This window comes from Paenibacillus sp. FSL R5-192 (genome assembly GCF_000517845.1).
GTDB classification, from domain to species: domain Bacteria; phylum Bacillota; class Bacilli; order Paenibacillales; family Paenibacillaceae; genus Paenibacillus; species Paenibacillus amylolyticus.
This window is the reverse complement of record NZ_ASPR01000014.1, coordinates 1,384,116-1,441,786: the sequence shown is the minus strand read 5'-3', so window position 1 is coordinate 1,441,786 and position 57,671 is coordinate 1,384,116. Positions and strand designations below refer to the sequence as shown.

The following is a 57,671-nucleotide window of genomic DNA, read 5'->3' as shown; positions in this document are numbered from 1 at the left end:
CCAAGGGATGCTGGATCCGGCAGAACTGCTTTCAGGAATTGCAGTGGAATAATTTGTTTACCTTCATATTCAATAGGCTCGATTGAAGTCATGCCTACATTTTCAAGAGCTTTCAAGTGAGTCAGGTAGCTTTGACCAAATGTCATGAAGAAACGGATACGTTTCAGACCTGGCATGTTTTTTGCCAAAGATTCCAATTCCTCATGGTACAACAGGTACATGTCTTTCTCTCCAACTTCTTTGAAGTCGTAGACACGTTTGATTTCCATCGGTTTTGTTTCAATCCATTCACCATTCTCCCAGTATCTTCCGTTCGCAGATACTTCGCGAATGTTGATCTCAGGGTTGAAGTTGGTTGCGAACGGATAGCCATGGTCGCCGCCATTGCAGTCCAGAATGTCGATGTACTCAATTTCGTCAAAGTAGTGCTTCAGGGCATAAGCGGAGAATACGCCAGTCACACCTGGGTCAAATCCACTACCGAGCAATGCAGTGATGCCTGCTTGTTCAAAACGCTCTTTGTAATCCCATTGCCAGCTGTATTCAAACTTCGCTGTATCATGTGGCTCATAGTTCGCTGTGTCCATGTAATTTGTTTTAGTTGCAAGACAAGCATCCATGATTGTCAGATCTTGATACGGCAAAGCAAGGTTCATAACGATATCCGGTTTAACTTCGTTGATCAGAGCGATCAGTTCGTCAACATTGTCAGCATCAACTTGTGCTGTTGTAATTTTTGTTTTTCCGCCGTCCAGCTTGGCTTTGAGTTCATCACATTTGGATTTAGTACGACTCGCGATGCAGATTTCCTCAAAAACTTCGCTGTTTTGAACGCATTTGTGTACTGCCACGGAAGCAACGCCGCCGGCGCCGATGATTAGTGCTTTTCCCATTTTACATTCTCCTATCCCAATATGTATTTTTTTTAATTGGTTTAATACGATGACAACAAGACAACAAAAAAAGCAAGGTGAAAAATGCTCGCAATCGCGCATCATCACACTTGCTTATCGATATACATCATAAAAAAGACGTGAAGTCTCCATGACCAAAAAAGTTCACAAGAACTCCTTTGGCGGAAAGCTCCTTCATGTATATCAATATTGGATCAGAGTCTATATAGCAAATAATTCGCCTTTACCACTCTTATTGACCGTTTCACAAGTTGATGTGCAATTGCACTGGTTGTAAAGTAACCAACTTATAAAATTTGAGCTTTGAACTCAATCAATAAAGCAACGTAAGTTGCCAATCGGCGTTTGACCCGGCTGTCCGTATGGCCTTAACTTCCTGGTGAAGTGGTCAAAATTATCTGCTGGAAAGCTCTAATTCATATTGATAAATTAACTTCCCAAAATCACAGGTCTTACACTATCAGACGTTGAAAAAAAAATCAAGCAATTATCAAAAAATAATTTTTTGTCCGGATAACGACTAGGATTGAAATTGATATCCTTCGAATACTTTTAACCCTTCTGTGTTAAGTAATTCCCTTGTTACTTCAGGCTTTTGAGGACTTTTGTCAAATACTTCTTCACACGCGATCATGATGTTGCCACCAGCAATTTCCGCTAATTGATCATGGGATACGCTATACACCAGCCTTCCCAGATTCGACCAAACCATAGCACCGGAACACATTACACACGGTTCGCAACTTGTATACAGAGTGTACTCGCTCAGGTCAAACACATGATGTTCGGAACAATATTTTCGGATAAGCCCAATTTCTGCATGATGCGTAGGGTCACAAAAAGTGTTGATTTTATTTTCCCCAATCATGACGACCTCTCCGTTTTTCACCAGAATGGCTCCGAATGGTTCGTTTCCTTCTTTGCGAGCTTGCAGAGCAATTTCAATGGCTTTATGCATGAATTGTTCATCTTTATTCATAAGGTTTACCTCCACAACAAAAATTATGTACTCCACTTTATCTTTTGCATTAAGCATGTTCAATCCAGTAACATGTTTCTTGTTCATCCCATTCTATCATCATTACAAATAAAGAGTATGACGAAAATTCGTCATACTCCAATGGGTCGTACTAAGTTTATCTATTAAAATTTCACAGGCAATGCTGCCAATCCCTGTGATGACAAAGCAGAGTGCCAATGAATCTCTTCCTGAGGAATACTGAGCTCAATATCCGGTAGCCGACGTAGAAGCGTAGTAAACGCCACGTCCCCTTCTACACGAGCAAGTGGAGCGCCAAGACACATATGGATGCCGTGTCCAAAGGCCAAATGCCGTTTTATTTTGCGTTCGATATCCAACTCTTCGGGGTCAGTGAACTGCTGCTCGTCCCGATTCGCTGATTTCAGAAGGGGAATCACAACATCTCCCTTTTGAATCAATTGTCCATCCAGCTCCGTGTCCTGCGTTGCATAACGAGGACCTGAGGAAGTGGCAGGTCCGTTATATCGTAGCAACTCCTCCACCGCAGAAGGAACCAGATTCAGATCTTGTTTCAGTTGTTCCAGTTGTTCGGGATGGGTCAGAAGAAGATAAGAACCAGTTGCAATCAGATTGGAAGTTGTCTCATGTCCAGCAAATATTAATAACGTGATCATGGATATTAATTCATCTTCATTCAATCGATCCCCCTCCTCCTCAATCGCAATTAATTGACTGATGAGGTCATATGAAGGTTCTACTCGTTTATTCGCCACAAGCTGTGAGGTGTACTCTGCGAATGATCGCAAGTGCTGCGCTACTGCAGGGTCCTGTTTACCAAAACCAAGACCTTTTGCAATGGCTTCAGACCATACATGGATCTGAGGTCGGTCTTCCTGAGGTATACCCAACATCTCGGAAATAACGTTGATTGGGAAAGGATAGGCATAGTCTTTTACAAGATCCATCTCTCCTTTTCCTTCGAATTGGTCAATCAACTCATCGGCAATTTCCTGGACGCGTGGACGCAGGCTTTCCATATATCTTGGCGTGAACGCTTTGGAAACCAGGCTACGCAGTCTTCGGTGATCCGGTTCATCAACAAAGAGCATCGACTTTCCGGTAAAAAAAGTCTGGGGTTCCGATGAACCAAGCTCACCTGAGAGATTCTTTCGAATATCATTGCCACTATCTACCGTAAATCGAGAGTGATCTTTCAGCACTTCCATGGCGACGTCCATCCGAGTTACAATCCAGGTTTGCCCTGCTCCACCCATTGGATTAGGAATAGGGACAACGGAACCTTTGGCACGCATCTGTGCAAACATGGCAAATGGATCTTTACTATTTTCTTCGCTAAACAAATTAAATTCTACTTTTTCTGATGTCTGGTTATTCGAGTTATTCATATAAATCTTCCTTTCGAAGTGAAGTTATTCGAATCTATGGAAATATATGTTCATTCCGATTATATACTACTCGTATATTTAATTTCAAATATCATAGTTTAAACAACATAAAACAACTGTTATAACAACATTTTATTAATATACTAATAGTATATTAATAAAAACTAGGGGCATAAAAAAGCAAAAAAGAGGTTGGCTTTGAGCCAACCCCCATATTAATTCCGTTGCTTCACCAGTTCCAAGTACCACCAACAGGCTTCGGTCATTCTATTGGCTTCAGATTGGAACGCACTGGATTTGTACTCTTTGTGAAACGCCTGAAGCACCACTTCGATTACAGGAATATTTAAATCCTCTTGATCCTGTAATAGCGCTAAAAGCCCCTTCGAAAGTTGCTTTAATGATGAAGATTCCTTGGATTTTTGAACACGGTTGTTGAACTCATCAAATTCGATCAATACATTATCGATGTCCAGACCTATATCATCGTTACGCTCATCCGCATTCAGGAAATATAGAGACTGAAAGTCGAAAATATGTTCATTTCTCTGGTGCATGGTTCTTAGGATCACTTCAATGTACGTTAGTACTTTTGGAACTACTTCGCTCCATACCGGTTTTTGCGTATTTAGACTTCTTGATGTGTTGGCAATCTGATGTAATATGCCGTAACACAATATTGCCCCTTCGTTGGCATATAAGCTAATGTCGTTCCCGTACACCTGAATCAAGCGTGTGGACAGCCATTTCAGGTGAACTGTAGCCAGTTTGGCTGAGTTGATCTCCCCGGAATAAAAACCCGTCCAATATAATTCCCATACTCGCTCTTTATTAGGTACAGACATAGGAATCGCAATCTGATCTACGAGCAGGTCATAATCCGATGTATAGTGATTTTGTTCAAGCTCTTTACGAATGAAAACATCCTCTTGCATACGCTGATCAATAATCGAATATAAACAGTCTTCTTTGGAACTGAAGAATTTGTAGAATGTGCCTTTGGATACACCTGATTGATCCAGGATCATCTGGATTGTTGTATTTGCATAGCTATGCTCTAAAAATAGCGCAAGTGCTGTTTCCAATAAACTTTGTTTACGACTACTCATGTCTCGTTATCGCCCCAAGTTTTTCTATTGATTTTAACATTCATTCCTCAGGAGTTGAAGCATTGATTCGCAGTATAGATATCATATAAAATAATTGCACAATGAGTAAATTTGCACAATGAGCAACTTGTTTGTTATGATAAACCTCACAAAGTGCATGTTCAGTAAGTGTGCTCTTCTTAAAAAGAATTAAACCATAGTCATTGGTGTTGGAGGTGAACGCATAAGCGGAGAATAATGATTAAAAGAAACTTGCGACATTTGAAGAAAGAAGCCACTGAAAAAGCACTTGCTGGTGCTGCATTTGAACTTACCCTTGAACATGGGCTTGATGGCTTTACGGTCGAAGATATCGTGCATCAGGTGGGTTGTTCACGTAGAACATTTGCAAACTACTTCACATGTAAAGAGGAAGCCGTAGCAAGAGGTGCGATATCCGTTCAGAATACAACGGAACTCGAAGAGTTACTTACCGAAATGCCCGACAACGTCTCCTTGCTTGACGTACTGTATAACCTGATCAAGATGCAACTTACAACAGAACTAATTGGAAGACTTCATCAGCTGCTCTCACTATCCCAGACTTATCCCGTGTTAGAACCGCATTATCTTGGAGCCATGCACCGGATGCAGACACAGGCACAAGATACCTTATTAGACTTATCCAACGGGAAGTATGACGAGATCTATACTTATCTTCTGATCAACGCACTATATGGAACGATACTGCCATTAATTGATGGAAGACTCAATGTGTTGCTGCCCGGACAAATCATGACTGAAGATACCAAGCCCGGTGCTATCACCTTTGATCAATTTTTGGAAACCACATTTAATCATTTGCGGGCAGGATTCGAACATGCCAACCATCCACATTCATCATAGAGGAGTGTAAATTAGAGAAATGTCTACATTATTATACAGAGTGGGGAAAACCGCTTTTAGCAAACCTGCAACCTTCATCATTGGCTGGGTTTTAATTCTGGGAATTGTCATCTCCATGATCAGCATCAATGGTATTCACATCAGTTCTGAAATGAAGATTGAAGGCACAGAGTCACAGAAGGTACTGGATCAATTGGCAAAAGAACTGCCAGCCGCCTCCGGCGGTCAAGGAAGTGTTGTCTTCAAGGCACCCGACAACGAGCGTTTGGATACGCCTGAACGTTTGGCTGCCATGATGAAAGGTGTTAATGAAGTTTACGGATTAGACAAAGTCATTAATCCTGCGGACTATGCAGCTGAAGCGGGTAATTCGGGTGCTTCGGCGGAAATGGCTCAGAACGCTCAGGCTACCGATACGGCACAATCCGGAACAACCACGCCTCCTCCCTATGGACCTTTGATGGTCGATGGTGTTCCTGTACCTGGTATGCTGATCTCTTCGGACGGTAGTATTGCACTGTTCCAGTTCCAATTTACAATCGAGCAGTCTGCCATAACACAGGATGTATTTGATTCCGTTATTCAATCTGTTATGACAGTAGAGCAAGGAACCAACATTACGGTCTTGCCGGGCGAAACGCTCAAAACGGTATCGATTGGGGTTGGCTCGGCTGAGATTGTCGGATTGGTGATTGCTGTCATTGTATTGCTGATCACCCTTGGCTCCGTTGTTGCAGCAGGTCTGCCTCTGATCACTGCACTCCTCGGAGTTGCCATTGGAGTTGGTGGTGCGTTCTCCATCTCCAAATTCATCGAAATGCCTAGTGTTACTTCCGTCCTGGCTCTCATGGTTGGATTGGCTGTTGGAATCGATTATGCTCTCTTCATTGTTAATCGCCAGCGTCGAATGATCATTGATCAAGGCTTGAGCGCAAAAGAAGCCACTGCCAGAGCTATTGGTACATCGGGCAGCGCGGTATTTTTTGCCGGATTAACCGTCATTATTGCACTGTGCGGTATGCTTGTCATCGGTCTCACATTCTTGTCTACGATGGCTTTGGTCGCAGCAGCCACCGTACTCATCAACGTATTTGTTGCTTTAACCCTGTTGCCTGCTTTACTCGGATTGGTAGGAGAACGCATCTGTTCCGCCAAAGCTCGTGAGAAAAGCGCGAAACATCCTAAAGCCACTAGCCGCGGAGTCGCGGACAGATGGGTGAAATTCGTTATCAAAAATCGTTGGGCTACCATTATCGCCATCATCGTCATTCTTGGTTTTGCCGCGACGCCGATTACCAAAATGGAAATGGGTATTCCTGGCGCTTCCTCAGCGAATCTGGATACAACTGCAAGACAAAGTTATGATGCCATCTCCGAAGGCTTCGGGGAAGGATTTAACGGACCACTTATTCTGGTTGCAGAGCCTAATCAGTCTTCCGTAAAAGTTACACCGGAACTCTTGGGTGGTCTGGTGATGGAACTTCAAGGTCAGAATAACGTTGCACAAGTCACACCGCTTGGTATGACAGAAGATTTAGCTATTTTCAGTCTCATTCCAAAAACGGGTCCTAACGATAATCTCACCAAAACACTGGTCACTGATCTACGCGCGGCTAATTCCAGCATCGCACATACCTATGATGTGAAACTTGGAGTTACTGGACTCACAGCTGTTAACATCGATATGTCAGCCAAACTGGCGCAGGTATTCCCTATTTATGTAGGCATCATAATCCTGCTGTCGCTGATCATCCTGTTACTCGTATTCCGTTCGATCATCGTTCCCATCAAAGCAACAATTGGCTTCCTGCTTAGTATCCTGGCTACATTCGGGATCACAACTGCTGTATTCCAATGGGGCTGGCTGCATTCGCTCTTTGGTTTCGATACAGGCGGCCCGCTGCTGAGCTTTATGCCGATCATCGTGACAGGTATCCTGTATGGCCTGGCGATGGACTATCAAGTCTTCCTGGTTAGTTCCATGCGGGAATCCTATGTGCATGGTCATCGCGGAACTGAATCCGTCGTGCATGGGTACAATCAGGTAAGTCGCGTAGTTGTTGCCGCAGCAGTAATTATGGTCTCTGTATTTGCAGGATTTATATTCACTGATGATGTTATGATCAAACAGATTGGTTTCACTTTGGCGGTAGGCATTCTGATTGATGCTTTCATTATCCGAATGGGCTTGGTCCCAGCCATCATGGCTATTTTTGGAGACAAGGCTTGGGCACTTCCAAAATGGCTGGATCGCATTCTGCCAAACTTGGATGTTGAAGGCGAGAAGCTGATTGCTTCCCTGAATGCTGAAGAGCATACCAACACGAAGTCTGGATTAAAATAATCATTCCACTACAATCGTAATGGTAATACCACGTTTACTCATCACGACTACATTCACCAATACAAAGACCTCCTCTGTTTTTATAAACAGGAGGTCTTTTTTTCTACTCCAAATTTATGCGGTGATGTCTTCAATATGGATATTATATCGTGCGGATTGAGAAGCATTAACAAACGCTGCAAATAACTTTTGACTATAGTCATCTACTTTATAGCTGTACTCTGGATGCCATTGCACAGCCAAAACAAATGAACGGTTCGGCATGACCACGGATTCGATGAGTCCATCTTCAGCGACAGCCACGGCAGTTAACTTATCCGACAACACCTTGATTCCCTGATGGTGATAGCTGTTCACTTTTATCGTATCTGTTTGCAAGATATCATGAAGCAAATTATTTTGCTCTATATGTACATCATGTACTAGTTTCGTATACGGCGGGCTTTGCTTATGATTAACGATCTTGTTCCCATGAAGTTGAAGGCTAGTGGGAATATCTTGATATAAAGTTCCACCCAACATAACGTTAAATAGCTGCAGTCCACGGCATATGCCAAAGGCAGGTTTATCAAGCTCAATTACCTTTTGTAATAATATTGACTCCATCATATCGCGTTCAATACACAACTCTCCACAGGCAACCTCTGCATGCTCATGATACAGCTCAGGATTGAGATCATGTCCCCCGGTGAACAGGAACCCATCGAACTCATCAGCCAGCGTTGCTATGATCTCGGTATCCGTTGTCAAAGGCAGCATAATTGGAATCCCACCTGCTCCTTCTATCGCGTTCATATATTCTGGAAGCATCCAGTAACTTTTTTTGTCTGTATCATATAAAGGCAGTACACCGATCATCGGCTTTTTCATGGGTTCCCCTCCTATCTTTTCATTCATTTTATCAGATCTCTTCCTATACAAATTCACTGAATTATTGCATTATCCTACCTCTATCATCTACGAACCCGTTTCATCCGGAATGCTGGAAAACTAAAAAACAAACAAAGCCGCTATAACAGCGACTCTGTTTGTACTTACAAATCCCATGGATATGGATTCATCTGATTAGTTTAAACCTCATCTCATCTAGGCGGCTTTTACTGTGGTTGCTTCGTCTGAATTCACTTGGATGGAACGCTGGCATATCAGGGTAACGACAAAAGCCAGCAAGGCAAGCATCACAGCAACTGGCGGCACCCACTGGACACCACCCATATTAACGGCGATTCCCCCAACGCCGGAGCCTAACGCTATACCCACGTTCGCTGCCACAGGCAGGAGTGTAGATGCAAATGCTTTGGACCCCGGCGCGATCGATCCTGACACATCAAACAAATATAGCTGGGATGCCGCGCTCATGGAGGATGACAGACATCCAATCAGGAACAGGAATGCCAAGCCCATCCACACATTAGAAACGGTAAAACTCATGCCTAGGAAGAGGATGGCTTGAATTACAAAAAGCCGCTTGAGCTTGGGCAGGAAGTCACCCTTCGCTATTTTGGCACCAATCCAGTTACTCAGGATGCTGCAGGCACCATAGATCAGAAGTATGGCACTTATCCATTGAACAGGCACACCCATTGTCTCACTTAGGAGTGGTGTAATGTATGTAAAAATCACGAAAATACAACTGTTTCCCAGTACAGGGATCAGACAGGCAAGCAATATGCGCGGCTTCACAAAGAGAGACATCTGATCTCTGAACGAACCGACAATCGTGGTTGTTTGGCGTGGCAGAATACGGAACATGAACATCAACGGTACAACACCTATACACGCCGTAACAACAAACGTCATGGACCAGCTCAGATGTTGTCCGATAAATGTACCGAGCGGAACACCTAACACATTAGCGATTGAAAATCCGCCCAAAATCCAGGCGATAGCTTCCCCTCTTCGCTCCCGGTTCACTGCATCACTTACGATTGAGATCGAAAGTGATATCGTCAGTCCACAAGCAACGGCCGACACGATGCGAATGGCCATCAGAGAAGAGAACGTTGTTGAGAACACGGTCAATAGATTTAATGCTAACACGATTGCAAATCCAATCAATATGGAACTTCTTCTGGATATTTTGGCCAAGAAGGCCACGGCAAATGGTGTACCCACTGCGTATGCAATCGCAAAACCGGAGACAAGCATACCCGCGGCAGCAAGTGATACTTTCATGTAACTTTCAATTTCCTTCAACACACCCACGATGACATACTCGGTTGTTCCCAGTACAAAACTAACGAGCGTAAGCGTTAAAATAAGTAGCTTCTCTCTATTTCTAGTCATAAATCAATACTCACTAATCCTTTCTATTGTTGCAAGCGCTTCAATTCTGTCTACGATCATTAATTCATGTATTTTCTGCTTTCCCATCCCTTCACTTTCGATATATAGTACATTTTGGATAGTGAAATTGTACTGTCAGATATACCATGGCGACAATCAAGGTTGTTGTGGTTTTATTGCAAAACATTATATATGTTGTCATTTCAACACAGACTTTCAATACAGATTCTGAAGGGAAGACATAGATGAATACACACCACGAATCCGGCCAACTGCATGCAAATCGAGATTGCACCATTATTTATGTAGGGAAACTGGCCGACAATCCCCATTGGAGTTTTCCGACGCATAAACATGACGATCTGCATGAGATTATCTACGTAACTGAAGGCAAAGGATTGTTCACCATTGACGGTACCAAACACTGGGCTCAAAAAGGTGACATGCTCATTTATAATAAGGGGACTCTTCATGAGGAGAAGTCCAATCCTGAATTCCCGTTATCCACCTTTTATTGCGGCTTTCGTTTTACAGAAGACACCCACACCCTTGAGGATTGGGTCATCCCTCCCTCTAACAAACCGATCATTCGAGCAAACCGTTATTCCGATGAGCTCCATTCGTTAATGCAGACTCTCTTCAATGAATTTTCAATCCGGGAACATGGTTATGAATCTATCTCTGGGCATGTCCTGAAAGCCATACTTCTGATCATTGATCGTCAGTCCCGTCAACAGCTTCCTAGTGGGGAGACTATTGGGAGTAATAACCTTGCTGAGAGCATTAAAGACTATTTGGATACCCACTATCGGCAAAACATTAAACTCAAAGAATTGGCAGATCAATTTCATATCGATTTTTATTACTTAATTCATATGTACAAAAATCACTATGGCACTTCTCCCTATCATTACCTCATTCAACGAAGAATGGGTGAATCCACCCGATTATTAGTTTCAACTAACAAAAAAGTATGGGAAATTGCCAAACTGGTCGGTTACGATAACCCCAATTACTTTACGATTCTATTTACCAAATCGGTTGGTGAATCTCCACGGAGTTTCCGAAAAAAGAATCAAAAGGATATGTTCGGGGATGAGGTGTCACATTCTTACTAATTTCACTAATCTCTCTAAGCGCAGAAAGGCGCTCCATTTAGGGAGCGCCTCTTAGGCCTTGCATATCTCTTACATATCTCTTTACACTTTTCCTTACTTCTACTTTAGAGCTTAAATCGGCGAACCAACTCTTGCATGTTCTCAGCTGTTTTGGATAGCTGTGCAGAGGATGCAGATATCTCCTCCATTGCCGCCATTTGCTGTTGGGCTGCTGCTGAAGTTGTCTGAGCACTGTCAGCCGACACTTTAGAGATATGACTCATCGCGGCAACTGTAGCCGAAACTTCTTCCGTACTGGCTGACAACTGTTCGGAGACAGCGGAAATATCCTGAATTTGATCCACGATATGCGTTGTATATTGTTCAATGTTCGATATGGTTGCAGAAGCTTCTTGGCTAATCCGCATTCCTTCACCGACTTGATTGCGAACTTTATCATTCATAAGAGATGTGGATTTGGCAATCAAGTCGAGCATTTTGCCAATGGTAGCGCCAATGTCGTCCGCACTCTGTTTGGATTGCATCGATAACGTGCGCACCTCACCAGCAACGACAGCAAAACCTTTTCCGTGTTCTCCTGCTCTTGATGCTTCAATAGAGGCATTCAGTGATAGTAGGTTGGTTTGCCGAGAGATATCCGCAATCGCTTCATTCATACGATTGGCTTCGGCAGACAGACTGGACAGCTCATTAATCAATGCCGAGGTTTCTTCAACAGCTCCCAGAATATGTTCCATTTGTTCTCCAACCTGGTTTATGGTTTTCCCACCATTAGCAACAGCGCGCTCCGTCTCTTCAGCCGAATCAACGATGGCACTCGCAGATTCTGCAATTGTACTGATGCCTCTCGCCATCTCTTCTACGGCATTTGCGGTTTGTTCCGAATTTTCCGCCCCAACGATAGCTGATTCCGCAGTCTGCTGCATGGTTTCAGCCACATGTTGAACCGATTGGGTGGTTTGTTCTGTACTTTCCTGAATCATTTGGGAAGAGTGGCTTAACAACGATGACGTCTGATGAAGTTCAGCAACCACCGATTGAAGGGAACTGGTCATTTGATCAAAATCATTTGCCAATATACCAAATTCGTTCTCGGTTTTAAGATTAACACGTTCGGACAGATTCCCTTCGCTTACGCTGCGGGTTGCCTTTCTCAGTTTTTGCATAGGTACAATAAAAGATCTCAGAATGAAGAAAATAATAACTCCAGCAATTAATACAGATACAGCAATGACGGTTAGACTCGATACCATGATGGGTTTCGCTGCGGCGATAAAGTCTTCATGGCCCATCAAAGCAATGACATTCCACCCCGTCAAAGCATTAACACCGTTATATACCTCTAGATCATACGCCAGATCCGTTCTGACAAATTGAGAAAATGCCATCGGCTCATCGGAACTTGAAGCCGTATTTGGATGAACTGGAATTCCCTCGATGAGCGCCCCGCCGAGTTCTCCTCCCCCACCTTTTACAATGGCACCAGACCAAGCTGCGATGGTTCGATTGGAGTCAACCACAATCAGGCTCCCATTACCTCCGACATCCACATAAGATATTTCTTTTGCTAATCGCTCCAGATCAAGTTTAATACTTGCTACACCTTGTTGATTTGAAAGAGCCTTTGAAATTTCTACATAAATCTTCCCGGATACCGGATCTGTCATAATACTCGAAAAAAAGAGTGATCCATTGTTACTCATACCATTGGTGTACCATGTTGTGCTGCGTGGATCATATGTTACATCTTCTATTGCTGGAGATGATATAACACCACCTTGATCGCTGCCCACAGTGATGGCAAGAAGATCAGGATATGTATCAGCTAATTGGTCGATTCCTACTTGTACTGTTTCGTTGTTCGCCTGACTGGGGGTGGTGCCATACATACTGTCTATGTAACTCAATAATGCTGCTTTTTCCCCCACCAGATTGTTAATATGCTGTCCTGCCATCGTTAATATGGTATTGATGGGCTCTGTCATTTTTTGTTGCACCTGATCTTTGGCACTATGATACGAGAAATAACCGATAAGTGCAGTGGGAATAATAAGCACTGCAAGGAAAGCTGCAATGAGTCTAGTACTCATTAATCGTAAACTGGCTCCTCCTTTCCTATAAAATGACCTTTTTTTCTTTTTCTTTTCCAAAGTGAATCTTCCTCTCTTTATCCATTTTTGGTAGAATCAATCGGCAAGTAAACGCAAAAAAACCCATATATATGCACACCCAAAGAGACTTTGAGCGTAAATATACATAGGTATTGCCTGAATGAATTCAGTAACAAGCCGTATTTGTTTAGTATTATAACATAAATAAAAAGGGTTTGTTAACTATGATTGGGTCTTTATACCAGACATCTGTTGTTTATAATCCGTAGGACTTAGCCCCGTATACTCTTTGAACACCTTCGAGAAATAGTGCTGATCGCTAAACGACAGCAAATCGGAAACTTCCTTAAACTTCATGTCCGGTTGACTTTCCATCAGTCTGCAGGCTTCCTGAATGCGAAGCTGGGTGTAATACTGAACAAACGTAATTTGCGTTGCATTTTTGATCACTCTGCTGACATACGACGGGCTAACGTGAAACTTCATGGCAATGTCGTTGATAGACAATGGAGAGTATTTATTTAGTTTTACGTAATCGTCAATCTGTTCGAACAGGATCGCCTTGCTTTTTCGAACGTGGGATTGCAGCATATCGAAGCACTGTCCCGTCCATTCCGTCATTTCCCGGCAAAAATCGGCATAGGACTGTGCATGGGCGAATTGTCTTGACCGAAGCTCCAGACCCAATCTCATGCCCGAGCCCTGTTCCTCGTACAGATGAGCAAACGTGTCTACAATCAATCCGATAAACCGCTCCACCTCGGTCATATGTACATTTTCCTCTGCCCATCGATTCAGCAATTCAGATAACTTAAGAGCAAACCGTTCTTTCTGCCGAGCCTGTATCATCTGTACAAAAGCAGATTCCTGCACGGGATCCAGACAGCCTGTCTCAGATCTGGCCATCGACACCGGATTCCCGGTATCCAGCGCTAATCCTTGTTTCAACCGTTGCTGATCAGACAAAATGGACGACATGCGGTGATAGAGCTCCGGCAGATTACCAGACTCAGCGAATAGAAGTTGTCCTCCAATGATCGCATCGATGTCATGCGCAACCAAATGCCGTCGCAACGATTCAAGACATTCATGTACGGAAGAGTACAACTCAAGTGCACTCTTATTGACAAAAACAACAAATTGATATGGGGTTTGACTGGTGTACACACGACAAGCATGGAATGTAAAAAAATCCTGCAATATAACCTCAAGCTCCACCTGCATCCAACGTTCATACCCTGTGGTGAAGGGTTGTTTGCTCATTATAATCATCATCTGGCTGAATAAGGGCGGAAAATCCTCACCTTTTTTTGGCGTAGTCTCACATTGAGGATGTATGATTTCCTGCAAATCCAGCAGTTCCTTGGACATCTGTTGATCAAGTTGGTCAATTACCCGACCCATGACTTCTTCAAGCGCCTCTCGCTCGACAGGTTTTAACAAATAGTCAAACACTTGCAGGTTCAATGCTTTTCTTGTGTATTCAAAATCGCTGTACCCACTAATTAGAATGACCTTTAGATCCTGGTTGGCAAGCTTGGCTTGCTCAATCAGGGACAGGCCATCCATTTTTGGCATTCGGATATCTGTCAACAGCAGGTCAATCGGTTCCTGCTTTAACGCTGCCAAGGCTTCTTCTCCATTCGTTGCCGTTGCAGCTATACGAATCGGGAAGCTCAACGTCTCCAAGAGCATTTTAATATTACGTAATATCGGTTTGCTATCCTCAACGATCATAACGTTATACATCGCCTATGCCTCCTAGTTAGTAAAAATCCTTTGTCAGTGAGCCGATGATTTGAATTGTTGCTCCATGTTGCTCTTCCGCATGATTGTTAAATATATTAATGAAGAGCCTGTTGTTATACATTAGTTTGAGTCGATTGACGCTATTGATAATCCCCATGTTACCAAGGGCTGTTCCACCAACGGAAGTCTGGTTCATTCCAGAACCCGATGTCTGAATATTGGCTAAAATCTCCTGGATTTTATCCGGTGGAAAGCCCTCTCCATTATCTTTGATCTCCAAAGCCCATAATCCGTTATATTGCTTCACGGTAATCTGGATACGCCAAGGCGGCGCGGTGTTGGCAAAGGCATGTTCAATGCAGTTTTCCACAAACGGCTGAATGACCAACCGCGGCAATCGGATTTCGTTCGCCAGCCCGTCTGCATGGATGTCCCACTCCAAATCCTCTTCGTACTTTTGTTGTACAAGGGACAGATAATGTCTCGTATGTTGAAGCTCCTCAGCCAAAGTCACATGCGCGTATGGTGAAGAGACAATATAACGCAGACTGTCCGAAAGATGTTTGCACATATCCGATACAACTTTGGTCTTCCCCTCTTGGGCAGCAATACTGATCAGGTATAGAACATTATGAATAAAATGAGGTGCAATCTGGGCTTGCAGCGCAGAATTACGCGCCTTTACTTCTTCATGAAGCGCCGATTTTTCCCGGTCAATGGATTGCTGCAGCCTCTCCATCAGATCCTGAAAGGCTTCATTCAGCAATAAGAGATCATTATTCTTCGGCGTTTCATCCACTTTCAGATTCATATTGCTGTAGTTCATGCGCCAGATCTGACCACGCAGCTTGCGGATGGGTAACAGCAGGTTACGTGTCGATAGGAAGATATACACAAACGAAACCAGCATCAGTGCTGTAATCAGCAGAATGGACATCGTCTGAACCGAATGGATCGAACCCAGGACAGATTTTTTGGGCGTTATGATATACGTGATCCAACCTGTACTGGGTGAAGTGGAATGCGTGATATAATTGTCTTCTTTGTCCACATCCAGTCCCTCGTCTGATGAAGGCTTTGTCCAATTGGCAAATGTCACACCCGCTTCCGAGCCCGTCATCTGCTCTCCTTGTTCATTCAGAATATAGACATCGCCAGCGGTAATGCCCTCCGTTAAGTTCTGTATATAGGCCTGTTCCATCTGGATGCTAAGATAACCGTACACCTTGCCGTTCTGATCATTGATCGTGCGCACAAAGGAGATCGTATCGTCTTGACGCAGCAGAACAAAACCACTTTCCGTCCAATCTCGTCCGATCTGACTACTCTCCATCATGGTGTTCAGGATTGCGGGCGGATTGCCCGAACCCAGATATGATGTCAGGAGAACCCCGTGATTGTCGTAGATGGACATGTCCTTGATATTCATGCTCGGCCCGATGGCCTGAAACATGATGTCTTTGATGATTCGAATCTGCTTCAGCCTTTCATAATTACTATGAGCCGAGGAGCTCTTGTCCATGGCTGCAAATATATTTTTGCTGGATAATATTCGCTGCGACATCTGGTTCTGTTGTTCTACGTAGAGATCAACTTGCTCTCTTACCTTTGTAGCGGTCACGAGTGTATCCTGCTCCGTTTTCAGTTTGAGCGGGCGAACAACGATCACATTCACATACACGATAAAACAGCCCAGCACGAACAAAAGCAGAGCCAGAAACGTCAAAAACACCTTCGTCTGCAAACTGAATTGAGTTGCTTTATGTATGAGCTTTGCCATTCTTAGAGTGCCCTCCTGTTCTGACATGATGTGAAATCCCTTACATTCATGTCTACTCTATCACGGTATTTCATGAAATGATAGCGATTTCAAGTTCAGAATTTTACACATCAACGTTCAAGCACAGACATGTACCGGCGAGGGAAAAGAATCTATAATCGGACTTGTAAACGGATTCACTAAACGTTTTAGAGGGGGATTTGCATTGAAAACACTAAAAAGAAAAAAGGCGATTTCCATTATTCTGGCCAGTTTATTATCGGTCTCGTTAACGGCTTGTGGATCAGGAGGTACGGATTCCGGCACAGCTGCTGGCGGGGACAGCAAGAGTGGCAAAGTCACTTTGGAGCTGGCAATCTCTAAAAGTTCTCAGGACTCTGCTTTCATCCAGCAGGACATTCTTGATGCATTCGAAAAACAAACGAACATTCGTGTCAATTTGCAGCTGATTCCAGCGGAACAAACAACAACGGTACTGCAAACCAAACTGGCTGTAGATGAAACGCCTGACATTATTCAGTACAATCTGGCGAGCGCAGTCACGGACCTGAACCTTGAACGTAACTTCGAGATTCTGGATAACGAGCCTTGGGCGAGCAGAATTGTGAACAAAGACGTCCTCTCTTCTGGTGGTCATCTCTACAGCTTCCATGTCAGCCAAGATACGGGGATGCAAGGGGTCGTTTATAACAAACAAATCTTTGAAGAACTCGGGTTATCGATTCCAACCAACTACGAAGAATTCCTGGCAATCTGTGAAAAAATCAAAGCAAGTGGCATTACACCTGTATTCATGCCTTATAAAGATGCCTGGGCTGCCAACATCTGGCCTGCTGCAGCATTTGCCGATTTTGTAGCCAAAAATGACCCGACTTTTTTTGATGAGCTGAACAGTAATAAGAAAAAATGGTCTGATATCCCGGAATTCAAAACATTCCTGGAACAACAATACGAGATTTACACCAAAGGGTATACCAACACGGATGTGCTTAGTGACAGCTATGACATGGCCGTAGGTAAATTCCTGAACAAGGAAGTTGCCATGATGTTTATGGGCGATTGGTTAATTGAAGGCGTTGCCGAGCAAGATCCAAATATGGAACTGGGCGTATTCCCGATTCCATCGTTGGATAATGCCAGTCTGGGCGCAAGTCCACTGGGCGGACAACTGTTCATTCCGAAGAAATCCAAACATCTGGATGAAGCCAAACAGTTCCTGGACTATATCGCTTCCAAGGATGTCGCACAACAGATCGTCGATTCCAAAGGATATGTATCCAATTTCAGTGACGTCACAACACCGGAATTGCCAGCTTACAAGCAGGATATTGTAGACAACTATATTACGCCGAAGAAAACCGTGCTGACAACGGATGCTTATATGCTGGTTGATCGCAGCGAACTGTACCGATTGTTGCAGGATCAATTTGCAGGTGGATTGTCACCGGAAGAAGTACTGAAATCCTGGGATGAGAAGTTCAGTCAGCTGATGCAGGATAAAGGCGTAGAAGGTTTCTAAAGAGTGAAATATAAGGCAGCATAACAGGATCGACCGTTATGCTGCCTGGTTATAACGGAGTGTGAGACATGAAAAGGACTAAAAATTTGTATTCGTATTACATGATATTTCCCGCACTGATTATCTACTCCATCTTTTTCGTTGTGCCTGCTCTCGCCGCTTTCTATTACTCATTCACGGATTGGCGGCTGGATCGGCTGGAGCTGAAGTTCATCGGATGGGATAATTTCCAGAAAATTTTCTCGGACAAAACGCTTATTCTGGCGCTGAAAAACACGGCGATATTTGCAATCGTCACCGTTGTTGGCAAAAATGTCATCGGTTTGTTGCTGGCCGTAGGACTTAACATGCGATTAAGAACAAAGAACCTGCTGCGCGCGATCTTCTACTCCCCTTCCATTCTCAGCATCCTTGTGATCAGCATTCTGTTCACTCCCATGTTGCGTACCGAAGGTACAATCAACAATTTGTTGGAATCTGTAGGATTACATTCGTTAAGCCAAGCTTGGCTAACCAACCCCTCGATTGTAATCTGGACGATTGCCATCGTATCAATCTGGCAGAGCGCCGGGTTCCAGATGGCCATCTATCTGGCGGGTCTGCAGTCCATTTCTCAAGAGTATTACGAAGCAGCCAAGATTGATGGCGCAAGTTCGTGGAGAAGTTTTTTCAAAATCACACTACCACTCTTGCTGCCCGCGATTAACATTAACCTGATGTTGACATTGATCGGTGGACTCAAAGTATTCTCCGAAGTATATGTCATGACCGGTGGTGGCCCGGGTAACGCTTCCCAGGTCGTAGGTACGATCATTCTGCGATCTTTCGGCGAAGGCAACTGGGGACTTGGTACCGCGGTCAACACCCTTCTGTTCGTGGTCGTTACCATTATCGCTATACCGCTATTGATCTTCATGCGGCGTAAGGAGGTTACGGAATAACATGGGCTATACACGCAAACTCGCCATCCGCAACTATATCGTGGAAGGTTTCCTGATTCTGGCCTCTCTTATCGTTCTGTTGCCGCTTGTCATTCTGATCTTTGGTTCTTTCAAAACCAGCGCCGAAGTGCTTAGCTTCTCCCTGAGTTTTCCGGAAACATGGCAGTTCTCGAACTATGTTCGTGTCTTCCAGGAAGGCGGTCTGTCGCGAGCGTTTTTCAACAGCATTTTGATTACTGGCGTATCTTCCATCATTAATATCGTTGCTTCTTCGGCAGCAGCATTCATTCTGGCACGTCGGGAAACCAAATTATCCGGCACGATCTACATGTATTTCTTCATGGGACTGATTGCGCCAATGTCGATTATTACAACCATACGGGTTGTACAGGGATTGGGGTTCTACGGCAGCATCACAAGTGTCATCCTGATCTACGCCGCGTTAAATACAGCCTTCAGTGTATTCTTGTATAGTGGATTCATCAAAACAATTCCACGTGCGCTGGACGAAGTGGCATTTCTGGAAGGAGCAAGTGTGTTCGGCGTGTTCTTCCGCATCGTCACACCGCTCATCCTGCCCGTTAACGCAACGGTAGCGATCATGGTGTTCATGTCCGTATGGAACGACATCACGATTCCCGTGTACTTCCTGACAGACAGTTCCACATGGACGATGCCACTATCGATCTACAATTTCTACGGCAAATATAGCCGGGACTGGAACCTGATCTTCGCCAATCTCGTGCTTACTTCACTGCCTGTATTCATCCTGTATCTATTTGGGCAAAAATATATTGTCAGTGGCCTTACTGCCGGTGCAGTTAAAGGTTAAACCTTATATCCTCACCGTTCTTGAGGGAATGGAATTGGAGGATTCATGACGTACTTAACCCCCACCATATCTGGTGGGGGTTGTTTTATTTATAACAAGAAAATGTATCTACGCCTCTTTATTTTTGAAACAATTGCGGGTAAAGGGCAGCCACACCACCAGCAAGACCCTGTTGTACATTCCGACTGGTATCATCAGCAATAATCTCGTAGAGATCCGCTTCGATGGAATCTATTGCAATTTTGGCAATATCCGTTGGGCTCGTTTTTGGTGCGTCGATACCTGCCGTCATATCCGTATCCATGAACGCTACGTGCAATCCGGCAACACTAACGTTCTTAGGGGCTAATTCCAGACGTAATGCATTCGTAATTCCCCACTGAGCGGATTTTGCAGCTGAATATGCACCTGAGTTACCAAGGCTGAGCCAAGATAGAGCGGACAGGATATTCAATATCGAACCGCCCCCATTCTTCTCTATCACCGGTGCAAACGCACGAATCATTGAGAGCGTACCGAATACATGTGTATTGAATTCCAAGTGAATATCGTTCAGCTCACCCGTGAGCAGAGAAGCACCCGTAGCGGAACCAGCATTATTGATTAGAAGGGTTACATCACTGGCTACCTCAGCTGCAGCCATGACAGATTGTGAATCCGTAATATCGAGTTGCAGTGGAATTGCCCCCGGCAGATCAATTGATTCAGGGTTTCGTGCGCCAGCATACACTTTGGTTCCCCTCGCCAGCAGTTCAAGAGCAAGTTCCTTACCCAACCCTCGATTAGCCCCACTTACAATAGCAACTTGTTTGGAAATATTCATTTATTATTACTCCCTCTCATTGAGAATGTATTCATTTTCGAGTTGTTATGGGAACGATCATTCTCATAATCTCTAATAACAATCTATCACATCGGGAACGATCAGTAAAGAATAACTTTTATGATTCATGTCTTTAATAAAAGAAGATGCCCGATAACCTTTGAAATAAGGCTCCGAGCATCTTTCTGTGGTCCTTCATTTAAGATGGATTTACTTTACTTATGAATTACGTTCTTATGTCATACAGATTCGCAGGGAACGCCTGCACAAATGGTGACCAGTCACTCACTGTATATAGATGAAGTCGGTGCATGGCCCGTGTGCATGCCGTATACAGAAGCTTGCGATCATATTCCTGGCTGTAAGCAACGGGTGAAGCATCATAGACCAGGACAGCATCGAACTCAACGCCTTTGGCGAGATACACAGGAATAACCATGATTCCTTTTTCGAAAATCTGTGTGTCCTTTGTTATGAGCTGCAACCCTTCGCCGCCTTGACTTTGCAACCTTTCATAGGCGTCACGGCTTTCAGCCGCGGTTTTCGTAATCACAGCGATGGAATCAAACCCCTCCGCCTTAAGCGCGGCGATGTCTGCGAGAATCTGCGCACCACGCAGTTTTTCGTCCTTCAATCCTGTTAAAAGAGGCTTCTGATCTCCCCTTTCAAACGGTCTAATCTCTTCTCCCCCTGGTAACATCTGTCTCGTGAATTCAACAATCTCTTTGGTTGAACGATAACTGCGTACGAGCCGTATCAATGTAGTTTCGCCTGCTCCGTAAAGGTGAACCAGTGGCGAGTTGGGTGCTGCCAAATCCGTAGCCTGCATAAAGATGGCTTGCCCGAAATCCCCCAGCACCGTCATGCGGGCACGAGGAAACAGTTTCTTGAGATATTCGTATTGAAACGCCGAATAATCCTGGCCTTCATCGACAAAGACATAACGAATCTCTGTGTTCGTCCGTACGCCTTCGATCATCTCTTTTACATATAAATACGGAGTAGCATCCTCATGGAACAGCTTGTTCTGAAGGATCATGGTCTTGGTCTGTTTACAGATCTCAGGCCAGTGCTGTGGGGGGATTGCCCCATTCGTTTGTTCCCGATAAGCGGCTTCATCTACAAATAGTTGTTCGTATATACCTTTCACATCCACGAACTGGAATTTCCGCACACTCTTTCTTAACGGTTTAAACATGTCTTTCACCAGTTTCTGACGAAGCAGCTCCTCTTCTCGCACTGCAAAGTTAAAGGCACCCTCATCTTGCACTGTGCTGTCATTACCGTTATCTCGTGCTGCGTATTTTTCCGCTACATCGAACACAGGCTTTTCTTTGTGCAACATGCGGAAAGCTTCCACATACTCATCCGTGTCCAGATAATTCAACTCCTCCAGAACCCAGTCTGCTTCCCGTTCCAGACGTTCCAGCGAAACAAGTTCTCTCAGCAGCCATTCCTGCAAAAGAAGTATACGGTTGGACAAGGTAAGATTCTGATCCAAACTGTAAAATTGGGTCTTGATTTGGTCTGAACTGATGAATTCACGTCCCCGAAATTGAATGCCGTTAAACCGCATCCCCTCTCTTCCTAACCACTTACCGTAGTTTTGGAGCACTTGCAGGAATGTCTCGGAAGCTTTGTACTTGATCGCCTCCATACGAGCTTCATATCCCGGATCATTCTGAGCTGTCAGCACATATTCAATCTGATCAAAGGCATCCTCTGGTCGGATGGAGGAATCCAGCCAATAATTCAGATATTCCTGGAAAGTCGTCTGCTGCATATTCTCTTCCCCAAGTTCCGGGAGCACAGTCGAGATATAACTGGTAAACATCGGATTCGGCGAGAAAAGTACAATCTGATCTGCTTTAACTGTCTGGCGGTGTTTATATAGTAAGTAAGCGACTCGCTGTAACGCAGCCGACGTCTTACCACTGCCAGCTGCCCCCTGAACGATAAGCATTCGGCTTCGGTCATCACGGATGATGGCGTTTTGTTCCTTCTGGATAGTTGCTACAATACTCTTCATTTGTGAGTCTGCTCCCCTGGCGAGCACTTGCTGCAACAGTTCGTCACCAATCGTCTCAGTTGAATCAAACATGCTATGAAGCTGCCCATGTTGAATCTGGAATTGACGCTTGAGCTCCATCTTTCCGTCGATTCGTCCTGAAGGTGTGTCATAACTTGCTGGCCCGGGAGAGTGATCATAGTACAGACTTGCAATTGGCGTACGCCAGTCATAGATTAGAAAGTTCAATCCATCTTCATCCATGAAGGATGATACACCGATGTAGATCTGTTCAGTCAATGTCATGCCTTTTTCCTTATAGTCGAAACGGCCAAAATACGGCGTTGGAAGCAGTCTCTTTGTATTTTTCCATTGTTGTGTTAACAGCTTGTGCCCGCGCTCCCTCTCCGCCAACACTCTCGACTGCTGATTAATGGTATAGAATGCATCTTCAAAATCCGTGTACGAACCGGTATTAATCGTCACTTCTTCCCAGAACCGTTTACGAATTTCGGCAGCCTGTTCATGCAGTCCGGCAACCTTCGGTTCTAACTCGTCGAGTCGTGCCTGAAGTTTGTTCCTCACCTGCACTAGTCTTTCCTCTTCCAACTTCCATTCCACTTTTTTATCCATGAATGAGTCCACTCCCTTTTCCATTTATTAGGACCAAAAAAAGAGCATTGACAAATCGGAATGTCGGATGTAAAATTAAATTAGGAGAAATAATGATTCACCCTTTACATTCAATATAAATGTCAAGTGCGCTATAGATTATATCATGGCTTTTTTTCACGTTCAATGCTTTTTTTGTTCTGTCTGAGTTGAACAATAATTTATATTATATAAGGTGTCCCTCGAGCTACACTGGGGCATCTTTTTTTGTGTCCTGGGCATGGTCATACCCTGAATGCGCTGTAAGCTATACACCCCTTTATAAATTCGATAAAATGAACGAAACATGAAACATGAGTTGATGCTTTTGGGAGGGATACATAAACATGAATATAGAACCTGTGGAGGACCGGTGTCCTGTTGAGTTTGCAGTCAATATGATTGGTGGGAAATGGAAGTTATTAATTATAAATCGTCTCATCCGCCATTCAACAATTCGATTCAATGAATTACAGAAAATGCTTGACCCCATTACGCATCGCACATTAACCAGGCAATTACGAGAACTTGAAGAAGCTGGTTTGATAAACCGTGTTACCCACCCTGTAGTTCCGCCTAAAGTCGAATATTCCCTTACAGAAAAAGGACAAAGCCTGACTTCGATCTTGTTTCAGTTAGGTGATTGGGGATCGAAACATATGTAAAACGCCTTCCCATAGTATCCCAAGGGATACTTTATATCATTAATGTGCGTACTTACGCTCCTATTCTAAATCCGTTATGCTGAGGTCAATGCTGAGTGTTAACTCATTCATTCCAATCACATATTGAAAGGAAGTTATTGACCACTATGACACAGAATGATCGATTTTTAGTATATGGGGCATCGGGCTCCCAAGGCGGCGCTGTCGCTCAATTACTCGTTCAACACGGTTGTGAGGTTCGCACGATTACTCGAAATGAGGCAACAGCCAACACACTGAAGGAACAAAACATTGAAGCTTTCATCGGGGATCTATCAGATGTGGAACAGCTCCATACGGCGCATGAAGGTGTAAGTAAAGTCTTCCTGAACCTGCCGGTGGAGTTCAATCCGGATAAGATCAGACAATATACCAAAAATGCAATTGATGCTGCTATACAGGCAAACGTTAAATTGATTGTAGTTAACACAGGTACCTATGTTCCTGACCCTATCACCCATTCCAAAGGAATTGAATTGAAACGTGAAGTTATCCACGAATTGCAGCAAAGTGGTCTTCCATATATCATTGTGGAACCCATTGTATACTTGGAAAACTTCCTGATTCCCGGAATAGTGAACAATGGCGTTTTGGCCTACCCGGTACCAGCAGACAAGCCGATCTCCTGGATTAGCTTAAACGATGCAGCTCAATTCCACTATTATGCCTTGACTCATTCGGAATTGGCAGGAAGCATTATCCCAGCACCCGGATTAGAAGCCCTGACAGGTACACAATTAGCGGAACAATTCAGTGCTGTATTAGGTGAAAAGATCAGCTTCATGTCTCTACCTTTTGATCATTTTGAAGCAGCGATTCAGCCTTTGTTGGGAAGTGAGACAGCAGCAGGTCTTAAAGGATTGTACCAATGGATTGATGGGCATACAGATCTTCTTCCACGGTATGAAGAGTTAGATGATAATATCAAAGCCAATCTTAAATTAACCAAAATAAGCGATTGGATTCATCAAACAATGATTAAATAATATTTTATGAACAAGCCATTTGAATCTCCAACGGAGAAACGAGTGGTTTGTTCTTTTTATATGAGAACTTTAATGGGCTCAACTGATTCAAATTCAGAGATTCTGATAGGATTAGGCAAAACTTTGATAGAAATGTGGTACAGGTTGTTCCCTTCGTTATGACATAATAATGTGTATATAGATCACCCTACAGGTGGCAATAATAAACATTAGAAAGGATTTGAACATGACATGGAATATACTAAACTTGGTAATACAGGCTTGGACGTATCTCGATTTTGCCTAGGATGTATGGGATTTGGGGATGCCAGTAAATGGGTTCATGAATGGGTACTGAATGAAGAAAATTCTCGCCCGGTGATAAAGAAAGCGCTGGATCTAGGCATTAATTTCTTCGATACAGCTAATGTATACTCTCTGGGTACAAGCGAGGAATACCTTGGTCGGGCATTAAAGGATTATGCCAATCGTGATGAGGTTGTCATTGCAACCAAAGTACACGGACAAATGCATCAAGGACCCAACGGTTCTGGTCTTTCCAGAAAAGCCATCCTGAGTGAGATTGATAAAAGCCTGAAACGATTGGAAACCGATTATGTGGATCTCTATATCATTCATCGTTGGGACTACAATACGCCTATTGAAGAAACCATGGAAGCCTTACATGATGTGGTGAAGTCCGGTAAAGTGAGATATATTGGCGCTTCGGCCATGTTTGCATGGCAGTTCCAAAAAGCATTACATGTAGCAGAGAAAAATGGTTGGACCAAGTTTGTCTCCATGCAAAACCACCTGAATCTCATCTACCGTGAAGAGGAACGAGAAATGTTGCCTTTATGCAAGGAAGAAAAGATTGGTGTGACTCCCTACAGTCCTCTTGCTTCAGGCAGGTTAACCCGTGACTGGTCCGTATCAACACTTCGATCCGAGACAGACAAAATTCAGAAATCCAAGTACAATGCGACAAGTGATGCGGATCGGCTTGTTGTTGAACGAGTTGCATCCATTGCAGAAAAATACGGTGTCCCTCGCACACACATTGCACTTGCCTGGTTGCTGCAAAAAGACACTGTAGCGGCACCAATTATCGGTGCCACCAAAATATCGCATCTGGAAGATGCGGTAGGTGCTCTATCTGTTAAGTTGACCTCAGAAGACGTCTCATTCCTTGAAGAACCCTATGTACCTCACCCTGTAGTAGGTGCTCAATAATCGTTTTTGCTTAAAATATAGAAGACCTCCTCTTTCCGTATCCGGAAGTTGGGGGTCTTCTTTTTATATCGCGATTTATTTGCGCCAGAATGTTGAACATTCTGCCTTATCCGCTATATTGAACTCAATCATTCTCTCAAGTAACGAAAAATCAATCTCCTGTTTCCACTTCATCCGCACCAACTCTTTGGTGTGATCATAACCCGCCTGTGTGATCTCTTCCGAAAAACGATTAATTCCTGCCTTCTCGGGAGCAACAGCCAAGTGTTGCTTGGATACACTAAAGCCAATAATAAAGGTCTCATGGTCGGTAAACATCGGTTGATTCCAGGCTATTTTTTGTTTTAAATTCGGGAAGTTTTCAGTGACCCAGTTCAAAACTTCTTCCGTTCGTGCCTGGTGTTCCGGGTTATCGATGCGTGCTATAAATTCTGCAAAGGTCTCCATTAGTTTCCCCCTATAACAAGAAATCTACTACTTATATTGTCCAATTCAATCTTATTCTATCATGAATATCAAATTCAAAAACCCTTATCTGCCGATAACTCAACAAAAAATGAGCAGCCTGCTAGACTTTAAATGTTTTCCTTTATCCAAGATCGCAACTGATCCGCATAGAGAGCGCGTTCATCTGGATCGGACGGAGAACCATTTGACAGATACAGTTGATCATTCACGTATCTAGGGTAAACATGCAGATGATAATGCCACACGTCTTGATTGCCAGCAGGTTCATTATGTTGCCGTGTCGAAATCCCATCACATCCATATGTACTTTTCATTGCAAATGCTGTAAGCTGAGCCGCGTGGTGAATTTCAACAGCGTAATCCGCAGGGAGTTCAAAGATGTTCTCGAAATGTTGATTCGGAACAATAAGAACATGTCCTTTATTGTTTGGCCACCATTTGCCCGCTATAAATGCCGTTACCATTTCATTCTGATAGATGATATCCCTTTGTTTTGTTCCCTGATCAGGTCGCTCGATACCCCAAATACGACAAAATGGACATTCGTACCCTTCAGGCTGATGTGAAAATGATACTGTCATCTTTCCCATTCCACTCCTTTCATGTTTACTTCACTAGTTATTAGACGCAGGTATCTTCTGTTCGTTGCGAAAAAAGCACGGGTTGTAGAATGATCAGCAATTAACAAACTGAAAAGCAAAAAGCAGCTGACCTTGGCGGCAGCTGCTTTTTTTCTATCTTTAACTATCACTATTGCACAGTTCACACTTACATAGTGCTGATATCAATAACAAAGCGATATTTCACGTCGGAAGCCAATACACGTTTGTATGCTTCGTCAATCTGATCGGCGGAGATGACCTCAATGTTAGGTGCAATATCATGTTCTGCACAGAAATCAAGCATTTCCTGTGTCTCACGAATGCCACCAATCATGGAACCCGCGAATGAACGGCGATGGCCGATGAGTGAGAATACGTTAACAGCTAAAGGCTCTGCAGGAGCACCCACGTTCACGAGTGTACCATCCAGTGTGAGCAGTGAGAAATAAGCGTTAATGTCAATATTCGCACTTACCGTGTTAATCATCAGATCAAATGTGCCTGCAAGTTTCTCGAATGTTTCCGGCTCGCTTGTGGCAAAGTAGTGATCTGCACCAAATTGCAGTCCATCTTCTTTTTTGCTCAAGGATTGGGAGAGAACCGTTACTTCGGCACCCATCGCATGCGCAATTTTGACAGCCATATGACCAAGACCACCCATACCTACAACGGCAACCTTCTTACCTGGGCCAGCTCCCCAGTGATGAAGTGGTGAATACGTCGTAATACCGGCACACAGCAAAGGTGCAGCAGCATCAAGTGCAATGTTATCAGGGATGCGAACGACGAAATCCTCTACGACAACAATATGAGTTGAATATCCACCTTGCGTAGGCTCACCGTATTTGTCTACTCCAGCGTAAGTTTGAATATTTCCTTTGAGACAGTATTGCTCTTCACCTTTGCGACAGTTAACACATTCACCACAAGAGTCCACCATACATCCGACCCCTACTCGGTCACCGACCTTGTATTTGGATACTCCGGTTCCTACATCCGTTACAATCCCGGCAATTTCGTGTCCAGGAACGAGTGGATAATTCACAGGTCCCCATTCACCGTGGGCAGTATGGATGTCAGAATGGCAGATACCTGCATATTTAATCTCGATTAATACATCATTGGTATCCAGATCACGTCGTTTAATTTCAGCACTTCTGAATTGTTGGTCTGGTCCGTCAACGGCTCTGGCTTTAGCTATAATCAATGGTATAACCTCCTCGTAATTTAAAGTTCAAAATAATCTTACCCCCTCGAGTTAACTCTAGGTCAAATGTTTATCTTATTTTTTTATCTCCAACGTACTTTGACATCCAGTAATCCAACATGTTAGAATTCACTCGGATCAATCCTAGAGTTAACTCGAAGTCTACCCCTAGTAGAAAGGAATTCATTCTAAATGACCTATTCAATCGGTGAAGTTGCCAAAAAATTAGACCTTACGGTATATACATTGCGTTACTACGACAAGGAAGGACTCATGCCTTTTGTGGAACGTACCACGAGCGGAACACGTTTGTTCAAAGACTCCGACATTGACTTTTTAAAGATCATCCAATGTCTGAAGCTGACCGGGATGCCTATTAAAGACATTAAGGACTTCATTGAATGGTGCTCTGAAGGAGACTCCTCGCTGAAGCAAAGATATGACATGTTTACGGAGCGAAAAGCTATTGTGGAAGCACAAATGGAGGAACTAAGAAGAACCATGGAAGTCATCGAGCACAAACGCTCCTACTACGAAACAGCTTTGGAGGCTGGAACCGAAGAGATTCATAAAATTAAACCGATGGAAAATGCCATCACCAATTAATGGTTCATACTTTCTATTTTCAAAATTAGCGCACAAAAAAGTAGCTTGAAGTCCTCTAACGGATTTCAAGCTACTTTTTTGGATATGTCTCCACTCATTATTTTTCCAAAAGTTTCATCGTTACATTGATAATACGGTTTAGTTTTTCTTTTTCCGTCGAGGTTCTTGCCATGGCTCTAATGCCGACAGAAATATTGTGCAGGTACTCTGCCATTTCCTTCGCATCATGATCAGAAGAGAATTCTCCCTCCCGCTGCCCCCATTGAATAATCTGCTCGAACATTCGCTCAGCTTCGTTAAACGATTCAAGAGATCGGTTGTCCACTTCCTGATCACGTGTGCCTAGCTCCACAGCCGAGTTCACGATCAAACAACCCGATGGTGTCTCTTCTGCTTCACTGATCATAACATCGAAAATTTTATGCAGTGCTTCCACTGCCGTCTTGGATGCCTTGATTTCTGCGAGTAATGTGGCGCTGATCTTGCCACTATAACGATCCATAGCCTTCAAAAACAGCGTATGTTTATCGTCGAACGTATCATATATACTTCTGCGATGAATGCCCATATGCTCAACCAGATCACTCATCGACGTCTTCTCGTAACCTTGTTCCCAGAAGATCTTCATTGCTTTATCCAATACTTCATTCACTTCAAACTCTTTACTTCTAGCCATTCAACTTCCCTCCCAAAATCAATCTAACACATCGGGAACGATCAGTAAATAAAAGATGCAGATACCCTTTTCATTCTCATCTTATCATGTATTAGCTGAACCGTAAGTGTATATCTTCTGTACTTGTTGTATATCATGACCTGTGTACTTGTGATTATGTAACCAGCAATCAGAATGTCTTATCCATTCACATCAAATGTTTGCCTATTCCTATCCGTTTTCTACCGCCTTCGGTCAATATACGATAGAATGTGATTATTATGTTGTGAGGAAAAAGGAGAACTTTGCATGTCTGATCAAATACATGAACAACAGAACGAATTAGCCACACTCATTGACCGTTTTTCTGACAAGGACGGGGTGCATCCTACGGTAATCCCTTCATTATTTCTAATCCGTGAATCGGTCGTTACTGAACCTATATTTAGAGTGAATGAACCATCCTTTTGCATTATCGTTCAGGGTGAGAAAGAGGTCCTGCTGGGACAGGATCGTTTCCGGTATGGTCCAGGAAGTTATATCGTGGCAACCGTTGACTTGCCGGTTAGTGGACAAGTGATTCAAGCCTCGTCTGAGGCTCCCTATCTGGCCCTGAAACTTGAATTCACATCCAGTGAGATTCTGGAGGTATTGAACCATTCCGATTTCCCAGCAAGACCGCGGAAAACAACGAGACGTGCGATGTTTGTCAGCCAAGCTGAGTCGTCTCTGCTGGATGCGGTCGTCAGGTTAGCCCGTTTGTTGAAAGATCATTCGGAAGATATCCCACTACTCGCTCCTTTGTTCAAAAAGGAAATTCTCTATAAAGTTCTGAAAGGTCCACATGGGACTGCCCTGGAACAAGCTACCATGGAGGGCAGCCATACCTATCGAATCAGAGACGTTATTGAATATATTATGAATCATTCTGAGCAAAATTTTCGGGTTGAGGAATTGGCGGATTTGGCAAATATGAGTACTGCCTCACTGCACAGACACTTTAAAGAAGTGACTGCCATGAGTCCGATTCAGTTTCAAAAACAACTTAGGCTGCAAGAAGCGCGCCGCTTGTTATTATCCAAGTCCACCGATGCAGCAGATGTAGCATTTCAGGTAGGTTACGAGAGCCCTTCCCAATTCAGCCGTGAATATTCTCGCATGTTCGGATTTCCGCCCAGAGAAGATATTAAACGCTTGAGAGGCGGAAGCGATGAGCCAACTACCATCTCTTGACTGGTTACTGGCTAATATCGTTCCTTTACCTTGTATAGTTTAACCTCAAAAAGGACTCCTTCTGTTTTGCCAGTCGGAGTCCTTCCCTTATTCATGTATTAATGAAGATCACTAAATCATTAACATTAAATTATCAATACATTAAAAACCAGTCGTATATTGTTTTGGAACTTCCGTTGTCTTGCGCAAAGCAGACGCAGCTTCCAAGGCCCAGTAAGGATTTCTTAACAGCCCTCTTCCGACCGCAACGAGATCGGCTTCTTCATTTCCGATGACTGCATTTGCCAATTTCGGGTCGTCCAGCCTTCCAACAGCAATCACAGGCACATCAAGAGCTTCTTTGATTGCTTTAGCGAGAGGTACTTGATAAGCTGCGTGAGTTCCTGGTCTGCCCGATGCACCAATAGGTCCCTCGCCACCAGATGAGATGTCAAATACGTCAACACCTGCCTCTTTATAAGCCTTGGCAAACTCGGAACTTTCGTTAATGCCATAGCCACCTTCGACGTATTCTTTGGCTGAAATACGCATCATCAAGGGCATATCCTCGGGCATCTCTGCCTTTGCAGCCTGAATGATCTCCCGTCCAAATAACGTTAAATCTTGACCATATTCGTCTTCTCGCTTGTTTGTTAGTGGAGAATGGAACTGATGAATCAGATATCCATGTGCGCCATGAAGCTCAATGGCATCAAAACCAGCTTTCACAGCTCGAGCTACAGCACTCCGGAATTTTTCAACCATTCCTTTTACTTCGTCCGTTGTAAGCGCTCGAGGTTGCTTGGAATTCTCATCAAAGGCGATCGCGGACGGAGCAACTGGAACCTCAGCATCTTCTGCTTTGCGGCCCGCATGAGCAATCTGAATGCCAACCTTGGCACCATAACTGTGACACGCATCTACGATCCGCTTCAGAGCCGGGATCTGTTCATCTGACCATAACCCAAGATCATAATCTGAGATTCGGCCATCCGGCTCCACATCTGTCATTTCAATGATAATGAGACCTGTTCCTCCCACGGCACGACTAACGTAGTGCATATAATGCCAATCTGTTGCAATACCATCTTTTCGCTCAACTGAATATTGGCACATTGGAGCCATTACGACACGGTTTTTAAGCTCTAGGCTTTTAAAAGAATATGGACTAAACAAATCTGTCATCAAAATAAAACTCCCCTTTTCATGAATCATGAATAATAAAAATGCATGCGCAAGCATCGAATCAATGCCTACAATTAATAACTCCGTATGATTTGGAACTCAGATATATCTTTTACTTCATCACATAAAGACAATCAAATCCATGCTTTCGCAAAATACGAACAGCCTTTTTGGATTGAAGCATACCAGGTGACATTATAATTACGTTATCTTCTCGAAGAAGGTATTTTTCCCATGTGAAAGCAAGACGCCCCAATGAGATGTTAATCGTATCCGGAGTAGGATTAGCCATATAATCCGTCGCATCTCGAATATCAATCACTTTATACTGCCGAAAATCACGCTCTTGTCTGAGAAATACTTGATAATCTATATATTCAAGATTGCGCACTGGCCAAAATTGACGTACAACGATGAAGATACCTAATATGAAGATCAAAAGCATCAACATAATCATTGTATAGCCCTCTCTTAACTCATCAGATATCGTCGAAAATTTTGTTTCGGATCAGAGCCCACTCAATGCCTCAGATATTGTATCCTCACCAGCGATTAGATCAAATGAACGCTTGTAGGTATTCTTCTCACTCAAACTGGCCAAAATCACATGAGCTACATCTTCACGAGCTATGTTACCGGTTGTTATATTCTCAGCAACAGTAACTTTACCTGTTCCCGGTTCATTCATTAGAATCCCTGGACGTATAATGGTATATGTTAATCCACTGATCTCTAACAATTTATCAGCATAGTGTTTCGCTGCATAATATGGAAGGATGTTATCATGCCAGTTCTCACGATTATTGGCTTGGATCGCACTCACCATGATAAATCGATCAATACCCGCTTTTTGAGCCGCTTCAATGGTTTTCCCGGCACCATCCAGATCAATCAGGAGTGTTTTATCATATCCCGTTGTACCGCCAGAACCAGCCGCAAATACAATGGCATCACAACCCGTTGCAGCAGCTACAAGTGAGTCAACCGTACCTTCCAAGTCGGCAAGCACCGTTTCCACACCCTGTGCTGCAAATGAATCTACCTGTTCTTGTTTTCGTACCATGGCAAGAACGGTGTGTTCTTCACTATTCTTCAAAAGATGAATAAGCTGTTGACCAATCTGTCCATTTGATCCCACGACGAACACCTTCATGTTCAATACCTCCTTTATACAAAATCACCGCACCCATATTAAATTCATGCGCATGCATTTAATTTAACGGATATATTAATGAGTGTCAAGTCTTCTTATAGGGTAAATGACTACATTACCCTATATTTCCCCTAGCCTTAGAACAATTCTTTAGTGAGGTTCTCTAATCGAGTCTCAAATCCATCCTGTTCCAATTCAGTTTGCAAGACCTGATTAAACGTTTGAAGTGCTTTCTTGTATTTATTCTCTCCAAGCTCCGTAATACGAGTGTAAATGCCACGTCGGTCATCTTCACATGCATGTCTTTCCAGAGCCCCACAGTCTTTGGCTTCCATCCTAACGACGAGCCTGGAAGTAGCACTTTGGCTCAAGCCTACTAGTTCTTGAAGTTGCTGTAGGCGTAATTCCTTACCCTCCGCATTATATATGAAGTTTAACACATAAAATTCCTTCAAAGATAAGTCATATTGTTGAAGCAGAGCTTGTTCCAGCTTCTCGTTCAGATGGGTATGAATGTTAGAGAAAGCCAACCAAACATTCAAACGTTCACTCTTTTGCTGCAATCTAGATCACCCCACTTGATATTTAATTTTCATCAGCTGTTATCCTATTGTATCAAGCTTAATTACATTGGTCAAAACCCATCCAAGTTCGACGTATATAACATCCTAAGCTCATAAGAAGAGCATTTCCCCGTCTTGTACCGACGTTTAGAAATGCTCCAGTATTACCATTTATGCAGTCTAATCTTACTTCGCGGTAAGCAGGCTATCGGAAATAAATTGAAGCTGACCTTCCAACGTTAACGGATCGTTGTACGAGTCTGAAGTTGGATCAAGCTGGAACACATGATTTGCCTTCACCGCAGGCAAGTTCTTCCATAATGTATTGTCATATACGATCTTGGGATCGGTTGTATCTCCCGACCACGGGCTGGTGAAGATGATATCCCCCGCATACTCCGGTAATAGTTCCATGGAGATTGAAGCCCATCCAGTTCCGCTGTCAATCGCTTCAGCTTGGGCCTTGGCTGGTGCCTTGAGATCAAACTCCCCGTAAATAATTTCACCACCTCGACCATAGTTATGACCGAATACAAATAATCCTTTGGCGTATGGATTCAGTATGGAAACAGTACGATCGCCTACAGCTTCCTGAACCTTGGGCTTCAGTTCGTTGATCTTCGCTTCCCATTTAGCATTCCAAGCTTTCGCTGCGTCTTCTCTATTGGTGAGCTTACCCATTTCAAGCATTAGATCCTTGAAATTGCGCTTACCATATGCAATCTGTACAACAGGCGCAATCTGCTCCAGCTTGTCGATGCCCTCTGTTCCAGTGTACACGATAAATAAGTCAGGTTTTAAACTGATTAGTTTCTCTGGTGTAGGCTCTTGACCCAGATCACTGGTGCCCGCTGCTGCAAGTTGATCCTTGATATATTTGTTGTTCATCGCTCCTGATAAAGCGCCGACTACCGGTGCATCCAAGGCAACAAAGTAGCCTGTCGAAAATGATGTCAAATCAATAATACGCTTAGGATTCTTCGGTACCTGTACTTCGGCAGTTGCCGCTTTATCAGCGGAAGAAGCTGAATCGGAGTCCGTCTTGGTTTCTGTCTCCGTAGCCGCATTCGTGCTGTCCCCATTTGTACTATTGGTCGTAGTAGACTGACCACATGCACTAAGTACAATCAGCAAGATAAGTGCCATCATGATCCATATTGATTTTATCTGTTTACGCAAAATAAACCCACCTTTTCGTTGATATTGATAATCGTTATCAACGATATCATGCTATGCAGGATTTGACAAGCTATGTTTACTTCACCCCCTCTATGAACTCTAACTTGCAAGTCACCAAGTTAAACAGCTATCATCAATAGAGTAAACCATTCACTTTTTTTAAAAAAGAGAGTTTTGAAAAGCCAATGAAACGTAATCAAGGAGGACAACATGGAAGAGATTATATTGTGGTTAAAGTATTTGTTTTTAGGTATTGTTCAAGGTGCGACGGAGCCAATCCCCGTCTCCTCAAGCGGTCATCTAATCATCGCCCAGAAACTTATGGGCATCAAGCAGAATGGATTGTCATTTGAGATTTTAACAAACACAGCATCACTTATCGCTATTATTTTTATTTTCCGGGAAGATATCAAAAAGTTGATTATTGGTGCATTAGGTTACCTGCGTACTCGTAAAGAAGAATATCGAGCAGACTTCATGTTTTGCTTATACATAATTATTGGTACGATCCCTGCTGCTGTCGTTGCAGTCCTGTTCAAGGACCGGATTGAAGAAATCTTCTCATCCGTATATACCGTTTCCATCGCGCTATTAATCACCGGGGTTGCCTTGTGGCTTATTCGTAATCTTCGTGGTCGCAAGCAAGACGGTGATCTGTCTACGAAAGATGCATTGTTGGTAGGTCTGGCTCAGGCGGTCGCTCTTATTCCGGGGATTAGCCGCTCAGGGGCAACTGTAATTGCGTCCATCGCTGTTGGCATGAAACAGGAAACGGCTTTGAAGTTCTCCTTTATGCTGTACATTCCCATAAGTATTGGTGGACTCATTATGGGGGTATCCGACATTGCCAATGATCCGAATCGATCACAACTGGCTATCCCTTATCTGATCGCATTCATCACGACACTCTTTGTCACGTATTTCTCCATGAGATGGTTTATGGGCATTATGGCCAAAGGCAATCTGAAATACTTTTCGTATTACTGTTTTGCTGCAGGAACATTGTTACTGATCTTCTTATAAAAAATAGTCTACACACCAAAAGGAACAACCAGCGATGGTTGTTCCTTTGTTGTATAGTGGCAGAACCTTAATGACCTATAGCAAGAGCTAGACGGTCAGGCGCGTAGCCTTGTTGCTTCTGTTAACCAGCTCTGTAGCCGCGAACATAACACTGAACAGAATCAGCAGGATCAGGGGTACCATTGACATTCCCCATTGGCTGGCTAGGAGTCCCATACCTAACGGGATGAGTGTTGAACCTGTATAGGCACTGGCCATTTCAAGTCCAATTACACTTGGGGATGCCTTCTCACCGAAGCGTTCCGGTGTCGCATGAACAATACTCGGATAGATCGGTGCTCCGCCCAATCCCACGATAAATAAAGCCACTGCGGCAATCCAGTAAGGAATCGGCATAACCAGGATAATCAATCCGAAGCATCCAACGATTCCACCATATCTGATGAGAATTTTGCTGGATACATGAGTGGAAAGAAAACCTGAGATCACACGTCCCAAGATGATGCCAATAAAAAATAGGGAGGATAGTGCTGCGGCAGTACCTGGGGAAACTCCTTTGCTTCCGATGAAGAAAGAAGCCATCCACAGACCGGTAGCAGTTTCGGAACCGTTGTAACAGAGCATCGCAATCATCGACATTTTCACGCCGGGGATACGTATGGCCTCACGGTTGCTTACGCGTTTCTTCTCATCGCCTGAACCCTCTACTCTTCCCTTCTCAAAAATCTTCCATAGAGACAAAGTTGATAATAAGACCACCACGATCCCAAGCAAAATCAACGCCACAGTAACGTATCCTGCACGCCAGTTGTTTGCTTGATTCAGCCAATATGCCATAACGAGTGGGCCTGTCACTGCGCCAATTCCCCAGAAACAATGCAACCAGTTCATATGCTTGGCCTTGAAATGCAATGCTACATAATTACTTAGTGCCGCATCCACCGAACCTGCACCTAAGCCGAGAGGGATCGCCAGAATCAGTAAAAACACAAAATTCTCAGAAAATGAGAATCCCAACAGCGCGATCGTTGTTGAGAGGATACTGAATACTGTGACTTTACCCGTTCCGAACCGGTGCAACAATCGGCTGGCCGTTAGACTGGACACTACTGTACTAAATGAAATGATTAGCGATATGTAACCAGCCATTTCTGTTGTCGCATGTATATCGTTTTTCATAACGGACCAGGCACTGCCAAGTAAAGCATCAGGTAATCCCAGCCCTATAAATGCGAGATAAATAATGATTAACAATAACGTGACCATCTGGGTGTCTCTCCTCAGTTTGTTTAATTTCTGATTCTCGTCGAACCACCCATATAATAATATTGATATTTCTATCTGTAATCTTCCTATATTTTGACTCCTTATATCAGTATTCTGATATATTCTGGCGACTTATTACCTATATCACTGGTTCAGGATAGGTATTTCTCCAAGCAAATTCTTCAAGTTAATGGCATCCCACGGCATATGCTCAGTTATCCCTAATCCAACTACATCTGTTTCTTCAGACAGTTCTTTGATCAGACGAAGCAAGTGAGGTATTTGCATGGTTCCCGCTGGTGAAAAAACATAAGGTTCCCCTGGTTTAGCGAATAACAATGAACGGAACATGTTAGGATCAAGCACATCCAGATCAAGGTGAATTGCCAGATGTTTGATACCAATCTCTTTAATCCACTTCTTAATCGAATCCATGCCATGGGTTAATTCTTCAGTTCCAGCCGTTCGGATACCCAATCTTTGAATCACTTCGGTTTCCTGTTCCGTAGGGGTTGTCAACCCGGCCATGAAGACATGTTCGGGCTTCAAAGGGACACTCACATGTTTGGCAAACTCCGGATCGCCTTCCCCAAGAAGGTTCCCAAGCGGTAAAGTATGACCTTTGTCATAGCCCTCGTATCTAACCAGATCACCATGTGCATCAATCCATATCAAACCAAGTTCTCCGCCATATCGTTCATTTAAATAAGCAAACGGGGCTTGTTCAACCAAACAGTCACCGCCAAACATGACAATGCGATCGGGCTGGTGAGCTTGAATAATATGCTGGGCAACCTGCAATTGATGAAGTAGCTGTGTTCTACCTTTTATCCCGTTCTCGCTTACCAGAGATGTTCCATCATAAGCCTCAACAGGAACATGAATGAGAGGTTGATCATTGTCAGGTGCAAGCCATGCAAGCAACTCCGCTCCAAATGAGTAGTTTGGATTATCTCCACCTTGCCATTGTGGCATAAGCAGACGTATTGTTTTTTGAGTCATCGTAAATCTCCTTTACTTCAAAGTAAGGTTAGTATAAACTGAGCCCAAACAAATAAATAGTACGGTCTTTTATGATAGGTACTACCCGGAAGGATAGTGTAAATGATGAGTATGGCTGAATACCACGGTAAAGTTAAAAACATTCAAGATACCCCTTTTGGATATACGTTGTCTGTTATTGGTGGCAAATGGAAAATGGTGATTTTGTATCTTCTGGCAGAAAACCCACCTGTCCGTTTCAATGAACTAAAAAGACAGATCGGCGCTATCACGTATAAAACGCTGAGTTCACAACTCAAAGAATTAGAAGCAGATGGTATGGTCGAACGGAAAGAGTATCCCCAAGTCCCTCCTAAAGTCGAGTACCGTCTGACAGCCAAAGCTGAAACGTTATTGCCCGTTTTGGAAGGACTATGCGAATGGGGTGTCCAACATCAAGAACCTTCGATCAATAATAGCGCAACGGATTGAACGCTTTTGTCTATATTTTCAGATGAGATAATTGGAGTAAATGGAGTATGTTAAAATGCAAAAAGTCGCCAATCGGCGACTTTTTTACTTTTATCTTGTGTTCCTCTGTCCGTTCAGCAAATAAAAGCTGTGATTCGTAGAATTATACTTTTTCGTGTACCAGATCTTTCTGATAGGCCAACACTCTGTCCCAATTGCCACTGAAAACAGGAATTCGATAATACCCTACACGCTCATACAGCGCTGCAGCTTCTGGTTGCAAGGGACCTGTTTGCAGTTTCAGATTGGTATAACCAAGTTCGTTCGCAAGACGCTCTGCCTCGGCCAATATAGCCTGGGCAATCCCCTTACGGCGGTAACCATTGCGTGTATACATGCGTTTAACTTCTACAGATGTTTCATCAAGGGGTCTAAGTGCTCCGCAACCAACCGGATACCCGTCGATCCTGGCAACGATAAAAGCCGCACGGGGCACCTCAACGTCTGACAGTTGAAATCCTGCAGTTCCATCACCACCATATAACAAACCGAGTTCTTCACTCAGTTCCTTGATCAATAGTAGCGAATCCTCGCTCCGAATATCTTCAGCTGCTGCATGCACGATATGTGTCATCCCACATACCCCCTTTATCTTATTGGACTTATTGGTTTAAATGATATATCTAAATTATCATTCCCAACACCAAGCGTCAATTCCCCCATTCATTGAATATTTCTATAAGCAACCGAACGTATCTTTTTGCAGTCTTTATTCGTTTACATAAGAAATATAACGAGCAACGATGTATATGAATTTCAACTCTCGGAGGTCTGATATTATGGAAATTTCAAAGGGAATAACGATGCTTCAGCTTGATTTTGAGGGGAATATAATTCACCCTGTGCTGATATGGGATGAAGAAATGGTTGTGTTAATTGATACCGGATTCCCTGGACAATATGACGATTTGTGTATCGCACTCGAAAAGATTGGTGTGCCGATCAGCCAACTTAAAGCAGTGATTTTGACGCATCAGGATATGGACCATATCGGGTGTCTTCCCGAGATTTTGCAGGAGTGTGGCTCACAAGTCAAGATATATGCGCATGAGCTGGATAAACCATATATTGAGGGGCAACTCCCTCTTCTCAAAGATGGTCACCTTGAACATCCTCCAATGGGAAAAGTAGATGAAACGGTTACTGATGGTCAGGAACTGCCGTTTTGCGGTGGAATTCGCGTTATTCATACACCTGGTCATACGCCAGGTCATATCAGTCTATATTTGATGGACAGCAAGACGCTCATCGCCGGAGATTCAATGTACAGTGTAGACGGCATGCTTGGAGGCATTCATGAACCTACTACGCTGGATACAGAGACAGCTCGATTCTCTTTGAAAAAGTATATCGAACTCGACATTTCATCTGTGGTTTGTTATCACGGAGGACTAAGTCATGGGAATGTGAATGAACAGATCTCAGGGCTATATAGAATGAACTAACGAATAGTATGCTTCCGATGTAGCTTTCTTGCAGAAAGCTTGTAGGCGAACGCTCCCCTTCTTCAGGTTATTTCTGTCCTCTCCGTTTTGTGTAAATGTTTAGTTCAATTTATATAGTTAAGGGTTTATGGTTTGGCATACTGTAAAATGGCTTCAGCCGCACGAATTCGCAGCTCTTCTTCTTCACTGTGTAACGCTTCTCTCAGCACATTAAGAGCTGTTTGAATCGTGGCTTCATCTACCCCTGTTGAGAGAGAGTTCGTTGCTTCGGCTGTTATGCTGACTGCAAGACCTCGATCCAGCTGTGCTTGTGATATAGGATACTCAAATTTCGCAAGGATGGCTGAATCATTTTGCAGTGCCTGCACTCTGTCATTCAGCTCAGCGAGAGGAATACGACCCAACCATGTAACTCCCCGACGGTGACAGATCAAGTCGTTTTCTGTGCCAGCGGAATCGTCGTAATAATAATCCCCGATATCCCCAACATACGTCCATTCATCATCGCTAATTAATACATAATCTCCATCCTGCATGAGGTTACCAAACATATGTAGTGTCGCGAGTGTGCTCGCCAATTCTGCTTCATCCAAGGGATAGTGTTGAACCAACTGTTCCTTCCATAGCTCCGGAGGCGTTTGCTCTAGATCCCCTGTACCTGACCAAGCAATACCAATATAATTGTCTTCCAAAAAGGATGTTACCCTGTTGATTCCGTGCACGGTGGACTGGATATGATACAGATTCATGCGTACCGCCTTCCTTTCAATCATTCGTATGAACATAGCTCACCATTGTAACATTAGTGGGGTCTATTTCAAACGTAATAATCTCTTTCCCATATGGCGGGTTATGTGGACCGTAAAACGTTCTGACTTCCAGAACCGTTCGAAAATTATAACCACCTTTTGTGCGCCTTTTAAGTTCCAATACATGGATATCATATAGCCCATAGCTAGGGACCGGCATATGATTTGCCTGATAATAGTTGGTAATCTCATGGTAAATGTATGGGTTGAGCATCGTAAGTGCTAATGGCTTATAGTTTTCTTCCTGTTCGCTCTCAGGATCTGCATATGTAACATCTGTGTATAGGGAAATACTATTTATCATTAATGTTGTTGCAATTATAAAGTGAAAAAGACGTTTCTGAATTACCATACTCATCAACCTTTTTTAATTTCTATTATTCCGAGTGAATGCAAAAGCATACAAAATATGATTATGATCTAGTATTTATCCTTAGCTGAGTTGGAAGGTTATTCTGTCATCGGAGTGGCAAGTGTAAATACTCGTTAGTTCAACTTATATAGCACACACCTTTGGATATAGCCTCAGGCTATAACTAGGTATAATTTAATGGAATTACATTATAACTCCGGATCTGTGATAAATTTTGTGTAACATAAAAGCAGAGGGGTTTTAAACGATGACAAAAAGTAGTGTATTGGGATATCCGCGTATTGGTGCTGATCGGGAATGGAAGAAAGCGTTGGAAGCGTTCTGGGCAGGTAAGCTGGAGGAATCAGAATTTCACGCACGTTTGCAGGAGATTCGTATCAATCATTTGCGCAAGCAACAAGCAAAAGGAATCGACATCATTCCAGTTAATGACTTTAGCTATTATGATCATATCTTGGATACGGCCGTGATGTTTGGGATTATTCCTAAACGATTTGCTTATGATGGTGGTTCCGTTCCATTGTCCGTATATTATGGCATTGCACGAGGAACGAAAGATGCCGCAGCAAGTGAAATGACAAAATGGTTCAACACGAACTATCACTACATTGTACCTGAACTGGACGGGGCTTCCCCAACTCTGACGGAGAACAAACCACTTCTCGCTTATCGTGAAGCAAAAGAAAAACTCGGCATTGAAGGCAAGCCGGTTATCGTTGGACCGTTAACCTTCCTGAAGCTCTCCAAAGGCTATGATAAATCCGAGACAGACGCTTGGTTGGACCGCTTGCTTCCACTTTACACTCAATTGCTTCAAGAACTTGCGAGCGAAGGCGTTCAGTGGGTGCAGGTCGACGAACCTATTCTGGTAACCAAATTAAGCGATGAAGACGTACAGCGTCTGAATAAAATATATGAAACATTTGCAGCAGCCGTTCCAGGCCTGAATATCATGCTGCAAACGTACTTTGAATCTGTTGAAAACTACAACGACATTGTTGCACTGCCAGTTCAAGGTGTAGGACTTGATTTTGTACACGGACTCTCTGGTAACACACAATCTATTCGGACATCCGGTTTCCCGGCAGACAAAGTGCTCGGTGCAGGTATTATTGATGGACGTGGGATCTGGAAAGCTTCCCTTCAGACAAAACTGAATTTGCTGAATGAATTAACTGAGTTCGTGACACCTGAACGTATCATCGTGCAATCATCTTGCAGCCTGCTGCATGTGCCAGTAACCACAGACCGTGAGGCAAAACTTTCATCTGAACTGAAAAATGCACTTGCATTTGCAGATGAAAAGCTGGATGAGATTGTTCTTTTGACTACAGCCTTATCTTCACCAAGTGCAGAGATTACCGCCAAAATAGACGAAGCAGAGCTTACCCTTCAAGCGCTTCAGCAATCCGAAGATCGAAACCGTACCGCTGTACAGAAAGCCGTTGCTTCTATCAGTGTTCAACAGCCAGAGCGCTCCCGTCCTTTTGCAGAACGTCATAAAGCCCAACAGGTCAAATGGCAATTGCCACTCTTTCCGACAACAACGATTGGTAGTTTCCCACAATCTGCTGAAGTCAGAAAAGCACGTCAGTTGTGGCGTAAGGGTGAGTTGAACAACGAACAGTATGCTGCCTTCATCCGGGATCAGATTGATATCTGGATCAAGATTCAAGAAGAGATCGGAATTGACGTACTGGTACATGGTGAGTTTGAGCGTACCGACATGGTTGAATTCTTTGGCGAGAAACTGGCCGGCTTTGCCTTTACACAGTTTGGATGGGTACAATCATATGGTTCACGTTGCGTGAAGCCACCTATTATCTTCGGTGATGTTGCATTTACGGGTGAAATGACAGTGGAAGAAACGAAATATGCCCAATCGCAGACAGAGCGTCCTGTCAAAGGCATGCTGACTGGCCCGATTACCATCATGAACTGGTCATTCGTACGCGAAGACATTGCTCGTGAGCAGATTGCCTATCAATTGGCGTATGCGTTGAGACAGGAAGTCGAAGCACTTGAACAAGCAGGCATTGGTATGATCCAGGTTGACGAGCCGGCTGTTCGTGAAGGGCTTCCGCTGAAGGAAAATGAACAAGCTGATTACCTGGCTTGGGCAGTCAAAGCGTTCCGTATCTCCACGTGCACGGTGCATGAAACGACTCAAATCCATACGCATATGTGCTATTGCGAATTCCATGACATGATTGATTCCATTGAAGCTATGGATGCGGATGTTATCTCCATTGAGACATCCCGTAGTCACGGTGAACTGATTCATAGCTTCGAAGAAAATACGTATGAGCTCGGTATCGGTCTTGGCGTATATGATATCCATAGTCCACGGGTTCCAAGTGTGGATGAAATGGGCAGCATGATTGAACGCGCTCTGCGTGTTCTTGATCCGAAGCTGTTCTGGATTAACCCGGACTGCGGATTAAAAACCCGTGGACAAGAAGAAACGGTAGCTTCTCTGCGTAACATGGTTGACGCAACCAGAATCGCTCGTAACAATCACGCTTCAGCTGCTGTATTGTAATCGGCTGCGAAGCAGCATAACTTCAAAAGTAAAGCCGGACACCCCTTCGTTAAATGGGTGTCCGGCTTTTTATATGGCTACTTTTTGTAGTTACTTTTAACGTACATTCATTTCACTTGTAACATGGCGATCTTTGGCGTTCCTATCCCTTTTCTCACCACCACCCAACGCTTACGACTAGATACTCTCTTCCAGCCATTGCTGCAATGGTATATCTTCGGTCAGTTCACCGAGCAGTATGTGACGGAACTCCCCATCCCTATCAATGACCATTGTTGCGGGCAAACCTGTAATCCGATACATACCTGATATGTTGCCCGTCACGTCTATGATCACCGGAAAATCAAACGCCTGCTTATCCATAAACTCACGAATCGTGCCCTTCGATTCCCCCACGTTAACAAACAGGGTTTCCACGTCATTCTGATAGTCCTGAGCAATCTGGTGAACGAGCGGCATCTCCCGTACACAAGGTGTGCACCATGAAGCCCAAAAGTTAATCATCACGGCTTTGCCCCGATAATCGGACAGGCTGACCTGTTCGCCTGCTGAATTAACCGCTGTGAACTCAGGGGCTTTTGCACCTGCTTGAATAGTATTGCCACGCCCAGACTCGGGTGTCGATACATTTTCGAAAATGGCCCATATACCTGCTAACAATGCGATCACACCAATCAAAATTGTAAGTGTACGTCTGCTTTTAAAACTCTTTTTCTGCAATAAACTCACCTTCACTTTAAGCCAAGACTTTGATGAAATGCTGCATGGAGCGAACCGAATTGATCACAAAAGTCGTGAGTAGAGCCCTCTCCAACATTACGTCCATGGTTCATGAATATCACCTGATCCGCAATGTCGTCTGCGATCTCCAGCTGATGGGTCGAGAACACGACCATGTGGCCTTCCTGTTTGATGCCCTTGAGCAGCTGAGTTAATTCCTGCATCCAGAATGGGTCCAGTCCATTCGTTGGCTCATCCATGATGAGCAGTGGAGGTTTCGACAGCACAGCCTGGGCGAATAACACACGTTGGCGCATGCCTTTGGAGAAGGTCGTAACCCGGTTTTTCTTTTGATCCTCCAAACCTACCATGGTCAGTACTTCCTGTACTCTCTCCTTGGGAACTTTCCTCAGAGAAGCCCAGAACAGAAGCATTTCCTCCGCACTCAGTCCTTGATTAAATTGATAATCGTCCGGCATATATCCAATCTGCTCTGAATAACGCTTGCGCTCCTTCAACCATCGTACATTGTTCACTGCAACCTCACCGGAGGTAGGCCGAAGAATTCCTGCGATCATACGCAGCACCGTGCTCTTTCCTGCACCATTCCCTCCACAGAGGGCAAGCACTTGGCCTGAAGTAATGCGAAAGGAGATATCCTCAACAATTGGTTGCTTTTTAATGGATTTGCACAATCCCATCACTTCGAGTCCCACTTTATCCATGAGAACGCCCCCTCTCCCAGATCGCATATACCGCCAGGACAGAGAAAGCAATCCAGAATAGGCATATCCCGATGAAGATCCAACTGCCATTTGGTTGCTGCACCCACTCCACCCATCGATAATATTCTGGTCCAAGAATGGAGCCACCTCCCAGTTTGATGACTACAAACAATCGCACCAGCTCGGCCGGATTGATGAGTGTTAGCATAACCAGCAGAGGTTTCACCCATAGATAAGGCATCAGTCCCAGCACAGAGAGCAATAACGTCGGCCATCCAATGACAGCGAAGAACCATACGGTCACGGATATGGTTAACGCCTGCCACCGATTGCGCGACAACGAACCGATAAATAGCGCCAACGTCAGGAATAACAACACCAGTCCACACGAGAATGCCAGAAAAAGAAGATATGTCATGACATCCAGTGGATTCCCAATCACTCCGCTAATGACCCCCATCAGGCCGTATCCAAACGCAACAATGGTAATTAAAACAATCGACAGCCCAAGATACTTCCCCACAATAAAAGACATCGTGCCGATGGGATACGTGGACAGCAGTTGCCAGCTACCGTCTTCCTTTTCGGATGTTAGTGAGAAGGAACCGAGGAACAGCGTCATTAATGGTAAGAGGTAAAGAATGAGATTCAACATCGAACCTGTTGTGCCCGAATATCCTTCAACCAGATTCTGCGAATTCAGAAGTAACAAGCTTAAGCTAAAGGTGCAAAAAAGGATCAGAAACGAATACGCCCAAGGATTGCGAAATCCCATTTTCACTTCTCGTCTTGCAATCTGTATCATATCTGACATCATTGATCACCATTTTCTATTGTCATACTTAGTGGCCTGACTCTTCTTTCATCTCACCTTCCTGATGCATCTCATTACCGTCTCCTTCTTCACCATGTCCGTGCTCATCATGCCCATGTTCACCCATCATGTCCATATTCTCTGTGTTCTGTTTCCAGTCATGGGAGGCAAGATCCTCAGCGGTCATAATGGTTCCTACACCTTGCTCTGCAATGAAAGCTTCAGCCGAGGGCTTGTCCTTAAAGTTAAGAATTCCATAGGCCATAGGTGTACGCAATGAAGCGTCGTATACATACGTGGCTTTGCTGTATTCAATCCATTCCTTGTCATTGTAATCACGTACATAGTCCATGCCGATGTTATCTGTGCCATTTTCTGTTTTCCACTGGTTCATGCAGCCGATATCATCGAACTTGTAATTTTGGCCGTCTTTCGTAGTGAGCTGTGTTGCATATGCATCGTCCTTCACCTGCATTTTACAGATCGCACAGATATCCACGTCTTCATTGATCGGCAATGCCGCGTATTTTGTTCCGCAAGCGGTTAACAGCACCATGCCAAACATAAGTACCATCACCATGGACCATCTTCTGTTCAAACTTTTGTTCATTTTCGTAATACCCCCATATAGATGATTATAAAAGTTGCCATACTCAACAGAACTAACCCGAACATCCACACCATCTTGGAACCTGCTGCCCTTTCCACTGACATGTGCAGATCAGATTCCGTATCCATGCTCATTCGTGGAGATTTGTCGGTAGTCCATTGTTCTCTGCCTTCTGTAAACAACTCACTCAGAAAGACCATACCCGGTGATTGGAAAAAGAGCTGATACGCTGAATTTCGACTGACCAGTTGCTCATAAAAAGGATTGATGGCATAGGATATTTCACTGATCCCATCCCGATTCAGATCGAGCCCCTGAAAGGAGTCCCAGTAGTTCTCCATCAGGACATTATTCGGGCTATCCAGCGCCGAAGCTTCAATGACATTAGACACCAATTGGTTACGTGTAAACTCATTAGCTTCTGCCAGAACAAGCTGTATGCCAACAAAATTCCGAAGCACCGCATTGTCATGTATCTCATTGCCTGAGGATTCTGCAATATTCATCCCAACACGATTACCTTCCACTACATTGTTGTGAACAGAGGATTGATGTACGTCATACAATAAAATCCCTTGGGAGTGAACATTAGTACTCTGTTTGCGAAAAGAATTGCCCGATATAACCGTATTCTTGACGCCCATGATCATGGCACCTGTCATGTTCTCTTCTCCGGTATTATCCATGACAGAAGAGCCGTCAATATACATGCAATGGATGCCATACCTCGTATGTAACAGCCTGTTATTTTGCACGATAGACTTGCGACTGTTCTCCAGATAGATTCCATCCCTCATGCCGGTGATCTCATTGGCTTCAATGAAGCTATCATGGGAGTTGTACAGATCAATGCCATTGCCCTTCTGGCCACTGGAAGCAGAATCAGACCCGGCCCACGTAATGTTGTTCCGCTTAATCGTTGCCTGACTCGAATTCCGGATGATCATCCCATACCCCTGGGTCTGAATATGCAGATCCGTGATTTCACTGTTTTTCCCTTCAACCTGAATCGCTGCAGTCTGTTCATTCGTATCATGTTCAATTGTAAAACCGCTCAATTTCACCCCATCCGAGTGAATCATTATCGTAGAGGTGGCTTCCGCATTAACAACTATGACCGTAGGATCACCTTGAATGGTGATGTTTTTGTCAATCGTCACGGGTCCAGAATAACGACCTGATGCAAGTTCAATGACTTCTCCAGGTGCAGAACGGTCAATCATAGGCTGAAGGGGAATGAGCTCACGATGTCCGGAGGAGGCAATGACTGCACCGTGTGGAAGGGATAGCAGGAGCATCATCATTCCGATTAGAAAAATTAAACCCGTAACCCGACTCTTCTTACAACTGTTGAATGTACCCAAGCCTGCCCAAAGACTACTCATGATTCAAACCGCGCAATTCCGGCTTCTTGTTACAGTTGCTTATTGCTGTGGCAATGTATTCAACGGCTCTTACGTTAATCCAAAATATACGTTGGTTGTACACACCATCCCTCCACTCCACTTAAAATCAACTCTCCATGTTCCTCATCCATTGAAGCAACGTAATAAATGAAGCGTTATCACAATCCTGATCATAGTGTACTTAAAATGATATTTATTCCATATAGCTCAATTAGGCTATAGACGCTCCATTTTTGTGTCGATATTGTGATGTGAATCAAAAAAAGCCGCCATATAGGCGACTTCTAAGTAATATATTATTCAAATGGATAGGTCCAAAATGTTTCTCTGCCAAAACGTTTCTTGATTTCTTCATTATTCAGCTCACGATTTCCTACAAGCTCTGCTGCCTGGAATTGTGAACGGTGGGCACGAATGGACGCCATTTTTCGATCCAAAAATTCGGATACATCAACAAATACATCCGGTTTGCCAATGTACTGTTCCTGATTATTAGCGAACGCAACGCAATGAACAATCGGACGTTCATCCACAGGAAGTTTAGTGATTGTACGTATAACAGCGGCTCCCGTTGCATCATGATCGGGATGAACACTGTACCCCGGATAGAACGTTATGACCAGCGTAGGGTTCAACTCTTTAAGTAGCGACATGATGGTGTCTTCCAGTAACTGTGGATCTTCGAACTCCAGCATTTTATCGTGGAAACCCAGCATTCTCAGGTCCTGAATACCAATCGCTTCAGAAGCTTCGATGAGTTCCTGTTTACGGATGCCAGGCAACGTCACTCGGTTGGCAAATGGAGGAATCCCCATATTGCGCCCCATCTCGCCAAGTGTTAGACAAGCATAGGTTACATGGGCACCGCCATCTATGTATTTGGCTAACGTTCCCGATACAGAGAAAGCTTCATCATCTGGATGTGGATATACCACCAAGATGCGCTCATGCTCGTTGTGTGTAGTATTCATGGTTATTCAATCCTCCGCTTTCATCAGAACATCTCTCGGCTTAATTGTAACGCCACAACTAGTTTACCTTGGCTGTCGTGACCGGCGAGAATCAGTCTTTCTTGTTCCTGCTCATCAATATGTGTAAGTCCTTCGGCGTAAAGCCATCCCTGCGTTGTTTTCAGACCAACACGGTATGGACCTGTACCTGAAATGGACCCCTGCGTATATCGTATGGCCGCATTAGTAATGAATGCCGATGCTGGATGTTTTGTACTGTCCATGTGTTGTGCGTAAGCACCTGACGTAAGTTCTAGATGTACGTATAAGTCCTGATCAGCAAGATTATTGATCCGGAGCTGAATGTCTTGAGGTTTAATCGGTTGCATAGCGGCCTCCTTGTCTAATGTAATTGTACGAACTTCATTTTAACATAACCACACAAGAGAATATACATGGAGTGACCCTGTCGACCTCACATAGAGCCCTCTCATGATGATTCCAGTTTGAAAACAAGAACAGATTTGCGTGGTTTTTTCTCTTTTTATTCATGGATCATATCTATATTATGAAGTGTAGGCAAAAACGCCCGTGATGAAGAACCTTAAATTTTAAATGAATCTTGCTCCAACATGTTTGGAAAGGAGTTTAACTCGACTTGAAATCTCTAATACAACTACTTCATTTTGGCTATCATCAGGCCATGAGCTGCATATTTCCCGTAGCGATCTTTGGAACACTGGCACTGTCCAGCGTAATTCCTATTCCTTTCCTTCATCGATATGATGCCATTCTGCTCGTATTGCTTGCTGTGCAGTACCTGATGTATCGAAGCGGCTTGGAAACCAAGGATGAAATCAAGGTCATCTGTGTATTTCACATTATTGGCCTGGTGCTAGAAATCTATAAAGTATGGATGGGATCATGGTCATACCCTGAGCAAGCATACAGCAAAATCCTGGGTGTCCCTCTTTATAGCGGATTCATGTATGCAAGTGTAGCCAGTTTTATGTGTCAGGTGTGGCGAAGACTGCGAATGGACATGACCGGATGGCCTGGTTTTGCACCTTCGATGCTGCTCGGAGCAGCCATCTATATTAACTTTTTCACTCATCATTTTATGCCCGATTTTCGCTGGTGGCTGACGGCGCTTGTATTTATTGTCTTCTGGAAAACCTGGATTATTTACCGGGTACGAGCAACGACCTATCGAATGCCCTTATCGCTTGCTTTTATCATCGTTGGTTTCTTCATTTGGACTGCTGAGAACATCGCTACATTTTTCAATGCCTGGAAATACCCTGATCAGCATGATGCCTGGCAACTGGTTAGCTTTAGCAAAATTAGTTCGTGGTTCCTGCTGGTCATCATCAGTGTCATCATCGTTGCGCAGCTCAAATATGTGAAGGCCAATCGAACCGCAGATGATTCAATGTCCAGGTAACTATTTATTCTCTAACCGTAAAACAGCAGCAATCTTAGACTCGTACTTAAAGTCTTCGAATGCCGCTGTTTTTTGCGTGGTTCTATTTGAGATTATTCAACAAATAATGAGCCAAAGTCATCTGCCTCTTCAATGTCTTTATTGATTAAGAGGTTCTCCTTTTCATCATATGCTTTGATTGTATAAGGAGTAGTCGCTGATGAAGGCAGGAATGCGTACCAGGTTTGTTGGTTCTCACCTGCCTCAACCAGCTTCGCATTGAAAGTGGCGGGATTTCCATTGTGCTTGATTTCAACAGTTACACGTTTGATAGTGGAGTCTATGATGTCACCAAATAACATCGGAAACGGGGCCGAGACTTTTTCCAATTTCGGTATGCTCATATAATTCAACGCAAACTTGGATTCAACTGATTCATTAATGGAATATCCTCCACCCCATACCCATTTCCATCCGAAAATGTTCTTGCGGCTATACTCCATCTGAAGATTACTGTTATTTTCCCGACCCTTTTTTTGTGTAAACAAAATCATGCCCCCGTCCACAGCCTCCTGATGAATGAATTGGGAGGTATAAGATTCACCTCTAAATTCTTGAACGGCCCCTTGAGGACTGTTCGCTATAGGAATATGTATAGGTTCATTCAATCCCCAAACTTTGGATATCCGTTGATCGGCTAGCCCGCCAGCTCGTTCATTCATATACATATATGCCAAGATTGACAGGGGCGATAGTAAAATTACCATTGCAGTGATTAGCAAAATTCTCCTGTTACGCTTGATTATCTCCATGTACACTCCTTATGATAACGATGAAATATTAAATACAATCACTCTGATATTACCATTATTAGCATATTAGTTCTTGTTTAAGTATAATTCGGACAATCAAAAAAGGCCGCCATTGGCGACCTTTCAAGTCATTCATCGAACCTATTCTCCCAGAAAGATTACTTCGGTTTCCAATTCAACTTGGAACGTATCATATACTTTCTTCTGAATAAATTGGATCAGATCCATATAATCCTGGGCAGTAGCGTGATCCACATTTACGATAAAACCTGCATGCTTCATGGAGATTTCAGCGCCTCCGATGCGAGTGCCCTGCAAGTTACAATCCTGGATCAGTTTACCGGCAAAATGTCCCTCGGGTCGTTTAAATACACTTCCACAAGAGGGGAATTCAAGCGGCTGCTTGGATTCTCTCAGGAACGTTAATTCCTTCCTTTTGCTTGCAATATCTTCCTTGTTTCCTTTTTTGAGCCCGAATTCGGCCTCCAGTATGATATAGTGATCCATCTTGAAGAGACTATTTCGATAACCAAACTTCATCTCTTCTCGCGGGATTTCCAACACTGCGCCGTCTTTGGTGATCACAGTCGCACGTTCAACAACATCGGCGATCTGACCGCCATAAGCACCCGCATTCATGTAAAGTGCGCCCCCCGTGCTGCCGGGAATACCACAAGCAAACTCCAAACCGGTCAAGCTATGCTCCAAAGCAAGTCTGGATACATCAATGATATCTACGCCGCTTTGCGCAATCATGCTGTCCTCATTCACTTTAATTTGATCGAAGTGGCTAAGAGAAATCGTTACTCCCCGGATGCCCCCGTCTTTAATAATGACGTTTGAGCCTTTTCCAATGACCGTCAGAGGTAACTGATGTAAGTTGGCAATTTCCACGATTTTAGTGATTTCGTCTATCGTTGTTGGATGGATGAGAATATCTGCGTTGCCACCTATTTTAATAAACGTGTGATTTTTTAGTGGTTCATTGAATTTCACTTTTTCCAAAGGTATCTGATGCTCAAAAATATTCATGATTTTCTCTCCCTGAATTCATAAAGAAATGATTGCACCATCGCGAAAATGAGATGCTCCTTCTTTATTATATGCTAAATAGGAGATTTTGTTTGAAATTATGTTGTTTTCATTATAATTAATCACATTCTCTTTAGATTTTGAACTTTTCGTGAGTTCCTGCATGGAAGCGAGCTGTTGCTCTGTTGCCACAACTACATGATTATGATTATGAGAGTTCTATGTCTGTTTGAGTCAGCTTGGCTGATAGCTCCCATAAACGAATAGCTTGCTCAGGGTCGATGGCATACTTCTTGACCCCATAGAAACCTCCATCCTCTGGAGCCATTTCACTGATGTCACAATCCTCACAGTAGACACCGCCTTTTCCCTCAAGTTGAGGAGAAGTTGCTGCCCAGACTTGCGTCGCTGCCCCCTGCTCAGGTGTTTTGAACGCAGGGTTGGCCACTTGTCCAGATTCATCAATCCAGCCCAGAGCAATCATTTCCTCTTTTGGCATATGACGCTGTAGTGGTGTCATAATTCCGCCTGGATGAACTGAGAAAGCCCGTACGCCGTGCTCTGCACCTCGACGATCCAGCTCAACGCTGAATAAAATTGTTGCTGTTTTGGACTGTCCATATGCAGGGAATTTCTCATAGCCATGTTCAAATTGGATGTCATCCCAACGAATCGGTGAGAAATGATGTCCCGCTGATGCCAAGGAAACAACACGTGCTCCCCCCTGACTTGCGAGTGCAGGCCATAACAGATTAGTCAGGGCAAAGTGGCCCAGATGATTGGTTGCAAATTGAGCTTCCCAGCCAGGACCAACCCGCGTCTCCGGGCAAGCCATGATGCCCGCATTAAGAATCAGCATGTCAATGTTCCGATCACTCGCCAGAAACCGCTCGGCAAAAGCACGAACGCTGGATAAATCAGCAAGGTCCAATTCATCTATTTCAACACCTTCCAGACCCGAAAGTGCTTCCTTCGCAACCGCTGGACGACGCGCAGTCACCACTACACGGGCTCCCGCTTTCACAAGCGCACGTGTCGTCTCCAACCCCAGGCCGGAATATCCACCCGTTACAATAGCAAGCTGTCCTGACAAGTCCAGTTCCCTCAATACATCCTCCGCTGTACTATTATGGTTGAAGCCAGAGTCCATTTTATGTTGTAAAGTTCTAGTATTATTTTCCTGTGTCATTCTGTTCATCTCCTTAGTAATATTTCTACTTCTTCAAAGTCTACACCCTAGAGCGTACTCTAAGTCAAATGGAAGTGAATACATCACCTGCAACTTCTCCGTACAATCTGTAAACGTAAAAAAGCCGCCAGTTGGCGACTTTCGTTGAAATGATTATAGTCATCCACGTTACGAATCACCCTGAACGGTGGATAACGAAACAAGGACCGGACTGGCGAAATCAGAGGCCTCTTCTCCTTTTGGATTATGAAGACGGAATAGAAATGCTTCCTCTTCTTCTGATTTCCAGACCATATAATCGCTAATGCCTTCTTCACCAGAGGCCTGAAGATAAAGCTTGGCATGACCAAGCGGGTGTTCTACCAGTTCTCCACTATAATCAGATACCTTACCGGCTTTTACTAATTCTTCTTTACCTGCTGTCTCCAGTTCTGCCAGATTATAATCCGAAGGCAGTGGTTCAATATCCACATAATAGTCAGCGTTACTAGTCAGTGACAGACGGCCTTGAGCAGCATCAAATGTGAATTTCTCGAATACGTACAAGGAAAATCCTTCTCCTTGTTGCAAGGTCGCCTCTAGTGATTGATTGCCATCTGCGGTCAACATTTCAAAACTTGCGGTCAGTGGACGCTCCGTTTCATTTGCTTCTTCTGTTTCAGATGGTTGTTCATTTTCTGTTGAAGGTGCTGGAGCAGGTTCACCTACTGGCATTGATGGTTGAGGGCTAGGCAAAGGTTCATTACTACCAGAGCAAGCTGCAAGTGTTAGAACTATAACGATTAAGGAGATACTCATCATAATAAAACGTGGTTGAAACATCAGGTTCATTCCCCCTGTCTATATTCTGTGCTTACATGTTATTACCCATGGCTGAGACTCGGAATCCATAGGTCCAACCTATGAGTTTATCCATAATCAGTATTTCCCTTGATCCCTTCCAGTTTGTAAAATATGGAGAAAACCTAAGGAGTGATGAGCACATGGAATTCTCAGTAAAGCAGCTGTTTGATAAGGTAGCCCAAGATTATGATGTGCAGCGAAAGCAGCTTATCCCTTGTTTTGATGATTTTTATGGAATGGCTCTGGATCTAATGGAAAGCCCGCTCGATTCTCCACGTATTCTTGATCTGGGTGCAGGAACGGGACTGCTCTCCGGATTGGTCCTGCAAAAGTATCCCAACGCGCGATTAACCCTGATCGATATTAGTGATCAAATGCTCGAAGGAGCACGTCGAAGATTTGCTGATGCTACACAAGTGCAGTATGTGGTCGGGGATTACTCCAAGTACGATTTCACCAGTTCCTACGATATGATTATCTCCTCCCTGTCTATTCACCATCTGACCCACGCTGACAAGAAAAAGGTGTTTGACTCTGTACACAAGTTGTTAGAACCAGGTGGATGCTTCATCAACGCAGATCAAGTTCAGGGAAGAACCCCCGATACGGACTCCTATTACCACCAGTGCTGGTTAGAAGCGATTCATCAAAGTGGTTTGTCTGAGGAAGCCACCTCGGCATCGATCGAAAGACGCAAGGTGGATATCAATGCCATGCTGGAGGATCAATTGGTGTGGTTGGAGGAAGCTGGGTTTAGCGTGGCAGATTGCATGTACAAATACTTGGACTTTGCAGTGTTTTATGCGCAAAAATAAAAAAAGACCGGATTATGAGCAAGCTATGCCGTAATCCAGTCTTCTCACATATTTTTCATTCTAAATCACTTATTTCAGCGATGCTGGCAGCTTAACGCCGAGAAGTTTGCCTTCGGCTTGGATGATGATCATTCCATTTGTCTTCAATGTCGTGTTGTGCAGATCTCCCCCGGTAGCGACTCGAAAAGCTGGCTGACCCGTCATCATGTTGAGGGCAAGCAGGGTGCCGTTACGTTGCGCTCGATACATTCCTTTGCCGTAAACATCAATCTGAGAAACCGGGGCATCACCATGCCACTGAACCTCCTGACCATTAGCCAGCTTGATGCCTGTAAGTTCTCCCGTGTCGTTTTTGAAGATCAACCTTTCCTGTGTAATGCCAAGCCACACCATATTTTCTCCATAAGGGCGCTGAAAAGTTCGAAGTGGCGTTGGACCCGGCTTGGTTGAGGTCAACGAATACTCCGCTATCTTATCCCCTTGTAGAATATATAGTTTGTCTTTATTGGAAAATATCCCTCCATACCCATTCACATACGGTGGATCCCCCGGCATGGTCCACTTATACTCCTGACTTCCTTTTAACACACCGGTCTTCAGATTGTACACATTCACTTTCCATTTGCGTTCTGGTGAAGACTCGTCATTTTCCAAAATCGAAGAATAGTAGTCCGCTGAGTATACAAGACCGTCTTTGATCTGAATAGCTTCGCCCTGACCAAAATGACCCCATAGCTTCTTGCCCGTTTTCTTGTCATATGCATTAAGCTGTAAGGATGTAAGTGCCCCTTGGACAAAAAAGGTTCTCAGCACCACACCATTAGATTCTCTCAGATACTCAGTACCATTACCTTCACCTAATGGTTCATCTGCTTCCCAGCGCAGTTTGCCTGACTGGATATCCAGTGCAAACGTTGTACTCCCCTTAATCACGTAGAGGGTATCCACCGTTGGAATCAGAGCTTCCGTACGGTTATACGTATCAATCCAGGTGGATGTGCCTGACTGCCATTTTGCTTTGCCTGTCTTCGCATTCAAGGCATATGGCTTGTGATCAATGGTCAGTCCATAGAGAATCCCGCTTTGATAGGTAATATAAGGAGTCAGGTCTTTGTCGTAAGTCCACAGCCGTTTACCTGTTGTCGCATCAAGTGCAATCAGCTTCGATCCAGCAAACGTGAATACTTTTCCTTCTTCTGCGATGGCATTAACTCCAACATACGTCTCGTTCATATTCAGATAGTTATCTACTTTCGATGTCCAAGAAGGTTTCAGTTCAGGTACAGTGATTCGTTGATACGAATACCAGTTACGGATGGATACATCCGATGCTTCAGCATGTGCCTGCGATGGCAACACGCCGATAACGCAGTGAACCATCAGCATTCCAGCAGTAATGCCTGCAATGATGGGTCTTCCTGCTCTTCTTTTCCATTCCTTATTCATTTGACGTTTATGTATATTGACCATGGTAAATGAATTCCTCCTGTTATTAAAATCCTGAGATATAACTACATAAACATAACGTGTGATGGGTCCAAATAGTTACCGTATTGTTAAATTATTCAAAGAAAATATCAAAAAAGCCGCCACCAGGCGACTTCTTGATAACTGTATTTTTTCGGTGATAAGTTGCGAACGTGACTCATTAATGAAGTTTCTGCTTTACTTTAGTTGGATCTGGAAGACATCCCCCGCATCACCACCAAAAACGATAAAACCACTTTTCGGGAGTTTCGTCGATTCCTGATTGGTTGCTACAGAGAAGTCAACCATTTCCCCTTTATCATTATACACTGCATAACCTCCGGTCTTGGGAGAATCCACCGTGATGGATTTGTTACCCGATCGGGCGTCGATCGCATACCACCGGGCTTGACCGTTTGCCGGAATAGTCGTAATTCCTTTTTTTCCACCAAAGATTGGAGTAATCGCCTCCTCAGCAATGTATTCCTGCCCATCCTGGAGCAAAATCTCGGCGCCATTCTTTGTGTAAAATTGCAGATCAAACGCGTCTCTTCCGTTCATTACAGGAATCTCGGCGATATTCTCTGCGTTGTTTGCATCCATGATTTGCGTGCCATTAGCATAGCCATTTTTGGCATCAACAGACAGGTTCTTGATCAGCATCGATGGAAGCAGATAAAAGATGGATGTTATTTTTTCATCCAA

At 43.9% G+C, this 57,671-nt stretch carries 55 protein-coding genes (2 of these 55 cut by a window edge); 17 read left to right on the top strand and 38 right to left on the bottom strand.

Annotated features, from left to right (window positions below):
• The 4 genes from C161_RS14675 to C161_RS14660 all read right to left on the bottom strand — a co-directional run.
• A protein-coding gene (locus C161_RS14675) for a saccharopine dehydrogenase family protein (protein WP_017688530.1) crosses the window boundary here: on the bottom strand, positions 1-893 show its 5' portion. Its footprint begins 346 nt before the window's first position; the window shows 893 of its 1,239 coding nt (coding positions 1-893); it begins with the start codon at positions 891-893; its stop codon lies beyond the left edge, outside the window.
• Between the two features lie 541 nt (positions 894-1,434).
• Positions 1,435-1,893, bottom strand: a complete 459-nt coding sequence (locus C161_RS14670) for a nucleoside deaminase (RefSeq protein ID WP_036671094.1) — start codon at positions 1,891-1,893, stop codon at positions 1,435-1,437.
• A gap of 164 nt (positions 1,894-2,057) precedes the next feature.
• The gene (locus C161_RS14665) at positions 2,058-3,302 is read right to left on the bottom strand and encodes a cytochrome P450 family protein (protein ID WP_036670894.1); all 1,245 of its coding nucleotides are present in this window, start codon (positions 3,300-3,302) and stop codon (positions 2,058-2,060) included.
• Between the two features lie 215 nt (positions 3,303-3,517).
• Positions 3,518-4,411 (bottom strand): TetR/AcrR family transcriptional regulator, encoded by an 894-nt coding sequence (locus C161_RS14660; protein ID WP_036670892.1) that lies wholly within the window; start codon positions 4,409-4,411, stop codon positions 3,518-3,520.
• Positions 4,412-4,648: 237 nt separating this feature from the next.
• On the opposite strand from C161_RS14660, the gene C161_RS14655 reads away from it, so the two are divergent.
• Entirely contained in the window at positions 4,649-5,296 is a 648-nt protein-coding gene (locus C161_RS14655; protein ID WP_036670891.1) for a TetR/AcrR family transcriptional regulator, read from the top strand.
• Positions 5,297-5,315: 19 nt separating this feature from the next.
• A complete protein-coding gene (locus C161_RS14650) occupies positions 5,316-7,640 on the top strand; it encodes an MMPL family transporter (protein ID WP_036670890.1) in 2,325 nt (774 codons plus the stop codon).
• A gap of 114 nt (positions 7,641-7,754) precedes the next feature.
• Here the strand turns inward: C161_RS14650 and C161_RS14645 are convergent, their stop codons facing one another.
• Complete coding sequence (locus tag C161_RS14645; protein WP_051449732.1) at positions 7,755-8,510, bottom strand: gamma-glutamyl-gamma-aminobutyrate hydrolase family protein; 756 nt, start codon at positions 8,508-8,510, stop codon at positions 7,755-7,757.
• Positions 8,511-8,726: 216 nt separating this feature from the next.
• Positions 8,727-9,926, bottom strand: coding sequence for an MFS transporter (locus C161_RS14640; protein ID WP_036670889.1), 1,200 nt, complete (start codon positions 9,924-9,926; stop codon positions 8,727-8,729).
• A gap of 245 nt (positions 9,927-10,171) precedes the next feature.
• Between C161_RS14640 and C161_RS14635 the strand changes: the two genes are divergently transcribed.
• On the top strand, positions 10,172-11,044 hold the full coding sequence (locus C161_RS14635) for an AraC family transcriptional regulator (RefSeq protein ID WP_036670888.1): 873 nt from the start codon (positions 10,172-10,174) through the stop codon (positions 11,042-11,044).
• A gap of 104 nt (positions 11,045-11,148) precedes the next feature.
• Here C161_RS14635 and C161_RS14630 read toward each other — a convergent pair whose 3' ends face one another.
• From C161_RS14630 to C161_RS14620, 3 genes are all read right to left on the bottom strand, one after another.
• Entirely contained in the window at positions 11,149-13,134 is a 1,986-nt protein-coding gene (locus C161_RS14630) for a methyl-accepting chemotaxis protein (RefSeq protein WP_051449731.1), read from the bottom strand.
• 243 nt (positions 13,135-13,377) lie between these two features.
• Positions 13,378-14,904, bottom strand: a complete 1,527-nt coding sequence (locus C161_RS14625; RefSeq protein ID WP_036670884.1) for a response regulator transcription factor — start codon at positions 14,902-14,904, stop codon at positions 13,378-13,380.
• A 16-nt stretch (positions 14,905-14,920) separates the two neighbouring features.
• Positions 14,921-16,684: a sensor histidine kinase gene (locus tag C161_RS14620; RefSeq protein ID WP_036670882.1), complete on the bottom strand. Its 1,764-nt coding sequence runs from the start codon at positions 16,682-16,684 to the stop codon at positions 14,921-14,923.
• A 205-nt stretch (positions 16,685-16,889) separates the two neighbouring features.
• Between C161_RS14620 and C161_RS14615 the strand changes: the two genes are divergently transcribed.
• From C161_RS14615 to C161_RS14605, 3 genes are all read left to right on the top strand, one after another.
• Positions 16,890-18,203 (top strand): ABC transporter substrate-binding protein, encoded by a 1,314-nt coding sequence (locus C161_RS14615; RefSeq protein WP_036670881.1) that lies wholly within the window; start codon positions 16,890-16,892, stop codon positions 18,201-18,203.
• Positions 18,204-18,271: 68 nt separating this feature from the next.
• Positions 18,272-19,144, top strand: a complete 873-nt coding sequence (locus tag C161_RS14610) for a carbohydrate ABC transporter permease (RefSeq protein WP_036670879.1) — start codon at positions 18,272-18,274, stop codon at positions 19,142-19,144.
• 1 nt (position 19,145) lies between these two features.
• Positions 19,146-19,976 carry a carbohydrate ABC transporter permease gene (locus C161_RS14605; protein WP_017688542.1) on the top strand — a complete coding sequence of 277 codons (831 nt, stop codon included), beginning with the start codon at positions 19,146-19,148 and terminating at the stop codon, positions 19,974-19,976.
• A gap of 118 nt (positions 19,977-20,094) precedes the next feature.
• On the opposite strand, the gene C161_RS14600 is transcribed toward C161_RS14605, so the two are convergent.
• Both C161_RS14600 and helD read right to left on the bottom strand, forming a co-directional pair.
• Complete coding sequence (locus tag C161_RS14600; protein ID WP_036670878.1) at positions 20,095-20,799, bottom strand: SDR family oxidoreductase; 705 nt, start codon at positions 20,797-20,799, stop codon at positions 20,095-20,097.
• A gap of 226 nt (positions 20,800-21,025) precedes the next feature.
• Positions 21,026-23,440 carry an RNA polymerase recycling motor HelD gene (gene helD / locus C161_RS14595; protein ID WP_036670875.1) on the bottom strand — a complete coding sequence of 805 codons (2,415 nt, stop codon included), beginning with the start codon at positions 23,438-23,440 and terminating at the stop codon, positions 21,026-21,028.
• Positions 23,441-23,805: 365 nt separating this feature from the next.
• On the opposite strand from helD, the gene C161_RS14590 reads away from it, so the two are divergent.
• From C161_RS14590 to C161_RS14580, 3 genes are all read left to right on the top strand, one after another.
• The gene (locus tag C161_RS14590; protein ID WP_017688544.1) at positions 23,806-24,123 is read left to right on the top strand and encodes a winged helix-turn-helix transcriptional regulator; all 318 of its coding nucleotides are present in this window, start codon (positions 23,806-23,808) and stop codon (positions 24,121-24,123) included.
• A 146-nt stretch (positions 24,124-24,269) separates the two neighbouring features.
• Entirely contained in the window at positions 24,270-25,148 is an 879-nt protein-coding gene (locus C161_RS14585; protein WP_036670874.1) for an SDR family oxidoreductase, read from the top strand.
• A 231-nt stretch (positions 25,149-25,379) separates the two neighbouring features.
• A complete protein-coding gene (locus C161_RS14580; RefSeq protein WP_036608033.1) occupies positions 25,380-26,360 on the top strand; it encodes an aldo/keto reductase in 981 nt (326 codons plus the stop codon).
• Positions 26,361-26,435: 75 nt separating this feature from the next.
• Here the strand turns inward: C161_RS14580 and C161_RS14575 are convergent, their stop codons facing one another.
• The 3 genes from C161_RS14575 to C161_RS14565 form a co-directional block, all read right to left on the bottom strand.
• Positions 26,436-26,807, bottom strand: a complete 372-nt coding sequence (locus C161_RS14575) for an iron chaperone (RefSeq protein WP_036670872.1) — start codon at positions 26,805-26,807, stop codon at positions 26,436-26,438.
• A 128-nt stretch (positions 26,808-26,935) separates the two neighbouring features.
• Entirely contained in the window at positions 26,936-27,409 is a 474-nt protein-coding gene (locus tag C161_RS14570) for an HIT family protein (protein ID WP_036670871.1), read from the bottom strand.
• 187 nt (positions 27,410-27,596) lie between these two features.
• A complete protein-coding gene (locus C161_RS14565) occupies positions 27,597-28,637 on the bottom strand; it encodes an NAD(P)-dependent alcohol dehydrogenase (RefSeq protein WP_036670869.1) in 1,041 nt (346 codons plus the stop codon).
• Between the two features lie 192 nt (positions 28,638-28,829).
• Here C161_RS14565 and C161_RS14560 point away from each other — a divergent pair, with 192 nt between their 5' ends.
• On the top strand, positions 28,830-29,243 hold the full coding sequence (locus C161_RS14560) for a MerR family transcriptional regulator (protein WP_017688550.1): 414 nt from the start codon (positions 28,830-28,832) through the stop codon (positions 29,241-29,243).
• A gap of 97 nt (positions 29,244-29,340) precedes the next feature.
• Here the strand turns inward: C161_RS14560 and C161_RS14555 are convergent, their stop codons facing one another.
• Positions 29,341-29,919, bottom strand: a complete 579-nt coding sequence (locus tag C161_RS14555) for a TetR/AcrR family transcriptional regulator (RefSeq protein WP_036670868.1) — start codon at positions 29,917-29,919, stop codon at positions 29,341-29,343.
• A 288-nt stretch (positions 29,920-30,207) separates the two neighbouring features.
• Between C161_RS14555 and C161_RS14550 the strand changes: the two genes are divergently transcribed.
• A complete protein-coding gene (locus C161_RS14550; RefSeq protein ID WP_036670867.1) occupies positions 30,208-31,131 on the top strand; it encodes an AraC family transcriptional regulator in 924 nt (307 codons plus the stop codon).
• A gap of 141 nt (positions 31,132-31,272) precedes the next feature.
• On the opposite strand, the gene C161_RS14545 is transcribed toward C161_RS14550, so the two are convergent.
• From C161_RS14545 to C161_RS14525, 5 genes are all read right to left on the bottom strand, one after another.
• Positions 31,273-32,295 (bottom strand): NADH:flavin oxidoreductase/NADH oxidase, encoded by a 1,023-nt coding sequence (locus tag C161_RS14545; RefSeq protein ID WP_036670866.1) that lies wholly within the window; start codon positions 32,293-32,295, stop codon positions 31,273-31,275.
• 112 nt (positions 32,296-32,407) lie between these two features.
• Positions 32,408-32,752, bottom strand: a complete 345-nt coding sequence (locus C161_RS14540) for a rhodanese-like domain-containing protein (RefSeq protein ID WP_036670865.1) — start codon at positions 32,750-32,752, stop codon at positions 32,408-32,410.
• 51 nt (positions 32,753-32,803) lie between these two features.
• Positions 32,804-33,448, bottom strand: coding sequence for an SDR family oxidoreductase (locus tag C161_RS14535; protein WP_036670863.1), 645 nt, complete (start codon positions 33,446-33,448; stop codon positions 32,804-32,806).
• Between the two features lie 137 nt (positions 33,449-33,585).
• Positions 33,586-34,011, bottom strand: coding sequence for a MarR family winged helix-turn-helix transcriptional regulator (locus C161_RS14530; protein ID WP_017688556.1), 426 nt, complete (start codon positions 34,009-34,011; stop codon positions 33,586-33,588).
• A 186-nt stretch (positions 34,012-34,197) separates the two neighbouring features.
• On the bottom strand, positions 34,198-35,190 hold the full coding sequence (locus tag C161_RS14525) for an ABC transporter substrate-binding protein (protein ID WP_036670861.1): 993 nt from the start codon (positions 35,188-35,190) through the stop codon (positions 34,198-34,200).
• A gap of 210 nt (positions 35,191-35,400) precedes the next feature.
• Between C161_RS14525 and C161_RS14520 the strand changes: the two genes are divergently transcribed.
• The gene (locus C161_RS14520; protein WP_036608062.1) at positions 35,401-36,213 is read left to right on the top strand and encodes an undecaprenyl-diphosphate phosphatase; all 813 of its coding nucleotides are present in this window, start codon (positions 35,401-35,403) and stop codon (positions 36,211-36,213) included.
• 87 nt (positions 36,214-36,300) lie between these two features.
• Here the strand turns inward: C161_RS14520 and C161_RS14515 are convergent, their stop codons facing one another.
• Both C161_RS14515 and C161_RS14510 read right to left on the bottom strand, forming a co-directional pair.
• Entirely contained in the window at positions 36,301-37,479 is a 1,179-nt protein-coding gene (locus C161_RS14515) for an MFS transporter (protein WP_036670860.1), read from the bottom strand.
• A 144-nt stretch (positions 37,480-37,623) separates the two neighbouring features.
• Positions 37,624-38,481: an arginase family protein gene (locus C161_RS14510; RefSeq protein ID WP_036670859.1), complete on the bottom strand. Its 858-nt coding sequence runs from the start codon at positions 38,479-38,481 to the stop codon at positions 37,624-37,626.
• Between the two features lie 105 nt (positions 38,482-38,586).
• Between C161_RS14510 and C161_RS14505 the strand changes: the two genes are divergently transcribed.
• Positions 38,587-38,952, top strand: coding sequence for a winged helix-turn-helix transcriptional regulator (locus C161_RS14505; protein WP_036608870.1), 366 nt, complete (start codon positions 38,587-38,589; stop codon positions 38,950-38,952).
• A 142-nt stretch (positions 38,953-39,094) separates the two neighbouring features.
• On the opposite strand, the gene C161_RS14500 is transcribed toward C161_RS14505, so the two are convergent.
• Positions 39,095-39,565 (bottom strand): GNAT family N-acetyltransferase, encoded by a 471-nt coding sequence (locus C161_RS14500; protein ID WP_051449730.1) that lies wholly within the window; start codon positions 39,563-39,565, stop codon positions 39,095-39,097.
• Between the two features lie 205 nt (positions 39,566-39,770).
• Between C161_RS14500 and C161_RS14495 the strand changes: the two genes are divergently transcribed.
• Positions 39,771-40,436 (top strand): MBL fold metallo-hydrolase, encoded by a 666-nt coding sequence (locus tag C161_RS14495; RefSeq protein ID WP_036670857.1) that lies wholly within the window; start codon positions 39,771-39,773, stop codon positions 40,434-40,436.
• A 125-nt stretch (positions 40,437-40,561) separates the two neighbouring features.
• Here the strand turns inward: C161_RS14495 and C161_RS14490 are convergent, their stop codons facing one another.
• Both C161_RS14490 and C161_RS31555 read right to left on the bottom strand, forming a co-directional pair.
• Entirely contained in the window at positions 40,562-41,185 is a 624-nt protein-coding gene (locus tag C161_RS14490; protein ID WP_036670856.1) for a hypothetical protein, read from the bottom strand.
• A 16-nt stretch (positions 41,186-41,201) separates the two neighbouring features.
• The gene (locus C161_RS31555) at positions 41,202-41,603 is read right to left on the bottom strand and encodes a DUF3888 domain-containing protein (RefSeq protein ID WP_084650175.1); all 402 of its coding nucleotides are present in this window, start codon (positions 41,601-41,603) and stop codon (positions 41,202-41,204) included.
• A gap of 262 nt (positions 41,604-41,865) precedes the next feature.
• On the opposite strand from C161_RS31555, the gene metE reads away from it, so the two are divergent.
• Entirely contained in the window at positions 41,866-44,160 is a 2,295-nt protein-coding gene (gene metE, locus C161_RS14480; protein WP_036670855.1) for a 5-methyltetrahydropteroyltriglutamate--homocysteine S-methyltransferase, read from the top strand.
• Positions 44,161-44,337: 177 nt separating this feature from the next.
• Here the strand turns inward: metE and C161_RS14475 are convergent, their stop codons facing one another.
• The 7 genes from C161_RS14475 to C161_RS14445 all read right to left on the bottom strand — a co-directional run bounded on the left by C161_RS14475 (position 44,338) and on the right by C161_RS14445 (position 49,774).
• Positions 44,338-44,889 carry a TlpA family protein disulfide reductase gene (locus C161_RS14475; protein ID WP_235193812.1) on the bottom strand — a complete coding sequence of 184 codons (552 nt, stop codon included), beginning with the start codon at positions 44,887-44,889 and terminating at the stop codon, positions 44,338-44,340.
• 2 nt (positions 44,890-44,891) lie between these two features.
• Positions 44,892-45,605 (bottom strand): ABC transporter ATP-binding protein, encoded by a 714-nt coding sequence (locus C161_RS14470; protein WP_036670852.1) that lies wholly within the window; start codon positions 45,603-45,605, stop codon positions 44,892-44,894.
• On the bottom strand, positions 45,598-46,419 hold the full coding sequence (locus C161_RS14465) for an ABC transporter permease (protein WP_036670851.1): 822 nt from the start codon (positions 46,417-46,419) through the stop codon (positions 45,598-45,600). The genes C161_RS14470 and C161_RS14465 overlap by 8 nt, the downstream gene beginning before the upstream one ends.
• A 28-nt stretch (positions 46,420-46,447) precedes the next feature.
• Positions 46,448-47,029 carry a nitrous oxide reductase accessory protein NosL gene (locus tag C161_RS14460; protein ID WP_051449728.1) on the bottom strand — a complete coding sequence of 194 codons (582 nt, stop codon included), beginning with the start codon at positions 47,027-47,029 and terminating at the stop codon, positions 46,448-46,450.
• Positions 47,026-48,414 (bottom strand): right-handed parallel beta-helix repeat-containing protein, encoded by a 1,389-nt coding sequence (locus C161_RS14455; protein WP_235193811.1) that lies wholly within the window; start codon positions 48,412-48,414, stop codon positions 47,026-47,028. The genes C161_RS14460 and C161_RS14455 overlap by 4 nt, the downstream gene beginning before the upstream one ends.
• A 317-nt stretch (positions 48,415-48,731) precedes the next feature.
• A complete protein-coding gene (gene bshB2 / locus C161_RS14450) occupies positions 48,732-49,406 on the bottom strand; it encodes a bacillithiol biosynthesis deacetylase BshB2 (protein ID WP_036670850.1) in 675 nt (224 codons plus the stop codon).
• Positions 49,407-49,429: 23 nt separating this feature from the next.
• Complete coding sequence (locus tag C161_RS14445) at positions 49,430-49,774, bottom strand: YojF family protein (protein ID WP_017688572.1); 345 nt, start codon at positions 49,772-49,774, stop codon at positions 49,430-49,432.
• A gap of 269 nt (positions 49,775-50,043) precedes the next feature.
• Between C161_RS14445 and C161_RS14440 the strand changes: the two genes are divergently transcribed.
• The gene (locus tag C161_RS14440) at positions 50,044-50,829 is read left to right on the top strand and encodes a DUF817 domain-containing protein (protein WP_036670849.1); all 786 of its coding nucleotides are present in this window, start codon (positions 50,044-50,046) and stop codon (positions 50,827-50,829) included.
• A 92-nt stretch (positions 50,830-50,921) separates the two neighbouring features.
• On the opposite strand, the gene C161_RS32360 is transcribed toward C161_RS14440, so the two are convergent.
• From C161_RS32360 to C161_RS14420, 4 genes are all read right to left on the bottom strand, one after another.
• A complete protein-coding gene (locus C161_RS32360; protein WP_235193810.1) occupies positions 50,922-51,530 on the bottom strand; it encodes a hypothetical protein in 609 nt (202 codons plus the stop codon).
• Between the two features lie 231 nt (positions 51,531-51,761).
• Positions 51,762-52,670: a UDP-N-acetylmuramate dehydrogenase gene (gene murB, locus C161_RS14430; protein ID WP_442789431.1), complete on the bottom strand. Its 909-nt coding sequence runs from the start codon at positions 52,668-52,670 to the stop codon at positions 51,762-51,764.
• 190 nt (positions 52,671-52,860) lie between these two features.
• The gene (locus C161_RS14425; RefSeq protein ID WP_036670846.1) at positions 52,861-53,841 is read right to left on the bottom strand and encodes an SDR family NAD(P)-dependent oxidoreductase; all 981 of its coding nucleotides are present in this window, start codon (positions 53,839-53,841) and stop codon (positions 52,861-52,863) included.
• 168 nt (positions 53,842-54,009) lie between these two features.
• Positions 54,010-54,663 (bottom strand): hypothetical protein, encoded by a 654-nt coding sequence (locus C161_RS14420; RefSeq protein WP_084650171.1) that lies wholly within the window; start codon positions 54,661-54,663, stop codon positions 54,010-54,012.
• 161 nt (positions 54,664-54,824) lie between these two features.
• Between C161_RS14420 and C161_RS14415 the strand changes: the two genes are divergently transcribed.
• Positions 54,825-55,499: a class I SAM-dependent methyltransferase gene (locus C161_RS14415; RefSeq protein WP_036670843.1), complete on the top strand. Its 675-nt coding sequence runs from the start codon at positions 54,825-54,827 to the stop codon at positions 55,497-55,499.
• A gap of 69 nt (positions 55,500-55,568) precedes the next feature.
• Here the strand turns inward: C161_RS14415 and C161_RS14410 are convergent, their stop codons facing one another.
• Together C161_RS14410 and C161_RS14405 are read right to left on the bottom strand one after the other, a co-directional pair.
• On the bottom strand, positions 55,569-56,969 hold the full coding sequence (locus tag C161_RS14410; protein WP_036670842.1) for an outer membrane protein assembly factor BamB family protein: 1,401 nt from the start codon (positions 56,967-56,969) through the stop codon (positions 55,569-55,571).
• Between the two features lie 195 nt (positions 56,970-57,164).
• Positions 57,165-57,671 carry the 3' portion of a serine hydrolase domain-containing protein gene (locus C161_RS14405; protein ID WP_036670840.1) on the bottom strand. Its footprint extends 1,545 nt past the window's final position, so the window shows 507 of its 2,052 coding nt (coding positions 1,546-2,052); the start codon falls outside the window, past its right edge; its stop codon occupies positions 57,165-57,167.

Coding starts and splice junctions, on each gene's coding strand:
- C161_RS14670 (WP_036671094.1), bottom strand. CDS start 1,893: ATGAATAAAGATGAACAATTCATGCATAAAGCCATTGAAATTGCTCTG.
- C161_RS14665 (WP_036670894.1), bottom strand. CDS start 3,302: ATGAATAACTCGAATAACCAGACATCAGAAAAAGTAGAATTTAATTTG.
- C161_RS14660 (WP_036670892.1), bottom strand. CDS start 4,411: ATGAGTAGTCGTAAACAAAGTTTATTGGAAACAGCACTTGCGCTATTT.
- C161_RS14655 (WP_036670891.1), top strand. CDS start 4,649: ATGATTAAAAGAAACTTGCGACATTTGAAGAAAGAAGCCACTGAAAAA.
- C161_RS14650 (WP_036670890.1), top strand. CDS start 5,316: ATGTCTACATTATTATACAGAGTGGGGAAAACCGCTTTTAGCAAACCT.
- C161_RS14645 (WP_051449732.1), bottom strand. CDS start 8,510: ATGAAAAAGCCGATGATCGGTGTACTGCCTTTATATGATACAGACAAA.
- C161_RS14640 (WP_036670889.1), bottom strand. CDS start 9,926: ATGACTAGAAATAGAGAGAAGCTACTTATTTTAACGCTTACGCTCGTT.
- C161_RS14635 (WP_036670888.1), top strand. CDS start 10,172: ATGAATACACACCACGAATCCGGCCAACTGCATGCAAATCGAGATTGC.
- C161_RS14630 (WP_051449731.1), bottom strand. CDS start 13,134: ATGAGTACTAGACTCATTGCAGCTTTCCTTGCAGTGCTTATTATTCCC.
- C161_RS14625 (WP_036670884.1), bottom strand. CDS start 14,904: ATGTATAACGTTATGATCGTTGAGGATAGCAAACCGATATTACGTAAT.
- C161_RS14620 (WP_036670882.1), bottom strand. CDS start 16,684: ATGGCAAAGCTCATACATAAAGCAACTCAATTCAGTTTGCAGACGAAG.
- C161_RS14610 (WP_036670879.1), top strand. CDS start 18,272: ATGAAAAGGACTAAAAATTTGTATTCGTATTACATGATATTTCCCGCA.
- C161_RS14605 (WP_017688542.1), top strand. CDS start 19,146: ATGGGCTATACACGCAAACTCGCCATCCGCAACTATATCGTGGAAGGT.
- C161_RS14600 (WP_036670878.1), bottom strand. CDS start 20,799: ATGAATATTTCCAAACAAGTTGCTATTGTAAGTGGGGCTAATCGAGGG.
- helD (WP_036670875.1), bottom strand. CDS start 23,440: ATGGATAAAAAAGTGGAATGGAAGTTGGAAGAGGAAAGACTAGTGCAG.
- C161_RS14590 (WP_017688544.1), top strand. CDS start 23,806: ATGAATATAGAACCTGTGGAGGACCGGTGTCCTGTTGAGTTTGCAGTC.
- C161_RS14585 (WP_036670874.1), top strand. CDS start 24,270: ATGACACAGAATGATCGATTTTTAGTATATGGGGCATCGGGCTCCCAA.
- C161_RS14580 (WP_036608033.1), top strand. CDS start 25,380: ATGGAATATACTAAACTTGGTAATACAGGCTTGGACGTATCTCGATTT.
- C161_RS14575 (WP_036670872.1), bottom strand. CDS start 26,807: ATGGAGACCTTTGCAGAATTTATAGCACGCATCGATAACCCGGAACAC.
- C161_RS14570 (WP_036670871.1), bottom strand. CDS start 27,409: ATGACAGTATCATTTTCACATCAGCCTGAAGGGTACGAATGTCCATTT.
- C161_RS14560 (WP_017688550.1), top strand. CDS start 28,830: ATGACCTATTCAATCGGTGAAGTTGCCAAAAAATTAGACCTTACGGTA.
- C161_RS14555 (WP_036670868.1), bottom strand. CDS start 29,919: ATGGCTAGAAGTAAAGAGTTTGAAGTGAATGAAGTATTGGATAAAGCA.
- C161_RS14550 (WP_036670867.1), top strand. CDS start 30,208: ATGTCTGATCAAATACATGAACAACAGAACGAATTAGCCACACTCATT.
- C161_RS14545 (WP_036670866.1), bottom strand. CDS start 32,295: ATGACAGATTTGTTTAGTCCATATTCTTTTAAAAGCCTAGAGCTTAAA.
- C161_RS14540 (WP_036670865.1), bottom strand. CDS start 32,752: ATGATTATGTTGATGCTTTTGATCTTCATATTAGGTATCTTCATCGTT.
- C161_RS14535 (WP_036670863.1), bottom strand. CDS start 33,448: ATGAAGGTGTTCGTCGTGGGATCAAATGGACAGATTGGTCAACAGCTT.
- C161_RS14520 (WP_036608062.1), top strand. CDS start 35,401: ATGGAAGAGATTATATTGTGGTTAAAGTATTTGTTTTTAGGTATTGTT.
- C161_RS14515 (WP_036670860.1), bottom strand. CDS start 37,479: ATGGTCACGTTATTGTTAATCATTATTTATCTCGCATTTATAGGGCTG.
- C161_RS14510 (WP_036670859.1), bottom strand. CDS start 38,481: ATGACTCAAAAAACAATACGTCTGCTTATGCCACAATGGCAAGGTGGA.
- C161_RS14505 (WP_036608870.1), top strand. CDS start 38,587: ATGAGTATGGCTGAATACCACGGTAAAGTTAAAAACATTCAAGATACC.
- C161_RS14500 (WP_051449730.1), bottom strand. CDS start 39,565: ATGACACATATCGTGCATGCAGCAGCTGAAGATATTCGGAGCGAGGAT.
- C161_RS14495 (WP_036670857.1), top strand. CDS start 39,771: ATGGAAATTTCAAAGGGAATAACGATGCTTCAGCTTGATTTTGAGGGG.
- C161_RS14490 (WP_036670856.1), bottom strand. CDS start 41,185: ATGAATCTGTATCATATCCAGTCCACCGTGCACGGAATCAACAGGGTA.
- C161_RS31555 (WP_084650175.1), bottom strand. CDS start 41,603: ATGAGTATGGTAATTCAGAAACGTCTTTTTCACTTTATAATTGCAACA.
- metE (WP_036670855.1), top strand. CDS start 41,866: ATGACAAAAAGTAGTGTATTGGGATATCCGCGTATTGGTGCTGATCGG.
- C161_RS14470 (WP_036670852.1), bottom strand. CDS start 45,605: ATGGATAAAGTGGGACTCGAAGTGATGGGATTGTGCAAATCCATTAAA.
- C161_RS14465 (WP_036670851.1), bottom strand. CDS start 46,419: ATGTCAGATATGATACAGATTGCAAGACGAGAAGTGAAAATGGGATTT.
- C161_RS14460 (WP_051449728.1), bottom strand. CDS start 47,029: ATGAACAAAAGTTTGAACAGAAGATGGTCCATGGTGATGGTACTTATG.
- C161_RS14455 (WP_235193811.1), bottom strand. CDS start 48,414: ATGAGTAGTCTTTGGGCAGGCTTGGGTACATTCAACAGTTGTAAGAAG.
- bshB2 (WP_036670850.1), bottom strand. CDS start 49,406: ATGAATACTACACACAACGAGCATGAGCGCATCTTGGTGGTATATCCA.
- C161_RS14445 (WP_017688572.1), bottom strand. CDS start 49,774: ATGCAACCGATTAAACCTCAAGACATTCAGCTCCGGATCAATAATCTT.
- C161_RS32360 (WP_235193810.1), bottom strand. CDS start 51,530: ATGAATGAACGAGCTGGCGGGCTAGCCGATCAACGGATATCCAAAGTT.
- C161_RS14425 (WP_036670846.1), bottom strand. CDS start 53,841: ATGACACAGGAAAATAATACTAGAACTTTACAACATAAAATGGACTCT.
- C161_RS14420 (WP_084650171.1), bottom strand. CDS start 54,663: ATGTTTCAACCACGTTTTATTATGATGAGTATCTCCTTAATCGTTATA.
- C161_RS14415 (WP_036670843.1), top strand. CDS start 54,825: ATGGAATTCTCAGTAAAGCAGCTGTTTGATAAGGTAGCCCAAGATTAT.
- C161_RS14410 (WP_036670842.1), bottom strand. CDS start 56,969: ATGGTCAATATACATAAACGTCAAATGAATAAGGAATGGAAAAGAAGA.